This is a genomic window from Streptomyces sp. NBC_00448 (assembly GCF_036014115.1).
Classification (GTDB): domain Bacteria; phylum Actinomycetota; class Actinomycetes; order Streptomycetales; family Streptomycetaceae; genus Actinacidiphila.
In genome coordinates this window covers 5,697,501-5,754,516 of record NZ_CP107913.1, presented here as the reverse complement: position 1 = coordinate 5,754,516, position 57,016 = coordinate 5,697,501, and the positions used below count along the sequence as shown (strand labels likewise).

The 57,016-nt window shown below is 71.5% G+C and carries 53 protein-coding genes and 2 rRNA genes (2 of these 55 only partly in view); 19 read left to right on the top strand and 36 right to left on the bottom strand.

Translation table 11 applies throughout. The annotated features are described in order from the left end of the window. The 3 genes from mqnE to OG370_RS24615 all read right to left on the bottom strand — a co-directional run. Window positions 1–71, bottom strand: the start of a protein-coding gene (gene mqnE, locus OG370_RS24625; protein WP_328467793.1) for an aminofutalosine synthase MqnE. The gene continues 1,093 nt to the left of window position 1, outside the view; only the first 71 of its 1,164 coding nucleotides appear in the window; its start codon is at window positions 69–71; its stop codon lies off the left edge, out of view. Between the two features lie 105 nt (window positions 72–176). Continuing rightward, window positions 177–632 (bottom strand): Lrp/AsnC family transcriptional regulator, encoded by a 456-nt coding sequence (locus OG370_RS24620; protein ID WP_328467791.1) that lies wholly within the window; start codon window positions 630–632, stop codon window positions 177–179. 82 nt (window positions 633–714) lie between these two features. Then, window positions 715–1,572 (bottom strand): UbiX family flavin prenyltransferase, encoded by an 858-nt coding sequence (locus OG370_RS24615; protein WP_328467789.1) that lies wholly within the window; start codon window positions 1,570–1,572, stop codon window positions 715–717. 309 nt (window positions 1,573–1,881) lie between these two features. On the opposite strand from OG370_RS24615, the gene OG370_RS24610 reads away from it, so the two are divergent. Both OG370_RS24610 and OG370_RS24605 read left to right on the top strand, forming a co-directional pair. Beyond that, window positions 1,882–2,439: a rhomboid family intramembrane serine protease gene (locus OG370_RS24610; RefSeq protein ID WP_328474380.1), complete on the top strand. Its 558-nt coding sequence runs from the start codon at window positions 1,882–1,884 to the stop codon at window positions 2,437–2,439. Between the two features lie 141 nt (window positions 2,440–2,580). Continuing rightward, window positions 2,581–3,690, top strand: a complete 1,110-nt coding sequence (locus OG370_RS24605) for a hypothetical protein (RefSeq protein ID WP_328467787.1) — start codon at window positions 2,581–2,583, stop codon at window positions 3,688–3,690. 142 nt (window positions 3,691–3,832) lie between these two features. Here the strand turns inward: OG370_RS24605 and mqnP are convergent, their stop codons facing one another. Then, window positions 3,833–4,750 (bottom strand): menaquinone biosynthesis prenyltransferase MqnP, encoded by a 918-nt coding sequence (gene mqnP / locus OG370_RS24600; protein WP_328467785.1) that lies wholly within the window; start codon window positions 4,748–4,750, stop codon window positions 3,833–3,835. A 142-nt stretch (window positions 4,751–4,892) separates the two neighbouring features. Next, complete coding sequence (locus OG370_RS24595; RefSeq protein ID WP_328467783.1) at window positions 4,893–6,344, bottom strand: menaquinone biosynthesis decarboxylase; 1,452 nt, start codon at window positions 6,342–6,344, stop codon at window positions 4,893–4,895. Between the two features lie 116 nt (window positions 6,345–6,460). Between OG370_RS24595 and OG370_RS24590 the strand changes: the two genes are divergently transcribed. After that, a complete protein-coding gene (locus tag OG370_RS24590) occupies window positions 6,461–6,853 on the top strand; it encodes a PLD nuclease N-terminal domain-containing protein (RefSeq protein WP_328467781.1) in 393 nt (130 codons plus the stop codon). 43 nt (window positions 6,854–6,896) lie between these two features. On the opposite strand, the gene ccsB is transcribed toward OG370_RS24590, so the two are convergent. The 7 genes from ccsB to hemL form a co-directional block, all read right to left on the bottom strand. Further along, the gene (gene ccsB / locus OG370_RS24585) at window positions 6,897–7,979 is read right to left on the bottom strand and encodes a c-type cytochrome biogenesis protein CcsB (RefSeq protein WP_328467779.1); all 1,083 of its coding nucleotides are present in this window, start codon (window positions 7,977–7,979) and stop codon (window positions 6,897–6,899) included. Next, complete coding sequence (locus OG370_RS24580) at window positions 7,976–9,814, bottom strand: cytochrome c biogenesis protein ResB (protein ID WP_328474377.1); 1,839 nt, start codon at window positions 9,812–9,814, stop codon at window positions 7,976–7,978. Before OG370_RS24580 ends, ccsB begins: the two co-directional genes overlap by 4 nt. 105 nt (window positions 9,815–9,919) lie before the next feature. Continuing rightward, window positions 9,920–10,687 (bottom strand): cytochrome c biogenesis CcdA family protein, encoded by a 768-nt coding sequence (locus OG370_RS24575; protein ID WP_328467777.1) that lies wholly within the window; start codon window positions 10,685–10,687, stop codon window positions 9,920–9,922. Window position 10,688: 1 nt separating this feature from the next. Next, window positions 10,689–11,300, bottom strand: coding sequence for a TlpA family protein disulfide reductase (locus tag OG370_RS24570; protein WP_328467775.1), 612 nt, complete (start codon window positions 11,298–11,300; stop codon window positions 10,689–10,691). A gap of 94 nt (window positions 11,301–11,394) precedes the next feature. Next, a complete protein-coding gene (locus tag OG370_RS24565) occupies window positions 11,395–12,714 on the bottom strand; it encodes a hypothetical protein (RefSeq protein WP_328467773.1) in 1,320 nt (439 codons plus the stop codon). Between the two features lie 302 nt (window positions 12,715–13,016). Continuing rightward, a complete protein-coding gene (locus tag OG370_RS24560; RefSeq protein WP_328467771.1) occupies window positions 13,017–13,694 on the bottom strand; it encodes a histidine phosphatase family protein in 678 nt (225 codons plus the stop codon). Next, entirely contained in the window at window positions 13,691–14,998 is a 1,308-nt protein-coding gene (hemL, locus tag OG370_RS24555; RefSeq protein WP_328467769.1) for a glutamate-1-semialdehyde 2,1-aminomutase, read from the bottom strand. Before hemL ends, OG370_RS24560 begins: the two co-directional genes overlap by 4 nt. A gap of 106 nt (window positions 14,999–15,104) precedes the next feature. Here hemL and OG370_RS24550 point away from each other — a divergent pair, with 106 nt between their 5' ends. Continuing rightward, window positions 15,105–15,716, top strand: a complete 612-nt coding sequence (locus OG370_RS24550) for a hypothetical protein (RefSeq protein WP_328467766.1) — start codon at window positions 15,105–15,107, stop codon at window positions 15,714–15,716. A 160-nt stretch (window positions 15,717–15,876) separates the two neighbouring features. Here OG370_RS24550 and OG370_RS24545 read toward each other — a convergent pair whose 3' ends face one another. Then, window positions 15,877–16,422: a TetR/AcrR family transcriptional regulator gene (locus tag OG370_RS24545; protein ID WP_328467764.1), complete on the bottom strand. Its 546-nt coding sequence runs from the start codon at window positions 16,420–16,422 to the stop codon at window positions 15,877–15,879. Between the two features lie 88 nt (window positions 16,423–16,510). Between OG370_RS24545 and OG370_RS24540 the strand changes: the two genes are divergently transcribed. Continuing rightward, entirely contained in the window at window positions 16,511–16,939 is a 429-nt protein-coding gene (locus tag OG370_RS24540; RefSeq protein ID WP_328467762.1) for an SRPBCC family protein, read from the top strand. Between the two features lie 34 nt (window positions 16,940–16,973). Here OG370_RS24540 and OG370_RS24535 read toward each other — a convergent pair whose 3' ends face one another. Continuing rightward, on the bottom strand, window positions 16,974–17,681 hold the full coding sequence (locus tag OG370_RS24535) for a TetR family transcriptional regulator (RefSeq protein WP_328467760.1): 708 nt from the start codon (window positions 17,679–17,681) through the stop codon (window positions 16,974–16,976). Between the two features lie 263 nt (window positions 17,682–17,944). Here OG370_RS24535 and OG370_RS24530 point away from each other — a divergent pair, with 263 nt between their 5' ends. Further along, window positions 17,945–18,250 carry a hypothetical protein gene (locus OG370_RS24530; RefSeq protein WP_328467758.1) on the top strand — a complete coding sequence of 102 codons (306 nt, stop codon included), beginning with the start codon at window positions 17,945–17,947 and terminating at the stop codon, window positions 18,248–18,250. 107 nt (window positions 18,251–18,357) lie between these two features. Here the strand turns inward: OG370_RS24530 and OG370_RS24525 are convergent, their stop codons facing one another. Continuing rightward, the gene (locus OG370_RS24525) at window positions 18,358–20,454 is read right to left on the bottom strand and encodes a glycosyl hydrolase family 28-related protein (protein WP_328467756.1); all 2,097 of its coding nucleotides are present in this window, start codon (window positions 20,452–20,454) and stop codon (window positions 18,358–18,360) included. Window positions 20,455–20,908: 454 nt separating this feature from the next. On the opposite strand from OG370_RS24525, the gene OG370_RS24520 reads away from it, so the two are divergent. The 5 genes from OG370_RS24520 to OG370_RS24500 all read left to right on the top strand — a co-directional run bounded on the left by OG370_RS24520 (window position 20,909) and on the right by OG370_RS24500 (window position 24,355). Next, window positions 20,909–21,226: a DUF1330 domain-containing protein gene (locus tag OG370_RS24520; protein WP_328467754.1), complete on the top strand. Its 318-nt coding sequence runs from the start codon at window positions 20,909–20,911 to the stop codon at window positions 21,224–21,226. Window positions 21,227–21,338: 112 nt separating this feature from the next. Continuing rightward, window positions 21,339–21,959 carry a cyclodeaminase/cyclohydrolase family protein gene (locus OG370_RS24515; protein WP_328467752.1) on the top strand — a complete coding sequence of 207 codons (621 nt, stop codon included), beginning with the start codon at window positions 21,339–21,341 and terminating at the stop codon, window positions 21,957–21,959. After that, window positions 21,956–22,816 carry a bifunctional 5,10-methylenetetrahydrofolate dehydrogenase/5,10-methenyltetrahydrofolate cyclohydrolase gene (locus OG370_RS24510; RefSeq protein WP_328467750.1) on the top strand — a complete coding sequence of 287 codons (861 nt, stop codon included), beginning with the start codon at window positions 21,956–21,958 and terminating at the stop codon, window positions 22,814–22,816. Before OG370_RS24515 ends, OG370_RS24510 begins: the two co-directional genes overlap by 4 nt. A 91-nt stretch (window positions 22,817–22,907) precedes the next feature. Beyond that, window positions 22,908–23,426: a hypothetical protein gene (locus OG370_RS24505; protein WP_328467748.1), complete on the top strand. Its 519-nt coding sequence runs from the start codon at window positions 22,908–22,910 to the stop codon at window positions 23,424–23,426. Between the two features lie 164 nt (window positions 23,427–23,590). Then, a complete protein-coding gene (locus OG370_RS24500; RefSeq protein WP_328467746.1) occupies window positions 23,591–24,355 on the top strand; it encodes an SDR family oxidoreductase in 765 nt (254 codons plus the stop codon). Between the two features lie 21 nt (window positions 24,356–24,376). On the opposite strand, the gene OG370_RS24495 is transcribed toward OG370_RS24500, so the two are convergent. Both OG370_RS24495 and OG370_RS24490 read right to left on the bottom strand, forming a co-directional pair. Further along, window positions 24,377–24,793 carry a DUF3592 domain-containing protein gene (locus OG370_RS24495; RefSeq protein WP_328467744.1) on the bottom strand — a complete coding sequence of 139 codons (417 nt, stop codon included), beginning with the start codon at window positions 24,791–24,793 and terminating at the stop codon, window positions 24,377–24,379. A gap of 187 nt (window positions 24,794–24,980) precedes the next feature. After that, complete coding sequence (locus OG370_RS24490; protein WP_328467742.1) at window positions 24,981–26,174, bottom strand: RtcB family protein; 1,194 nt, start codon at window positions 26,172–26,174, stop codon at window positions 24,981–24,983. Between the two features lie 228 nt (window positions 26,175–26,402). On the opposite strand from OG370_RS24490, the gene OG370_RS24485 reads away from it, so the two are divergent. The 3 genes from OG370_RS24485 (at window position 26,403) to OG370_RS24475 (ending at window position 30,091) form a co-directional block, all read left to right on the top strand. Continuing rightward, window positions 26,403–27,338, top strand: coding sequence for a hypothetical protein (locus OG370_RS24485; RefSeq protein ID WP_328467740.1), 936 nt, complete (start codon window positions 26,403–26,405; stop codon window positions 27,336–27,338). 90 nt (window positions 27,339–27,428) lie between these two features. Further along, complete coding sequence (locus OG370_RS24480; RefSeq protein WP_328467738.1) at window positions 27,429–28,172, top strand: DUF3558 domain-containing protein; 744 nt, start codon at window positions 27,429–27,431, stop codon at window positions 28,170–28,172. A gap of 251 nt (window positions 28,173–28,423) precedes the next feature. After that, the gene (locus tag OG370_RS24475; protein ID WP_328467736.1) at window positions 28,424–30,091 is read left to right on the top strand and encodes a DUF2637 domain-containing protein; all 1,668 of its coding nucleotides are present in this window, start codon (window positions 28,424–28,426) and stop codon (window positions 30,089–30,091) included. Window positions 30,092–30,436: 345 nt separating this feature from the next. Here the strand turns inward: OG370_RS24475 and lysS are convergent, their stop codons facing one another. Continuing rightward, on the bottom strand, window positions 30,437–32,164 hold the full coding sequence (gene lysS, locus OG370_RS24470) for a lysine--tRNA ligase (RefSeq protein ID WP_328467734.1): 1,728 nt from the start codon (window positions 32,162–32,164) through the stop codon (window positions 30,437–30,439). A 255-nt stretch (window positions 32,165–32,419) separates the two neighbouring features. Here lysS and argS point away from each other — a divergent pair, with 255 nt between their 5' ends. Then, the gene (gene argS, locus OG370_RS24465; protein WP_328467732.1) at window positions 32,420–34,195 is read left to right on the top strand and encodes an arginine--tRNA ligase; all 1,776 of its coding nucleotides are present in this window, start codon (window positions 32,420–32,422) and stop codon (window positions 34,193–34,195) included. Between the two features lie 77 nt (window positions 34,196–34,272). Further along, entirely contained in the window at window positions 34,273–35,208 is a 936-nt protein-coding gene (locus tag OG370_RS24460; RefSeq protein WP_328467730.1) for a DUF4253 domain-containing protein, read from the top strand. Between the two features lie 22 nt (window positions 35,209–35,230). On the opposite strand, the gene OG370_RS24455 is transcribed toward OG370_RS24460, so the two are convergent. From OG370_RS24455 to OG370_RS24420, 8 genes are all read right to left on the bottom strand, one after another. Then, window positions 35,231–35,782, bottom strand: a complete 552-nt coding sequence (locus tag OG370_RS24455) for a hypothetical protein (protein ID WP_328467728.1) — start codon at window positions 35,780–35,782, stop codon at window positions 35,231–35,233. 91 nt (window positions 35,783–35,873) lie between these two features. After that, window positions 35,874–36,860, bottom strand: coding sequence for a porphobilinogen synthase (gene hemB / locus OG370_RS24450; protein WP_328467726.1), 987 nt, complete (start codon window positions 36,858–36,860; stop codon window positions 35,874–35,876). Window positions 36,861–37,217: 357 nt separating this feature from the next. After that, entirely contained in the window at window positions 37,218–38,879 is a 1,662-nt protein-coding gene (locus OG370_RS24445) for a uroporphyrinogen-III synthase (protein WP_443060735.1), read from the bottom strand. Continuing rightward, entirely contained in the window at window positions 38,876–39,988 is a 1,113-nt protein-coding gene (gene hemC, locus OG370_RS24440) for a hydroxymethylbilane synthase (protein ID WP_328467725.1), read from the bottom strand. The genes OG370_RS24445 and hemC overlap by 4 nt, the downstream gene beginning before the upstream one ends. Next, window positions 39,981–41,345: a glutamyl-tRNA reductase gene (locus OG370_RS24435; RefSeq protein ID WP_328467723.1), complete on the bottom strand. Its 1,365-nt coding sequence runs from the start codon at window positions 41,343–41,345 to the stop codon at window positions 39,981–39,983. The genes hemC and OG370_RS24435 overlap by 8 nt, the downstream gene beginning before the upstream one ends. A gap of 73 nt (window positions 41,346–41,418) precedes the next feature. Then, window positions 41,419–42,129: a redox-sensing transcriptional repressor Rex gene (locus OG370_RS24430; RefSeq protein WP_103887072.1), complete on the bottom strand. Its 711-nt coding sequence runs from the start codon at window positions 42,127–42,129 to the stop codon at window positions 41,419–41,421. A gap of 131 nt (window positions 42,130–42,260) precedes the next feature. After that, complete coding sequence (locus OG370_RS24425) at window positions 42,261–42,938, bottom strand: 3'-5' exonuclease (protein WP_328467718.1); 678 nt, start codon at window positions 42,936–42,938, stop codon at window positions 42,261–42,263. Window positions 42,939–43,173: 235 nt separating this feature from the next. Next, entirely contained in the window at window positions 43,174–43,419 is a 246-nt protein-coding gene (locus OG370_RS24420; RefSeq protein ID WP_328467716.1) for a glutaredoxin family protein, read from the bottom strand. Between the two features lie 83 nt (window positions 43,420–43,502). Between OG370_RS24420 and OG370_RS24415 the strand changes: the two genes are divergently transcribed. The 3 genes from OG370_RS24415 (at window position 43,503) to OG370_RS24405 (ending at window position 47,268) form a co-directional block, all read left to right on the top strand. Next, the gene (locus tag OG370_RS24415) at window positions 43,503–44,429 is read left to right on the top strand and encodes an HAD family hydrolase (protein WP_328467714.1); all 927 of its coding nucleotides are present in this window, start codon (window positions 43,503–43,505) and stop codon (window positions 44,427–44,429) included. Window positions 44,430–44,889: 460 nt separating this feature from the next. Continuing rightward, on the top strand, window positions 44,890–45,690 hold the full coding sequence (locus tag OG370_RS24410) for an ECF subfamily RNA polymerase sigma factor, BldN family (RefSeq protein ID WP_328467712.1): 801 nt from the start codon (window positions 44,890–44,892) through the stop codon (window positions 45,688–45,690). Between the two features lie 198 nt (window positions 45,691–45,888). After that, the gene (locus OG370_RS24405) at window positions 45,889–47,268 is read left to right on the top strand and encodes a DUF5667 domain-containing protein (RefSeq protein WP_328467710.1); all 1,380 of its coding nucleotides are present in this window, start codon (window positions 45,889–45,891) and stop codon (window positions 47,266–47,268) included. Between the two features lie 97 nt (window positions 47,269–47,365). Here OG370_RS24405 and OG370_RS24400 read toward each other — a convergent pair whose 3' ends face one another. From OG370_RS24400 to OG370_RS24355, 10 genes are all read right to left on the bottom strand, one after another. Next, complete coding sequence (locus OG370_RS24400) at window positions 47,366–48,580, bottom strand: lysophospholipid acyltransferase family protein (protein ID WP_328467708.1); 1,215 nt, start codon at window positions 48,578–48,580, stop codon at window positions 47,366–47,368. A gap of 79 nt (window positions 48,581–48,659) precedes the next feature. Further along, window positions 48,660–49,703, bottom strand: coding sequence for an NAD-dependent epimerase/dehydratase family protein (locus OG370_RS24395; protein ID WP_328467706.1), 1,044 nt, complete (start codon window positions 49,701–49,703; stop codon window positions 48,660–48,662). Window positions 49,704–49,867: 164 nt separating this feature from the next. After that, window positions 49,868–49,966: a 30S ribosomal protein bS22 gene (locus OG370_RS24390; protein WP_003948845.1), complete on the bottom strand. Its 99-nt coding sequence runs from the start codon at window positions 49,964–49,966 to the stop codon at window positions 49,868–49,870. A gap of 146 nt (window positions 49,967–50,112) precedes the next feature. After that, window positions 50,113–50,325 carry a helix-turn-helix domain-containing protein gene (locus OG370_RS24385; RefSeq protein ID WP_202235362.1) on the bottom strand — a complete coding sequence of 71 codons (213 nt, stop codon included), beginning with the start codon at window positions 50,323–50,325 and terminating at the stop codon, window positions 50,113–50,115. A 129-nt stretch (window positions 50,326–50,454) separates the two neighbouring features. Continuing rightward, on the bottom strand, window positions 50,455–51,255 hold the full coding sequence (locus tag OG370_RS24380) for a phosphatase (protein WP_328474373.1): 801 nt from the start codon (window positions 51,253–51,255) through the stop codon (window positions 50,455–50,457). 100 nt (window positions 51,256–51,355) lie between these two features. Beyond that, window positions 51,356–52,543, bottom strand: coding sequence for an acetoin utilization protein AcuC (locus tag OG370_RS24375; RefSeq protein WP_328467700.1), 1,188 nt, complete (start codon window positions 52,541–52,543; stop codon window positions 51,356–51,358). Continuing rightward, a complete protein-coding gene (locus OG370_RS24370) occupies window positions 52,512–53,882 on the bottom strand; it encodes an MFS transporter (RefSeq protein ID WP_328467698.1) in 1,371 nt (456 codons plus the stop codon). The genes OG370_RS24375 and OG370_RS24370 overlap by 32 nt, the downstream gene beginning before the upstream one ends. Window positions 53,883–53,994: 112 nt before the next feature. Beyond that, the gene (locus tag OG370_RS24365) at window positions 53,995–54,642 is read right to left on the bottom strand and encodes an HAD family hydrolase (RefSeq protein WP_328467696.1); all 648 of its coding nucleotides are present in this window, start codon (window positions 54,640–54,642) and stop codon (window positions 53,995–53,997) included. A gap of 78 nt (window positions 54,643–54,720) precedes the next feature. Continuing rightward, a 5S ribosomal RNA gene (gene rrf, locus OG370_RS24360) occupies window positions 54,721–54,837 on the bottom strand. Between the two features lie 108 nt (window positions 54,838–54,945). Continuing rightward, window positions 54,946–57,016, bottom strand: a 23S ribosomal RNA gene (locus OG370_RS24355) (it continues 1,054 nt past the right edge of the window).

Genomic DNA, 57,016 nt, shown 5'->3' with positions numbered 1-57,016 from the left:
CCGTCCTCACGGGTCAGCCGCTCGCCGGCGTGGACCTTCTCCTCCAGCTCGCGCTTGAGCCCAGCGTCCATGTCTGTGTCTCTCCTCCTACGCGGTTCGGCCCACCCGACGGTACTCCCCCGGCCTCCGGCCGGCGGTGGGGGCACCTCCCGGCGCAGCCGGCGGAAGTGGCCCGGTCACACCTCTTCGGGAAGGTGCCCGACCCGGTTCTCCCACTTGGTGGAGAGCACGATGGTGGTACGGGTCCTCGCCACGCCCTTGGTGCCGGACAGCCTGCGGATGGTGTGTTCGAGCCCGTCCACGTCGCCGACCCGGACCTTGAGCATGTACGAGTCGTCGCCCGCGATGAACCAGCAGTCCTCGATCTCGTCCAGGTCCGACAGCCGCCGGGCCACCTCCTCGTGGTCGGCGGCGTCCGACAGCTGGAGCCCGACCAGCGCGGTCACCCCCAGGCCCATCGCGGCGGGGGCGACGGTCGCGCGGTAACCGGTGATCACGCCCGCCTGCTCCAGGCGGTTGATCCGATCGGTGACGCTCGGCCCGGACAGACCGACGAGCCGGCCCAGCTCGGCGTAGGACGCCCGGCCGTTCTCGCGCAACGCCTGAATGAGCTGCCTGTCCACCGCGTCCATCGGATTGGACCCTCCCGTTCGCCTGGTGACTGCGCTGTCAGGACACGAATCTAAGGCATGAAACGGTTCTTGCCCTGCGCATCTACACTTCGATGCCGCCGAACGACCCGTCGGAAGGCCCGTCGGAAGATCCGTGCGGTGTCCCGCCCGACGCCGCGTCCCGCTCACCCGACGCCCCGCCGAGCTCGCCCGTCCACCGCCGGTACAACCGGTGCGGCACGCCTGCCGCGTCCAGCACCCGCCCGGCCACGAAGTCCACCAGTTCCTGCGCCGTGGTGCCGCCGGCGTAGAACGCCGGTGAGGCGGGCAGCACCACCGCGCCCGCGTCGGCCAACGCGGTGAGCTGGCGCAGCGTCTGACCGCTCAACGGGGTCTCGCGCACCGCGACCACCAGCGGCCTGCGCTCCTTGAGCGTGACGCTCGCCGCGCGCTGCAACAGGTCCTTGGACAGGCCCAGCGCGACCCCGGCCACGCACGCGGTGCTGGCCGGCACGATCAGCATGCCCTTGGCCGGATACGAACCCGAGGACGGCCCGGCCGCGAGGTCGCCCGCGGGCCAGTACCGTACGGCCGCCAGGTCGGGGCCCGGGGCGAAGGCGTCCGGGCGGCCGTCGGCGCCGCGGGCCAGCCACCGCGCCAGGTCCTCCCGCCAGTGCGCGTCCCGCACCGCCGCCCCGGTCTCGTCGAGCAGGGTCAGCCGGGCGGCCCGGCTGACCACCAGGTCCACGCTCTCGCCGGCGGCCAGCAGCGCGCGCAGCACCGCCGCCGCGTACGGCGTGCCCGAGGCGCCGGAGACGCCGACGATCCACGGGGTGCGCCCACCGCGCCCCGGCGCCCCGCCGCCCACGCCCGCACCCCGGCCGGCGTCCGCGTCCGTCACGCCGTCCCTGCCGCCCACGTTGTCCACGTTGTCCATGTCGTCCCGGTCCGCGTCCTCCACGCGGTCGAGCGTAGCCGCGACCTGCGGAAGGCGCCGACCCGGGCAGGTTCGCCCGGGTCTCCACCGGTACGGACGGTTCCGGCCGATCGGCCCGAGCGGGACGGGAACCGCAGACGGTGTCGGCGGCGTCGTGCACACTGGAGAGCACTGAACCACGTGGGGACGTGGCGGGATTGGGGGGATTCGGTGGCGTACGGACGCATCGCGGCGTACACCGGCCGCAGGGGGGCGCTGCTCGCACCGCTGCGCGCCCGTGACCGGACCGCGTCCGCCACGGCCGGCAACCGGCTCGCCTCCGCCGCGGTGCTGATGGTGGCCTGGGTGTCGCTGCTGTGGGCCCTGGAGGTCGTCGACATGACGACCGGTCACCGGCTGGACAGCCTCGGCGTCCAGCCGCGCAAGGCCGGCGAGTTGGTGGACATCGTCCCCTCGGCGTTCATCCACTTCGGCTACGGGCACGTGGCGTCCAACACCCTGCCGCTACTGGTGCTCGGCTTCATCGCCGCGCTGCGGGGCATCGGCCGCTTCCTGGGCGTGGCCTTCGCCGTCATCGTCATCGACGGGCTCGGCGTCTGGGCGTTCTCCCCCGCGCACACCAACACCGCGGGCGCCTCCGGCCTGATCTTCGGCCTGTTCAGCTATCTGCTGGTGCGCGGCTTCGTCGACCGCCGCGCGCTGGAGTTGGTGGTGGGCCTGCTCGTCGGGGCGTACTACGGCACCTCCATCCTGTGGGGCGTGCTGCCGGTGCACACCGGCGTCTCCTGGCAGGGCCATCTCTTCGGCCTCGTCGGCGGGGTGGCCGCGGCCTACCTGTTCCGTGAACGGCCGGCCGAGGTGCGGGCCGGCGAACCACCGTACGGCGGCTGAGCGGTTGCCGGATTCCGGCAACCAACCGGCCGGCAACTCGCCCTGAACAACCCGGGTGATTCCACAGCGCCCGCACAGTTACGCTTCTGCTCCAGCTCGTCCACTTACCCACCCCTTTCCTAGGAGTTCGTCATCATCAGCATGCGCAAGGGCCTCGCCGCCGCCGGAGTGGTGGCCCTCATATCCGCCGGGTCCGCAGCGTGCGGTGCGGACAGCCCCGCCTCGCCGCAGGGAAAGGTGAGCGACGCCTTCCAGAAGCTCGGCAAGCAGAACACTGTCTCCGTCGACCTGGGCTTCAGCGGCACCTCCGCCCAGATCTACTCGGCCATGAAGAACGAGGACGGCTTCACGCAGGCCGACGCCGACCTGCTCGCCTCGCTGCACGTCACGATCGGCGGCAGCTCGCAGCAGTCGCTCAACCTGCTCGGCAAGAGCTTCGGCAAGGGCGCGGACGCCACCAAGGGCTCCTCCGCGGGCTTCCTGCTCTCCACCGACGGCCCGAGCGGCAAGAAGCTGATCGAGGTGCGCATGGTCGACCAGAAGGTCTACCTGCGGGCCGACATCCAGGGCCTGGAGAAGCTCGACACCAGCAAGTCCGACGGCGACTCCATCAACCAGTTCAACGAGCAGTACCTCAACGGCCTGACCAGCACGCCCGGTTCGGTGGCGTCGGCGCTCAAGGGCAAGTGGGTCAGCATCGACCCGACGGTGTGGAGCGCGTTCGTCAAGAGCGCCCTCGCCGCCCAGGGCGCGGACAGCGGTTCCGGCTCGACCACCCCGACGCTCGACCCGAAGACCCAGAACCAGGTCCTCGCCTCGCTGCGCGCCGCGCTGACGAAGGACGCCACCTTCGCCGACGCCGGCAAGAAGGGCGGCGCCGACCACATCACGGTCACCGTGCCCGCGCAGCAGTTCGCGAAGGACGTGGCCACGGGCGTCACCCCCGCGCTCAAGCAGATCCCCGGCATGAAGCAGTCCGACCTGGACAGCATGCAGAAGGCCGAGGGCGTGCCGAACAAGAAGGTCGCGGCCGACGTCGCCATCAAGGACGGCAAGATCGAGTCGATCACCTTCGACATCCACCAGTTGGACAGCCAGTCCACCGGTCCGCTGCCGCTGACCATCGGGTTCAAGGGCAGCGCGGCGCCGATCTCCGCGCCGAGCGGCGCGGTCGCGCTCAACCCGCAGGACGTGGTGAGCGCGATCATGAAGCAGTTCGGCGGCGACGACTCGGACAACTCGATGTTCTGAGAGCGGCCCCACCCGCGCCGCACGACGCCCGCCCGGTGAGGCGTGCCGTGTGGCGCGGGCCGCGAGACGCGTGACGTAGGACGGCGACGGCCCCGGCGGATCACACCCTCCCGCCGGGGCCGTTCGCATGTCCGTTTGCCCGCTACCAGCCCAGGCCGCGCGCGATCAGGTCGAACAGCGCGAAGACGAAGAGTGTGATGCCGATGACGCCGTTCACCGTGAAGAACGCCCGGTTCAGCCGGCTCAGGTCGTGCGGCTTGACGATCGAGTGCTCGTAGACGAACGCGCCGGCCACGATCGCCATGCCCACCCACCAGAAGCCGCCCGCGCCGGTCGTGGCGCCGTACCAGACCAGCAGCGCGGTGGTGATCACATGGCAGACCCGCGCCCCGTACAGCGCCGCCGGGATGCCGAACCGGGCCGGCACCGACTTCACGCCGTGCGCCCGGTCCGCGGCCACGTCCTGGCTGCCGAAGATCAGGTCGAACCCGCCGATCCACACCCCGACCGCCAGCCCCAGCACGACCGCGTGCCAGTCCCAGGAGCCGGTCACCGCGAGCCACGCGCCGATCGGCCCCATCGCCTGCGCGACACCCAGGATCGCGTGCGGGAAGTTGGTGAACCGCTTGCCGTACGGGTAGACCACCATCGGCACCACCGCGACCGGCGCCAGCGCCAGACACAGCGGGTTGAGCAGCGTGGCGGCGCCGAGGAAGACCACCACGGCCGCCAGCGCCCCGGTCCACGCCGAGCGCACCGACAGCGCGCCGGTGACCAGTTCGCGCTTGGCGGTGCGCGGGTTGCGGGCGTCGATCTCCCGGTCGATGATCCGGTTGCAGGCCATCGCGAAGGTCCGCAGGCCCACCATCGCCACCGTCACCAGCAGCAGTTGGCGCCAGTGCACGCTGTGGCTCTCGCGGAACATCGCGGTCAGCGCGGCGATGTACGCGAACGGCAGCGCGAAGACCGAGTGCTCGATCATCACCAGCCGCAGAAAGGCCCGCACCCTGCTGTCGGGCCGCGGCTCCGACTCGAACAGATCCGGCGTCGTGGCACTCACGCCTTCCCTCCGTTCTCCCCCAGCGCTGCCGCCTGGGTGGGGGTGCCCCCGGCGGAGCCAGGGGGAGTACCCCCACCGCCCGCTCGGCACGAAAGTGCGGGTCTCGTCTTCGGCAGCCGCCCGGCGGCCTCGCGCGTGTCGCTCACCATCCGTACTCCTTCCACCGTTTCGTCACGAGATCCGCCGTCTGCGGGTCGGAGAGCACCATCTCCGGCCAGCCGCCGTCACGGGTGTAGCCCTCCTCCGGCAGCTTACGGGTCGCGTCGATGCCGGCCTTGCCGCCCCAGAACTGCTGGTACGACGAGTGGTCGAGGTGGTCGACCGGGCCCTCCACCACCGTCAGGTCGCGGGAGTAGTCGGTGTTGCCGAACGCCCGCCAGGCGACCTCGTGCAGGTCGTGCACATCACAGTCGGCGTCCACCACCACGATCAGCTTGGTGAGCGACATCATGTGGGCGCCCCACACCGCGTGCATCGTCTTCTGCGCGTGCTTGGGGTACTTCTTGTCGATCGAGACGATCGCGCAGTTGTGGAAGCCGCCCGCCTCCGGCAGGTGGTAGTCCACGATGTCCGGCACGATGATCTTCAGCAGCGGCAGGAAGAACCGCTCGGTGGCCCGCCCCAGCGGCCCGTCCTCGGTCGGCGGCCGGCCGACCACGATCGACTGGAACACCGGCCGCTTCCGCATCGTCACGCAGTCGATGGTCAGCGCCGGGAACGGCTCCTGCGGGGTGTAGAAGCCGGTGTGGTCGCCGAACGGCCCCTCCGGCAGCGTCTTCCCGGGCTCCAGCCAGCCCTCCAGCACCACCTCGGCGTGCGCGGGCACCTGGAGCGGCACCGTCTTGCAGTCCACCATCTCCACCCGCTTGCCCTGCACGAACCCGGCGAAAAGGTACTCGTCGATGTCGCCGGGCAGCGGCGCGGTCGAGGCGTAGGTCACCGCGGGCGGGCAGCCGAACGCGATCGCCACCGGCAGCCGCTCGCCGCGCCGCTGGGCGACCTGGTAGTGGTTGCGGCTGTCCTTGTGGATCTGCCAGTGCATCCCGATGGTGCGCCGGTCGTGCCGCTGGAGCCGGTACAGGCCGAGGTTGCGCACCCCGCTGACCGGGTCCTTGGTGTGGGTCAGGCCGAGGTTGAAGAAGGACCCGCCGTCCTGCGGCCAGGTGAACAGCGCGGGCAGCCGGTCCAGGTCCACGTCGTCGCCGGTGAGCACGACCTCCTGCACCGGGCCGTCCTTCACCTTCTTCGGCGGCACGTGCACCATTCCGGCGAGCTTGCCGAACGCCTCCCGCACGCCGACGAACCCGTGCGGCAGCTCCGGTTTGAGCAGCCCGCCGATCTTCTCCCCGATGTCGGCGTACGACGTCAGGCCCAGCGCCTTCAGCAGCCGCCGGTCGGTGCCGTACACGTTCATCGCCAGCGGGGCGACCGAGCCGCGCACGTTCTCGAAGAGCAGCGCGGGGCCACCGGCCTTGTTCACCCGGTCGGTGATCTCCCCGACTTCGAGGTACGGGTCCACCTCGGCGGTGATCCGCTTGAGGTCGCCGTCCTTCTCCAGTGCCCTCAGCAGCGAGCGGAGATCGTCGTAAGCCATGCGGTCAGTCTTCCACCCCGTGGCGGCGGTACGCGGCCGGGCCGCCGGACGCCGGACGCCAGGACGTAACCTGGGTGGGGTCAAGGATTGGTCAACATGGTGCCGGGGTTCTCGAAATGACGCGCTACATGCCGTTCCTGCTGGTGATCGCGGTATGGATATACGCGTTCGTGGACTGCCTCGGCACGCCGGACCGGCAGGTGCGCGGCCTGCCGAAGGTGGTCTGGCTGCTGATCGTGCTCTTCTTCGGCGAGATCCTGATCGGCCCGCTGGCCTGGCTGGCGCTGGGCAAGCGGCGGGTGCCGGGCCCGCGCGGCGCGGTCCGGCCCACGTGGGGGCCTGAGCTGTCCCGCCCGGCCGAGCGCCGGCCGCTGGACGGCCAGTTGCTCGAGGCACCGCGGGAGGACTGGGTGCCGCCGGACGACAACCCCGAGTTCCTGCGCTCGCTCGCCGAGCTGAACCGGCAGAAGCGCGGGGACGGCACGGCCCCCTCCCCCGAAGGCGAGTGAGCCGTACCGTCCCGATGAGCGGTACGCCGCGAGGCGAGCTTCGTCACACCCCGGCGTAGGAGTGCTTGCCGGTCACGAAGATGTTCACGCCGTAGTAGTTGAACAGGAAGCACGCGAAGGCGACCAGCGCCAGGTACGCGGCCTTGCGGCCCTTCCACCCGGCGGTCGCGCGGGCGTGCAGGTAACCGGCGTACACCACCCACGTGATGAACGACCAGGTCTCCTTCGGGTCCCACTCCCAGTAGTGGCCCCACGCGGCCTGCGCCCAGATCGCGCCCGCGATGATGGTGAACGTCCACAGCGGGAAGACCAGCGCGTTCATCCGGTACGCGAACTTGTCCAGGCTCGCGGCGGCCGGCAGCCGCCGCATGATGTCGCCCCAGCGGTTGTCCTGCGCCCGCCCGGCCAGCAGCGCCACCTCGTAGTGGTCGCGGAACAGGTAGAGCAGCGTGCCGACGGCCGCGAGGTAGAACACCGCGCCGGAGATGATCGCGCAGGACACGTGAATCCACAGCCAGTACGAGTGCAGCGCCGGCACCAGCTGCTCGCTGGAGGTGTAGAGCACCGACAGCGCCAGGCCCAGGTCGAGCAGCACCGACGTGGTCAGGAAGAGCCCGATCCAGCGGACGTTCTTCTTCAGCACCAGCAGCAGCAGGTACGCGCCGACCGCCACCGCGCCGAACGTGGTGGAGAACTCGTACATGTTGCCCCACGGCGCGCGCTGCACCGAGGCGGCCCGGAAGGCGACGCCGCTGACGTGCAGCAGCCACGCCAGGGCGGTGAAGGAGATCGCGATCCTGCCGTACAGGTCGCCCTTGTCGTTGTCGCCCGCGGCGCCCGGGCCGTCCGCGATGTCGCGGTCGCTGGCGGAGGAGCGGGTGACGACCTTGGGGCGCTCCAGCGTGGTGGTGCCGCCCGCCGAGCGCACCGCCACCGCGGGCGCGGCCGCTTCCTGGGCCGCCTCCCGGGTGAGCGCGGCCGACTGCACGGCGATCTTGCTGCGGCCGCCGAAGACCCACTCCGCGAGGTGCGCGAGGAAGGCCAGCGCGTACACGAACATGGCCGAGCGGATCAGGTAGTTGCTGTAGTTCGCGAAGTTCTCGTTGACCGCGGCCGCGAGGTTCACGCGCGGGCTCCTTCGTCGTCGGGCGGGGTTTGCGGTTCGTCGGGGGCGTTCGAGGCGCCGGACCCGGATACGGTCCCGGGTGTGGCCTCGTCGGCGGTATCGGAGGGGCGCTCGGACGCGGACCCGGTGGCCGGATCGGCAGCGGAGCCGTCGGCCGGCTCGGAATCCGACTCGGCGGCCGGCTCGGGGTCGTCGGTCCGCGCGGCGGCGGATCTGACCGGGGCGGCCGGTTGGAGCTGGTCGACGAGTTCGCCCAACTCGTCGGCGATCCTGGCCGACTCGCTGCGGCCGAGGCCGCCCATCTCGACCAGGGTGCCGCGGTCGGACGGCACCGCCCGCACCCAGATCCGGCGCCGCTGGATGAACAGCGACCCCATCAGGCCGAGGATCGCGACGATGCCGCTGACCAGTGCCAGCTCGTTGCCGGACTGGTGGGAGATGCTGAAGCTGGCCCAGCGCTTGACCCCGTCGAACTCCAGGGTGCCGGCGCCGCCGGGCAGGTCCATGGAGTCGCCCGGGCCGAGCGCGACGCCGTTCACACCGGTCTTGGTGTTCAGCTTGAACTGCTTCATGTGCGTGGTGTCGAGCTGGTAGACGTTCTGCGCGATGCCGGAGTCCAGGCCGAGGTCGCCGTGGTAGGCGTTGAGCCACAGGATCGGCTGCAGTTCGCCGGGGAAGAGCGACATCGGGCCGCGCGAGGTGTCACCGGTCGGCGTGAAGTAGCCCTCGAACGCGAGCTGGTCGGGCTTGCCGTTCTTGCCCATCGCGTCCGGGACCTTGATCACACCGGTCGAGGTCAGGTTGGCGTCCTGCGGCAGGAACGGCACCGGGCCCTGGTAGGCGACATTGCCCTGGGCGTCCTTGACGGTGACCACGGGCGCGTAGCCGTGCGAGATCAGGTACACCTTCTCGCCGCCGATGTTCAGCGGGTGGTTGGTGGAGATCGTGCCCTTCGTGGTGTGCGCGCCGCTGGTGCCGCTCCAGTAGTGGATGTTCGCCTGGAACTTCAGCGCGGTGCCGCGCTCCGGGCCGCTGGTGGCGTACTGGTCGTCGAAGCTGTCCAGCGTGAAGCCGAACGGCTTGAGGTCGTCGGCGCCGTAGAGCGTGCCACCGGAGAAGTCGTCGTACTGGGTGAGGTTGTTGACGAAGCCGTCCTGGCCCTCGACGACCAGCTTGCCGCCGGACGCCGCGTTCAGCGAGGTCCAGGCGAAGCCGATCAGCAGGCCGAACAGGGCCACGTGGAAGCACAGGTTGCCGGCCTCCCGCAGATAGCCCTTCTCGGCGGCCACCGAGGTGCCGGTGGCGTTGACCCGGAACCGCCGCCCGCGCAGCGCCTTCCGGGCCGCCTGCGCGACCTGCTCCGGGCTCGCGTCGGTGTGCCAGGTGCTGTACGCGGGCAGCCGGACCAGGTGCCGCGGCGCGGCCGGCGGCTTGGCCCGCAACTGCCCGACGAACTGCCAGCTGCGCGGCACGATGCAGCCGGCCAGCGAGATGAACAGCAGTATGTAGATCGCCGAGAACCACGGCGAACCGTAGACGTGGAACAGGTCCAGCTTGGAGTACAGCGGGCTGATGTCCGGGTGCGCCTTCTTGAACGCCGCGACCTTCAGCTCGTCGCTGTGCTGCGGGATCAGCGAGCCGGGGATCGCGGCCAGCGACAGCATGAAGAGCAGGATCAGCGCGATCCGCATCGAGGTGAGCTGCCGCCACATCCAGCGCATCCAGCCGAGCACGCCGAGCGAGGGCCCGCTGGCCAGGGTGTCCACCGGCTGGGTGGACAGCTGCGCGCCCGCGGCACCGAGGCCGTCCTCGCCGCCGGTCTCCTCTTCCTGGATGCCGGGGTCCCGGTCCTCCCGGACGTCGGGGTCCCGGCCGGCGTCCGGCCCGGAGCCCTGGCCGGGGACACGGCCGTCGCTTGGCTTGTGCGTGATGCTCACGGTTCAGACCCCTGTGGAGAAGCCGCTGGACCAGATCTGCATCTGGTAGGTGATGTGGTCCCACACGCCGGTGACGAGCAGCACCCCGACGGCGACGAGCATGCCGCCGCCGATCCGCATGACCCACGCGTAGTGCCGCTTGACCCACCCGAAGGCGCCCAGCGTACGGCGGAAGGCCAGCGCGGCCACGATGAAGGGCACCCCGAGGCCCAGGCAGTAGAAGACCATCAGCAGCGCGCCGCGCCCGGCGCTGGCGTTGCTGAAGGCCAGCGACTGCACGGCGCCGAGCGTCGGTCCGACGCAGGGCGTCCAGCCCAGCCCGAACATGGCGCCGATCAGCGGGGCGCCGGCCAGCCCGACCCCGGGCCGGTAGTGGAAGCGGAACTCCCGCTGGGTGATGCCGCCGAGGATGCCCATGAAGGCGAGCCCGAGCACGATGGTGAGCGACCCGAAGACGCGGACCAGCAGTTGCCGGTGCTCCTGGAGTTCGGCGCCGAAGTTGCCGAACAGGGCGCCGCCGGAGACGAACACCGCGCTGAAGCCGAGCACGAACAGCAGCGACCCGGCGAACATCCGCCCGCGCCGGGCCTCGCCGAGGTCGCTGCCGGTGACGCCGGTCACGTAGGAGAGGTAGCCGGGCACGAGCGGCAGGACGCAGGGCGAGGCGAAGGAGATCAGCCCGGCGAACATCGCGATCGGTATGGCCGCGACGAGCGCTCCGGACGTCACCGTGTCCGCGCTGCCGGCCAGGAGGAGAGTGCCGCCCGCCACGTCACTTCTCCGCGGCGACGGGGTCGATCAGCTTGTGCAGCTGGTCCTCGGTGAGCGCGGCCAGCGCCCGTCCCGCGACCCGGCCCTGCCGGTCGATCACGAGGGTGGCCGGCAGGCTCTGCGGGTTGAGACTGCCCTTGGGGAACTTCAGGATCAGCTTGCCGTACGGGTCGTACAGGCTCGGGTAGGTGATGCCGAAGCGCTTGTCGAACCGGGCGGCGTTGGAACGGTCCAGGTCACGGGTGTTGATGCCGAGGAACTGGACGCCCTTGCCCGCCTCGGCCGTGGCGACCTTGGCCAGGTTGGGCGCCTCGGCCCGGCAGGGCGCGCACCACGACCCCCAGATGTTGACGACGACGACCTTGCCCTTGTACGCGGCGAGGCTGGTGGTGGCGCCGGCCACGGTCTTGCCGGACAGTTCCGGGGCGGGCTTGCGCTGGGCGGCCTTGACCATCGTGATGTCGCCGTTGCCACCGACGAAGTTGGAGTTGCCGGCGCCGGACGACGACGTGGACGAACTGCATGCGGCGAGCGTCAGCGCCAGCGCCACGGCTCCGGCCGGCGCGGCGGCGCGACGGAGCAGGCGGCGTCCGAAGGCGCACGGAGAACTCATGTGAAAAGTTTCGCATGGGCCCTCGGACGATCTTGCGCACCCCCCCCACCGTCAACCCCAAAGACGGCAATTGCCCCAAGTAAGGATGCGAGGGTCAGGTCGCCGACGGCACCGAGGGCGCGGCTCCGGTCGCGGGGGCGGCCCCGGTCGCGTCGGAGGCCGGCACCTGCCCGGTGAACTGCTTCCAGCCGCCGGGCGGCTGCCCGCCGACCTCCAGCTCGCGCAGCTTGGCCAGCATCGCCGGGTCCTGGGCGTCCAGCCAGTCGGTGAGCTGCTGGAAGGAGACCAGCCGCACGTCCTTGTAGCCGAGCGAGGCGATGTGCTGGAAGGCACCCTCGACGGCGTCCATGTAGATGCCGCCGTTCCAGTCCTCGAAGTGGTTGCCGATGTAGAAGGGCGCGCGGTTCGTCTCGTAGGCGCGCTGGAACCCGGCGACATACGAGGCGGTCGCCTGGCTGCGCCAGTACGGGTAGTTGCGCGGGTCGGACTTGGTGGCGGCGTGGGACTGGTTGGCGAGCATGTTGTAGTCCATCGACAGGACCTCGAACGTGTGCCCGGGGAACGGGATGAGCTGGAGCGGGAAGTTCCACAGGCCCTGCATCTTGTCCGGCCAGGTCTGGTTGCCGCCGGGGTTGCTGGTGTCGTAGCGCCAGCCGAGCGCGGCCGCGGTGGGCAGCAGGCTGTCCTGGCCGAGCAGGCAGGGGGTGCGGCCGCCCATCAGGGTCTTCTCGTAGTCGAACGGCAGCGGCTCGTCGTCGTGCCAGCCGGTGTTCGTCTTCCACTGGGTGACGAACGACACGGCCTGGTCGATCTCGCTCTTCCAGTCCGCCGGGGTCCAGCGGCCGACGCTGCCGGCGCCGGCGCAGAAGTGGCCGTTGAAGTGGGTGGCGATCTCGTGGCCGGCGTTCCACGCCTGCCGCAGGTTGTCGAGCGTCATCTTGATGTGGTCGTCGGCGAGGTACCCGATGTCGGAGGCGCCGAGCGGGCTGTTCGGCGGCGCGTACTGCAGCTTCTTGCCCTCCGGCAGCAGGTAGAGGCCGGAGAGGTTGAAGGTCATCTTGGCGCCGTGGTCGTCGGCGAGCTTGCGGAAGCGGGGGAAGAGGCCGTTGCCGATCTCGCCGGCGCCGTCCCAGGAGAAGACCACGAACTGCGGGGGCGTCTGGCCCGGCTCCAGCCGGTCCACCACGGGCTGGCCGGGCTGCGGGCCGGTGTCGGCGGTGGAGCCGTCGCCGATCAGCCGCACGGTCGTCGACGGGGCCTTCGCGCCACTCGCGCCGGAGTGCTCCCCCGTCTTGCGGGCACTCGGGGCGGAGCCCGAGGTGCCCCCCTCCTTGGCGCTGCAGCCCGCCACGGCGACACCCGCGGCGGCTCCGGCGGTGGTGGTCAACAGGGCCCTTCGGGTCATGGCACTCATGCGATCCCCGTCTCTCGGCGTCTGCGTTCTGCGTCTGCGTTCTGCGTCCGCGTCGTTGCCCCTCACCACTTCCTCGCGGTCATGGAGAAACGGGGGCTCTCCGCCGAATAGCCCACTTATGGGCTAAACAGATCACCTTAAAAGAGGCCTGGAGCTGGCATATGCGCGAGAAGGGTGCCAAGCAAAGGGGCACGGTGCCCCGACGGAAAGGGCAGCGAAAAGGGGCGCGGGGAGTAGCTCCCAGCGCCCCTTGCCTACGTGCGCACCCTCTTCCGTGACGGACCCGGGGTGCGCCTACCCGCCTACGCGCCCACCGAGCCCCTTACCGGCTTCGCGCCCGCCCGCAACCTCGCCGGGACCAGGTCGATCGCCGGCTCGCTGTAGCCGACGGAGACGATCTCGTCGCCCTGGAACGTGAAGCTGGTCACGCTCGCCAGCGTGCACTGCCGCTTCCGCGGGTCGTGCCACAACCTGCGCCGCTCCGCGTAGGACCGCACGATCCAGATCGGCAACTGGTGGCTGACGCACACCGCCTCGTGCCCGCGCGCGGCGTCCCGCGCCGCGCCCAACGCCGCCATCATCCGCACCACCTGGTCGACGTACGGCTCGCCCCAGCTCGGCCGGAACGGATTGGTGAGGTACTTCCAGTTCGCCGGCCGGCTCAGCGCGCCGTCGCCGACCCCGAAGGTCTTGCCCTCGAAGATGTTCGCCGCCTCGATCAGCCGCGGGTCGGTCGCGATGTCCAGCGAAAACGCCTTCGCGATCGGCGTCGCGGTCTCCTGCGCCCGCTCCAGCGGGGACGCGACGACGTGGCGGATGTCACGCCCCGACAGGTGGTCGGCGACCCGGTCGGCCATCTGCCGGCCGAGTTCGGAGAGGTGGTAGCCGGGCCGCCGCCCGTACAGCACCCCTTCGGGGTTGTGCACCTCGCCGTGGCGCATCAGGTGCACGACGGTCAGCTCGGTGGGATCGGCACTCATGCGTGGGCCTCCGCTGCGGCACGTGCGGCGGCGGGCAGCGCCGCGGCGATCCGCTGCACCGCCTGCTCGTCGTGTGCGGTCGACACGAACCAGGACTCGAACGCGGACGGCGGCAGGTAGACGCCCTGCGCCAGCATCGCGTGGAAGAAAGCGGTGAAACGGTACGCCTCCTGCTTCTTCGCGTCGTCGAAGTCCCGTACCTCGGCGTCGGTGAAGAAGACGGAGAACATGCTGCCCGCGGTCTGCACCCGGTGCGCGACGCCCTCCTTGTCCAGCGCGGCGCTCACCAGTTCGCGGATCTGCGCGGAGACCGCGTCGAGCCGGGTGTACGCGGCCGCGTCCAGCAGGCGGAGTTGGGCCAGCCCGGCGGCGGTGGCGACCGGGTTACCGGAGAGCGTGCCGGCCTGGTAGACCGGCCCGGCCGGGGCGAGCGCGGCCATCACGTCGGCGCGGCCACCGAAGGCCGCGGTCGGGAAGCCGCCGCCCATCACCTTGCCGAAGGTCATCAGGTCCGGGCGCACCCCGTCGATGCCGTACCAGCCGGCCGCGCTGACCCGGAAGCCGGTCATCACCTCGTCGGAGATGTAGAGGGCGCCCTCGGCCGCGCACAGTTCCTTGAGCCTCGCGTTGAAGCCGTCCCGCGGCGGCACGACGCCCATGTTGCCCGGCGACGCCTCGGTGATGACGCAGGCGATCTCTCCCGGGTGCGCGGCGAACGCGGCCCGCACGGCCTCGATGTCGTTGTACGGCAGCACGATGGTGTCGCCGGCCTGCGCGCCGGTCACCCCGGGGGTGTCCGGCAACCCGAAGGTGGCCACCCCGGAACCGGCGGCGGCCAGCAGCGCGTCCACATGACCGTGGTAGCAGCCGGCGAACTTCACCACCTTCGCGCGGCCGGTGAAGCCGCGGGCCAGCCGGATCGCCGACATCGTGGCCTCGGTGCCCGACGACACCAGGCGCACCTGCTCCAGCGGTTCGACCCGCGCCACCATCGCCTCGGCGAGCGCGACCTCGCCCTCGGTGGGCGTCCCGAAGGAAGTGCCCCCGACCACCGCCGCCTGCACGGCCGCGATCACCTCCGGGTGCGCGTGGCCGAGAATCATCGGTCCCCACGAGCAGACGAGGTCGACGTACTCGCGCCCGTCGGCGTCGGTCAGATACGGGCCCGCACCGGAGACCATGAACCGCGGCGTGCCGCCCACCGCGCGGAACGCCCGCACCGGGGAGTTCACGCCACCTGGGGTCACGGCCGCCGCGCGGTCGAAGAGTTCCTGGGACACTGGTGCTTCGTAGGGATAGCTCACAGGCACATGCTCTCAAACGACGGGCGTTGCGCCGCAACGTCTCGACCTCGCATCTGAGACGATGATCGGGTTGCATGGTTGGGTCGACGGATGGTCGGGTAGTGGAATGCAGCAGCGCGGTGGTGAACCGGGCGACGTGCCGGGCGATCGCGAGCCCGAAAACCCCCGTCCCACCGGCCGGCGACGCCGGCCCGCCGATCGCGTACCGCAGGAGAACGACGACTCCGGGGCTGACCACCCGGAACAGCGACCGACCGCAGAGGGCAGGAGCAGGGGTGGCCGAGTGGGGGTGACCTACAAGTACTTCGGCGCGCCCGACGGGGCCACGGCGGCCCGCGTCCCGATCTCCATGCGCCCGGAGGAACTCGGGGGGGACGAACTCGGCCAGGGCATGTACACCAAGGTCAAGCCGGAGACGATGGCCGCGATGGTGCTCACCGGCATCGAGGGCATACCTCCGTCGAAGGTCCCGCCGCTCGAACTCGTCGTCCTGCACCCGGATTACGCCGTGGTCCGGCTGCCCGCGTCCGTGGTCGACCCGCTGCGCACCGCCGACGAGGAGTCGTTGGGCGCCGCCGCCTTCATCTGGTCCACGGTGCCCGACCGGCGCGGCCCGCGCGACGCGTTCGTGATCTACCAGATGCTGCACGAATGGCAGGATTTCGCCCGCCGCTGCGAGGAGTCCGGCCACCAGCTCTACTGCCTGGTCTGGCCGTAGCACCTCCCCCTGGGGCCCGTCCGGGCCCCTTGGTCCGGCGGCGCGCTTCGCCCTCTTCGCCCGGTTTGCCGCTGGCGGATCACCGCAACGGCCTGGACACGCACAACACCCTTCCGGGGCAGGCGAGTCGGCGGCGCAGTCGGCGGGTGGAAGCCCCGGATCAGCGCTCGCGCGCCGCCGTTCCGTAGTGCGCGAAGAACGCCTCGGCCGCAGCGTCGACCGCCAACGGGTCGGCGCCCGTGGTGAGTTCCCACAGCAGGCCGCGGCTGGTGGCCAGCCACAGCAGCGCCTCGGCCCGGGCCCGGCCGGCGGGGACGCCCACCGCCCTTACCAGCGGCAGCAGTTCGTCGATCCACGGCTCGCGGGTCTCGTCCACGCCGGGCCGGCGGGCCCGCAGCGCGAACCCGACGCGGTACACCGGCCACATCCGCGGCTCGGCGAGGTGCCGCCACATCCGGCGCATCGTCGTACCCGGATCGGCGTCCTCGGCGCCGAAGGCCGCGAGGTGCGCCCGCTCGCGCCGCTCACACGCCTCGTACACCGCGACCAGCAGGCCCTCGCGCGAACCGAAGTGGTACAGCAGCAGCGAGTGGCCGACCCCGATCGCCCCGGCGAGCGAGCGCAGGCTCCCGTCGAGCCCCTCCCGGCCGGCGTCGCTCAGCAGGTGATCGAGCACGGCGCCGGTCAACTCGTCCTTCGCGCTCACATCCCTCACCCTACGTGACCGCGAGGGCTAGGGTGGGGGCGAGCGACTTGACCAAATGGTCAAGACAGTCGGACCCCGGGAGGCGGGCATGCGGTACGAGACGCACGTGCGGGTGGACGCGTCGGCGCAGACGGTGTGGGCGCTGCTGGCCGACCTCGGCGGCTGGCCACGGTGGACCCCCACGGTCACCGCGGCCGAGGTCCACGGCGCGGCCGAACTCGCCGTCGGCACGCCGGTCACCCTCAGCCAACCGGGCCGCCGCCCCACCACGTACACCGTCGACACCGTCGAGCCCGGCCGCCGCTTCCGCTGGAGCCGCAGCTCCGGCGGCGTCCGGCAGTGGGCCGACCACGTCGTCCGTCCCGACGGCGCGGACCGCTGCGAGGTCGTCCTCACCTTCGCCATGGAAGGCCCGGCCGGCGCCCTCCTCGGCCGCCTCGGCGCCACCACGATCCGCCGCATGGTCGACACCGAGGCCGCCTCCCTGAAGGCCGGCGCGGAGCGCGCCCCGGAGTGAGCCGCACCCCCGGGGCCGGGCGACCGTCCTTCGGCTAACCGGGCGGGGCGGCCGAGGAGTTCGGGGTGGCCGGAGCGGCCGGAGGGCTCGGGGTGCTCGGAGGGTTCGGGGGGTTCGGGACGCCGAGCAGTTCGTGGAAGGCCGGCCGCAGCATCGCGACGACCTGCTCCGGAGAGGCGTCCCGCAACCCGTCGAGCCCGAGCAGGTGCCGCCCGACGACCGAACCGATCATGATCGCGCCGACCAGCCCCGCCCGCAGGTCGGGCGCCTCCCCGTCGATCCGCTCGGCGGTGCGCCGCTGCTGCTCCAGCATCGCCTCGCGGGCCTCCACCACCGCCTCGGGACGGGTGAACATCGACCGCAGCACCGCCATCGCGTCGGTCGGCTCGTGCAACAGCTTGTCGGCGAGCGCGGCCAGCAGTTGCTCGGCGATCCCCTCGATCGTCTCGGCGGAGATGTCGTCCGGCGCCATCCGCGCGACCTGCTGGAAGAGCGCCTCCTTGGAACCGAAATAGCGCGTGACCAGGCTCGGATCGGTGTACGCCGCGGCGGCGATGGCCCGTACGGTGGCCCGCTCGTACCCGACCTCGGCGAACAGCCGGCGCGCGGCGGCGAGAATACGGGCCTCGGTGGCACGCCGCTGCTCGGCCCGCGTGGTCGTCCGGGCCGGGCCGGAGACCGAGTCGGAGTGAGAGGTGGAGGCCGAGTCGGAGGCGGTGGGCGGCGTATCCGGGGGCGTCACAGATTCAGCCTACACGCGTTGACCGAAGGGGAGGCGGCCGCTACCGTCGTTTGAGTCAACACGCGTTGCACGAAACGTGCCACGTCGTGCGGCCGAGGCGTGCCACGGCACACCGTTTCAGGCCATTCCGTACCGTGTTGCGCCGCGTCGCGCCCCCATGCGCCGCGGCCGGGCCCGTACCCCGGCCGCGGTCCGGCACCGGCACCGGCACCGGCACCGGCACCGGCACCCTGCCCGCCCGCTCTCGACTCCAGGAGACCGCCATGCCCCAGACCGTCCTGCTCAGCGCGTTCGCCGGGTTGATGGCCGCGAACGCGCTGCCGCACTTCGTCAGCGGCATCACCGGCCGCCCGTACCCGAGCGTGACGGGCAACGGGCCGGTGCCGAACGCGATCGGGGGCTGGGCGCTCTTCGTGATCGCCGGGCTGAGCCTGTACTGGGCCCGCCCCGGCGACCACCCCGGCGCGGCCTGCGTCGCGGCCGCGCTCGGGGCGCTGCCGATGGCCGTCTTCCACGCGGCGGGCGGTCCGGCCTGGGTGAACACCAGGTCCGGCCGCCCCAACCCGTAGGCAACTCGTAGGCACACCTGGGCAATCGGCCACCGGTCGCACGCGACCGCGGCCGCCCGGGGGGAGGGCCGGGCGGCCGCGGTCACCGAAGGCGTGCGCTCAGCGCGTCACCATGCCGAGGGGGCCGGCGGCGGCACCACCGCGGGACGGTCGTCGCAGGTGATCGTGTTGGGCAGTTCCCACGGGGCGAGCCAGTCCCCGGTGGTGCCCCCGCCGTCGTTGCCGCCGAGGTCGGTGAGCGTGAACTCCGAGCCGCTGGGCGTGAAGTTGAACGAACCGCAGTTGTTGACGCCGACCGCGCCCACGTTGCGGGCGTGCACGTTCTGGAAGGTGGCGCCGCCGGCGACCCGCGCGCTCAGCACCGACGTGCCGGTGCCGTCCACCTTGATGTCCTTGAAGTGCACGTTGGTGATCGAGTAGAGGTCCTTCACCGGGAAGTCGCTCACCAGCATGATCGCGTTGTAGGTGTTGTCGAGGAAGTCGTCCCCGGTCACCTCGATGTCGGCGCTGATGTTCTTCTCCAGCGCGTAGAACCAGATCGCGCCGAGACCGATGTTCCAGTTCAGGTCGTAAGTGCCCGCCCGGACCGTGGTGTTGCCGGTGATCCACAGGTGGCCGGTGAACGCCTCGGCGCCGAACCGGGAGCCGACCTGGATGCCGCTGCCCTCGCGGATCGGGTCGGCGACCAGGTTGCCGGAGACGGTGTTGTCGGTGCCGCCGTAGATCGCGATGCCGTTGGCGAGCACCGGCGTCTGGACGGTGTTGTGGTCGAAGGTGTCGTTCGCGTCCTCGACCTTGTCCGACCACATCGCCAGCGCGTCGTCACCGGTGTTGCGGACGACGTTGTTCCGCACCACCGAATCGGTCACGCCGGTGTGGAAGTTGATGCCGTCCGCGGTCTGGTCCACGATCTCGTTGCCGGTGATCGTCAGGTCGTGCATCGGGCCGTCGAACCACATGCCGGCCTTGGTGTGCTGGATGTACAGGCCGGAGATGGTGGAGTCGCTGAGCGCGCCGCCGATCCCGTTGACCTGGTCGGTGTCCACCCGGTCCCGGACGTCGCCCTCGATGGCGAAGCCGGACAGGTGCACGTCGCTGCTGCCGCCGTCCGCCGCGTCCTTGCCGTAGAAGCCGACGCCGGTGTGGAGCGAGCCATCCGCTGCCGGCTTGCTCAGCGTGACCTGGTGACCCTTGATGACCGTGTACCAGTTGCCGGCGCCCTCGATCGTGACGTGGTCCACCACGATGTGCCGGTCGACCTGGAAGGTGCCCGGCGGGATGTAGACCTTCAGATGCGCCCGCTTGGCGAAGGCGATCGCCTTGTCGATGGCGTCCGCGGAGTCCCGGCGGCCGGTCGGGTCGGCGCCGAAGGCCAGCACGTTCGCCGCGAGCAGGTCGATCTTCGGCGCGGCCACCAGCTGCGAGTCCATCAGGTCGACCGTGGTGGTCGCGGCGCCCTTCGGCACCGTGAGCCGGACCTTCTCCCCCGCCTGGTAGGTGCGGCCGAGCAGCAGCCGCTGCTCGTCGTAGAAGTGGTTGGGGCGGAACGGCTTGGCGACCGTCGGCGTCGGCGAGGTCTGGTCCGGCACGCACGCGCACTCGGTGATCCACTGGTCGGGGTAGAGCAGGTCCGCGTCGGGGTCGTTGGAGAACGGGTACTGGTTGTAGAGCCAGGCGTACTGCGAGGTGAGCGTCATCGTCTTGCGGCCCTGGACACCGCCGCCGCTCTTCGCCGCCAGCGAGACGTCCAGCGGCGAGGTGATGCCGCCGCCGGCCGGCGCGTCCGGAATGCTGTAGCGGACGTTGATCGCGTTGGCCGCGCTCGGCAGCGCGAACTCGACGTACTGGCCCGGCTTCAGCGTCACCGCGCTGCGGCCGGACGCCTCGGCGGGCAGGGTGTACGCGGCCGTGCCCGGGCCGATCACCGTGCCGTCGGTGGCGGCGCCCTCGGCCTCCTGCTCGGCGAACCCCAGGTCCGCGCCCCGGCCCGCGACGAGCGAGGGGTCGAGGGCGGCGCGGGTGACGGCCGCGGCCTGGCCCGCGCCCTGTCCGCCGCCGTGGACGGCGCCGCCTGCATACGCGGGTGCGCCGGCCAGCACACCGAGGCCGACCACGGCCGCGGTCACCGCGGCGAAGGCGGCCGCCGCTCTTCGCCGGGATCTGCCGGGCCCACTTGCCACCGCACCGGTGATGCTCCGTGACATCGCTAGCTCGTTTCTCTTGAGGGGGCGAAACGGTGAGGTGACAGTAGGGCGGCCCGATCCGCCACCACAAGATTCCTGCACAGGTATTTCGCGTCTTTGGCGAACAACTACGCCTACCAGTCGAGTTCTTGCGGAACGATCGAGAGCACTTGCGGTCGTACGGGTGGGGCGAGCAGGACGGGTGGGACCGCCGGGGCGACGCGGGGAGGCGCGAGCGGTGCGCGGGGCGTACGGGGCCGGTGGGTGCGGAGGCGGTGGCGTACGAGCCCGGCGGGTGCGTGTGCGGTGTGTACGGGCCCGGCGGGTGCGGGACAGCGGGGGCCGCGCACCCGGCGCGACTACCTAAGCGTGACGGATTCCGCCGGCGCCGGCCCTCCGTAGCGTCTGCCGTACCGGAGCACCGGCGGGGCGACCGCCCCGGCCCGGCAGGACCGGACGACCCGAGGAGCCCCACATGACCGCCTACGCCGTCGCCCACATGCGCAGCGTCACCCCGCACCCCGAGATCGGCCTCTACCTCGACCGTATCTCCGACACCCTCGACCCCTTCGGCGGCCGCTTCCTCGTCCACGACTCGGTGCTGGACGTGGTGGAGGGCACCTGGCCCGGCCACCTGATCGTCATCGAGTTCCCCGACCTGGCGGCGGCGCGGGACTGGTACGCCTCGCCCGCGTACCGCGAGATAGCGCGCTACCGCACCGACCACACCGACTCCGACATCGTCTTCACCGCCGGGGTGGCCGACGGCTACCGGGCCTCCTCGCAGCACTGAGCATGCCGTTGACCACGGCCATGGACGCGCCCGGTCGCGGCGGTCCCCGGCGGTCCCCGGCGATAGGGTCGGGGCGACGACGGCAGTGGCCAGGCGCGAGGTGGGAGCCCGTATGCAGGACCAGACGATCGGCGGCTATCTGGATCGGCTCGCCGCCCGCGAACCGGCCCCCGGCGGCGGGGCGGCGGCGGCCCTGCACGCGGCCCAGGGTGCGGCTCTGCTGGCGATGGTGGCCCGCTACACCACCGGCGAGAAGAACGCCGCACATGCCGCACAGGTCGCCGCGATCACCGCGGCGGCCGACGAACTGCGGCTGCGGGCGCTGGAGTTGGCACAGGAGGACGCGCGGGCCTTCACCGCCGTCACCGACGCGTACAAGCTGCCGCGGGCCGAGGCCGAGCAGAAGGCGGCCCGTTCGCTGGCCATCGCCGACGCGCTCGCGGGTGCCGCCCGGCCGCCGGCCGACGTGATCGCCGCGGCCGCCCGGGTGGTCGAACTCGCCGAGGAACTGCTGCCGTTCGGCAACCCGAACGTCGTGACCGACATCGCCGCCGCCACCGAGGCCGCGCGCGCCGCGGCCACCACCGCCCGGGTGAACGTCGAGATCAACCTCGGCGGCATCAAGGACGAGGCGGTACGGGCCGAACTCACCGCCGCCATCGACGGCGTGGACCGACTCGCTGCCCGCGCCCACGCCGTGACCGAGGCCGTACGCAAGGAGATCGCCCGATGACCGCCACGCCTTCGGTGACCCTGGACGGCCGCCCGCGCGCCGCCGAGATCCGGGCCGAAGTCGCCCTTGCCGCCGCCGAGTCGGCCGCCGGTGGGAACCGGCCCCGGCTGGCCGTGGTGGTCGCCACCGAGGACGAGTCGACCGCCTGGTACGTACGCTCCATCGCCCGCGCCGCCGAGAAGGCCGGGCTGACCTGCGACCTCGTGACGCTGCCCGCCGACAGCGAACCCGCGCTCATCCGGGAGGAGTTGGAGCGGCTGAGCGCGGACCGGTCCGTGCACGGCGTCATCCTCCAGACCCCGCTGCCCAAGGGCGCGGTCGCCGCGGACCTGGCCGCCGCCCTCGACCCGGCCAAGGACGTCGACGGCGCGAACCCGCTGAGCCTGGGCCGGCTCGCCGCCGGACTGCCCGCTTTCGCCCCCGCCACCGCCGAAGCCGTCGTCCAGCTCCTGGACTTCTACGACGTCCCGCTCTCCGGCCGTACGGTCACCGTCGTCGGCCGCTCCACGGTGGTCGGCAAGCCGCTGGCGCACCTGCTGCTGGACCGGGACGCCACGGTGACCGTCGCCCACTCCCGCACCGCCGACCTGCCGGCGGTCACCCGGCAGGCGGACATCGTGGTCGCGGCCGCCGGCCGGATCGGGCTGATCACCGCGGAACACCTGCGCCAGGGGGCGGTCGTCGTCGACGTCGGCACCAACCCGACGCCGGAGGGCGGGCTGGCCGGCGACGTGGACGCGTCGGCCGCGACGGTGGCGGGCGCGGTGTCGCCGGTGCCCGGCGGCGTCGGCCCGATCACCACGGCGCTGCTGCTGCGGCACACCGTGCTCGCCGCCCGCCGGGCGGCCGAGGGGTGACGAACGGCGGGGCCGGACATGACAGATGTCATCGCCGACCCCGGACGTCCGGCTCTGCCGCCGGCACTCCCGCGGACGCGAAGCTGAGTCCATGGCAACCACCGAGGCAGTCCCGCAGACCACGACCTGGCCGTCCCCGCGGAGCGGCGACCCCGCCGGCGTTGGCAACGGCATCGGCACCGGCACCGGCGCGAAGGGCGGTGCCGACGCCAGGACCGGCACCGCCACCGGTGGCTACCAGCCCGTCCCGGTCTGGTTCTTCGCCTTCGAGGGCCTGATCGGCGCCTCGTACGACATCGTCAAGAGCGACCCGCACGGCTGGATCGTCATCGTGGTCGCGGCCGTGGTGAACGTGGTGCTGGCCAGGACCGTGCTGCGCGGCCGGCTGAAGATGGCGAAGGCGATCCTGCGCGGCAAGAAGACCCGCAAGCTCGCCGTCGGCCTGATCGCGCTGCGCGTCGGCGTCCACTTCGTGCTCGGCCTGGTCGGCGTCGAGGCGACCGCGCCGGCCGCGCACATCGCCTTCGCGCTGCTGATGTGCGCGACGACGGTCGCCCTGCTCGCCTTCGACCAGCGGATCATGCTGCGGGCGCTGAACGCGGACTCCTGAGCGCCGGCGGTACGGCCGCACCTATGCTGAACAGGTAGGAGCCGAGCCGTCCGGCGCGTCCGGAGCCCGGCAAGCGGCTCGACCCGGTTCGACCGACCCGACCCGACCCGGTTCGACCGGCTCAACCGGCCTCAGCAGCAGGACCGTCCGAAAGGCAGCCCGACATGAGTTCCCGTACCGCAGTGGTCACCGGTGCGAGCAGCGGCATCGGCGCCGCGACCGCCCGCAGGCTCGCCGAGGCCGGCTACCACGTCGCACTCGCCGCCCGCCGCACCGACCGACTGGACGCGCTCGCCAAGGAGTTGACCGCCGACGGCCGCAGCGCCTCCGTGCACGCCCTCGACGTCACCGACCGCGCCGCCGTCGACGCCTTCGCCGCCTCCCTGGACGCCCTGCCCCCGCTGCACGTCCTGGTGAACAACGCGGGCGGCGCGCTCGGCACCGACCCGGTCGCCACCGCCGACCCCGCCGAGTGGCGCACCATGTACGAGGTCAACGTGCTCGGCGTGCTCAACGTCACCCAGGCTCTGCTGCCCGCGCTGACCGGCTCCGGTGACGGCACCGTCGTGGTGCTCTCCTCGACCGCGGGCCTGGGCACGTACGAAGGCGGCGGCGGCTACGTGGCGGCGAAGCACGGCGCCCACGTCATCGCCGAGACGCTGCGCCTGGAGCTCAACGGCAAGCCGGTGCGGGTGATCGAGATCGCCCCCGGCATGGTCAGGACCGAGGAGTTCGCGCTCACCCGCTTCCACGGCGACACCGCCCGCGCCGAGGCCGTCTACGCCGGTGTGGCCGAACCCCTCACCGCCGACGACGTCGCGGACACCGTCGCCTGGGCCGTCACCCGCCCCTCCCACGTCAACGTCGACCTCCTGGTGCTGCGACCGCGCGCCCAGGCCAGCAACACCAAGGTCCACCGGGAGCAGTGAGCCGCGCGGCTCCGGCCGCGGCTACGCGGGCACCGTGATCGCGAACGCCGCGCAGAACGCGATCACCACACCGCAGAACGCCACCACCGCGACCGCGCCCACCGCGTTCTTCACGCCCCCCGGCGCGGCCGCCGTCGCCTTCTCCGGCCGCGCGGCCGTGTAGTGCACGGTGACGTGGTCGCCCGCCACCCGGGTCGTCGGCCCGTTCCGCTCCTCGAACCGGACCTCGCGCCCGTCCACCGTGGTGAACGCGTACACGTGGTGGTGGGTGGTGCTGTCCTCGCTGTGCGTGGTGTACGTCCGCAGGCACCGCCCCTCGGCGGTCAGCCCGCTGCGCCATGCCGCCCGCAACTCCAGCGCCCGCCGCACGCTCCCGATCGCCACCGCCAGCGCCACCAGCCCGATCAGCGCGGGCACCCCATAGAACATCGCGTCCATAGCGCGTCCCCCTCGCGTTTCCCCCGTCGGCCCCACACCCCGGCCCCTGTGCCCGGGACAGTACCCACCCCCACCCCCACCCCACCTCAAGGAAACCTCTGAACTCGCCGCAGGCCGGGCCGGCGTGCACCGGCCCGGCACCCGAGCGAACCAGCCGGGCACGGGCCTTAGCTCGCCCCCGCCCGGCTCAGCCCTTGACGCAGACGATCTGCTTGAGCTTCGCCACCACCTCGACCAGGTCGCGCTGCTGGTCCATCACCTGCTCGATCGGCTTGTAGGCGCTGGGGATCTCGTCCACGACGCCGGAGTCCTTGCGGCACTCGACGCCGCGGGTCTGGTCCTCCAGGTCGCGGGTGGTGAAGCGCTTCTTGGCCGCGCCGCGGCTCATCCGGCGGCCGGCGCCGTGGGACGCGGAGTTGAACGCCGCCGTGTTGCCGAGGCCGCGCACGATGTATGTCGCGGTGCCCATGGAGCCGGGGATGATGCCGTACTCGCCGCTGCCCGCGCGGATCGCGCCCTTGCGGGTGACGAGCAGGTCCATGCCGTCGTAGCGCTCCTCGGCGACGTAGTTGTGGTGGCAGGAGATCTCGGGCTCGAAGACCGGCTTGGCCTTCTTGAACTCCTTCCGGACGACCTCGCGGAGCAGGGTCATCATCACGGCCCGGTTCCACTTCGCGTACTCCTGCGCCCAGTAGAGGTCGCTGCGGTAGGCGGCCATCTGCGGGGTGTCGGCGACGAAGACCGCGAGGTCACGGTCGACCAGGCCCTTGTTGTGGGACAGGCCCTGGGCGATCCCGATGTGGTGCTCGGCGAGTTCCTTGCCGATGTTCCGGGAACCGGAGTGCAGGGTCAGCCAGAGCGCTTCGTCGGCATCGAGCGAGACTTCGATGTAGTGATTCCCGCCACCCAGCGTGCCCATCTGCTGGGCGGCGCGTTCGGCACGGAACTTCACGTCGTCGGCGAGGCCGTCGAAGCGGGTCCAGAAGTCGGACCAGCCCGCGGTGCGGAACCCGTGGATCGTGCCCGGGTCGACCGGGTCGGCGTGCAGGCCGCGGCCGACCGGGATGGCCTGCTCGATCTTGGTGCGCAGCCGGGAGAGGTCGCCGGGGAGGTCGCCCGCCCGCAGCGAGGTCTTGACCGCGCTCATCCCGCAGCCGATGTCGACACCGACCGCGGCCGGGCAGACCGCGCCGTGCATCGCGATGACCGAGCCGACGGTCGCGCCCTTGCCGTAGTGGACGTCGGGCATGACCGCGAGGCCCTTGATCCAGGGCAGCGAGGAGACATTGCGCAGTTGCTGCATGGCGCCCTGTTCTACGGACGCGGGGTCGGCCCACATCCGGATCGGTACGCGGACGCCCGGCAGCTCGGTGTACGACATGGATTCCCCCCGATGGCGGTACGGATAATTGAGCGACAATACGAAGAAAGGGAGCGAGGACACGCTCCGCACGGCCCGTGGGGGCGCGTACGGCGTGACGATCGGGTCGTACCGGCGGGCTTGCGCGGGCCGTCCGGCGCACCGCCCCGACGGGCGGTTTCGGTCCCGGGTGCGATAGACATTGTGTCCAAGGCTCGCTCGTATGCGCCAAGGAATTACCCGCGAGGAATGACGAAAGGGGTCCGGCCGGTGCGGTCCACGTTGCCGTCGACACGAAGGCTGCCGCTCGCCGCCGGGGCCGTGCTGACCGCGGTCGCGGTCGCCACCCTGGGCGCGTGCACCAGCTCCGGCTCGTCGGACGGCGCGGACGGTGACGGGAAGACCGGGCCGGTCACGGGCGGCAGCGTCTCGTCCGCGCCCCCGGGCAAGTACCGCACGCTGCCGCAGCCCTGCACGTCCGTGGACACGGACTCGCTGAAGAAGCTGGTGCCGGGTCTGCAGGACTACTCGGGCGCGGAGTCCCTGACGTACGACACCGACCGGCTGGTGGGCTGCTCGTGGAAGGTGAAGGCAGCCGACGGCACCTCCCGCTTGCTGAGCCTGAGCCTGGTCCGGGTGGTGTCGTACGACCCGTCGGTCAGCGATGAGGCGCAGGCGTCGTCGGACTTCGACAAGCGGGCCCAGGCGGCGTCGATCCCGTCGACCCCGCCCGGCGGCTCGCCGTCGACCACGAGCCCGACGACCCCGACCACCTCGTCGTCGACCGGGACCGCGAACAGCGGGTCGAACGGGAGCGCGGGCACCAGCGGCAGCAGCGCGACCAGCGGCGCGGGCGGCAACTCCTCGTCCGGCTCGGGCGCTCCGTCCTCGACCGGCTCCTCGGACGACGCAATCGGGGCGAACGACGCGAACACGGGCAGCCCCGATCTCGCCCCGCGGCTGCTGTCCGGTGTGGGAAACGCCGCATTCATCAACGACGTGGCGAAGAAGCCCGGAAAGGGCGCGAGCCGCACGGTGACACTGGTTTTCCGCACCGCGAACGTCCTGGCGACCGTCACCTACACGCAGTCGTCGCCCACCGACGCACAGCCACCGAAGAGCGCTGACCTGCAGAAGGGCGCCGAGAAGGTGGCGAGCGACCTCCAGCACAAAGTCGAGGGCTGAACCGGCGCGCAGGCCAGGGGTTCACCGCGACCCCTTAGGGTGGTGGGCCGAACCGGCCGACCGCCTCCGCTGCCGAAGGAACCCGAGACCATGGAACGACGTCGACGCCCCTCCAAGCGCCGCCTGGCCGTGCTGCTCGCCTGCGCGACCGTGCCCGCCCTGCTGGTGGCCGGCTGCTCCTCGGGCTCCGGCGGCTCGTCCCACTCCGCCTCCGGCTCCACCGCGAGTTCCGGCTCCGGCGGGAAGAACGGCTCGCCCGCGCCGACCCCGAGCGCCACCACCACACCCCCGATCGCGCCCGCGCGCTTCAAGACGCTGCCGTCGTCCTGCAAGACGATCACCAAGGACACGATCAGCAAGCTGGTCCCGAAGGCCAAGCACAGCGGCGGCACGGCGACGGACACCGCCGACACCGGCGGCTCCCGCAGCGGCTGCTCGTGGACCGGCAACGGCAAGGACGGCTTCCAGTACCGCTGGCTCTCGGTCACCCTGGAGCGCTACGACTCCTCCCCCCAGCTGGGCGCGGCCGACCTCCAGGCGCACAAGCGGTTCACCGACGAGGTCTCCGCGGTGGAGAAGACCGCGGGCACCTCCGCCACCGGCGTGACCGGGCTCGGCGACGAGGCCCGCTCGATCAGCGGCTGGACGATCGTCTCGAAGGTCAAGTCGCAGAACGACTCGATGGTGGTCCGCACCGGCAACGTCGTCCTGATCGTGGAGTACGACGGCGCCGGCCTGGAGGGCAAGAAGAACCCGAGCGCGAAGACCGTGAACAGCGACGCCCAGCGCGCCGCGAAGGACGTGGTCGCCTCGATCGCGGCGGCCAACGCCTAACGCCGCTTCCACGCCGCTTGCGTCTCCCCTCCGACGCCGCCGCCGCGACGCTGCCGCAACGCCGCTGCGGCCCGCCACGGTCCGCCGCCCTCCGCAGCGCGTAACAACTCGGCCTCATGGGCCCCGTATCCGTACGTTTGTCCGACCGCGAGTCGACTCCGGCGTCAACCGATCCTCCCGACGCCACCCGCATGTGGCAGTCTGGGTCGGCCAGTTCACGGGACAGGTGCCGACCAGCAGGAGGGTCGCGGGTGGCCGCGATACGTTTGACCCGGACTCACCGGATACTGATAGGTATCGTCGTCTCCGGTGCCGTGGTGATCGCCGGAATCGGCTTCGCCGGTTCGTACGCCGCCGTGCGCACGCTCGCCCTGCACAAGGGCTTCGGCTGGTTCGCGAACGTCTTCCCGATCGGCGTGGACGCCGGCATCGTGGTGCTGCTCTCGCTCGACCTGCTGCTGACGTGGCTGCGCATCCCGTTCCCGCTGCTGCGGCAGACCGCCTGGCTGCTCACCGCGGCCACCATCGCCTTCAACGGCGCCGCGGCCTGGCCCGACCCGCTCGGCGTCGGCATGCACGCGATCATCCCGGTGCTGTTCGTGGTGGCGGTCGAGGCCGCCCGGCACGCGATCGGCCGGATCGCCGACATCACCGCCGACAAGCACATGGAGGGTGTGCGGCTGACCCGCTGGCTGCTCGCCCCGGTGCCGACCTTCCGGCTGTGGCGGCGGATGAAGCTGTGGGAGCTGCGCTCCTACGAAGAGGTCATCCGGCGCGAGCAGGATCGGCTGGTCTACCGGGCCCGGCTGCGCGCCCGTTACGGCGTCGCGTGGCGGCGCAGGGCCCCGATCGAGGCCATCATGCCGCTGCGGCTGGCCCGCTACGGCGTACCGCTGTCCGAGACCGCGGACGCGGGCCTGGAGGCGGCCGGCATCGAACTCCAGCCCGCGGCAAAGCAGTTGACGGCGGCCGCGTCAGGGGCGAGCGCTCCGGCCACCGGCGAGCCGGCCGCCGGTCAGGCCGCCGGGCAGGCCACTGGCGAGCAGGCGGGTGAGCGGAGCGGCGACCAGGTGGCGGCCGCGGCGGCACGGCCCACGCAGCCGGCCGGCCCCGCGAGCGAGCTGGACCAGGACTTCGACCTGGCGCTGGCCCAGGCGCAGGAGTACGAGCGGCAGATGTACGAACGCCAACTCCAGGAGCAGGCCTACCAGCAGGACTGGCAGGGCGCGCCGCACGACAGCCCCTGGTTCGCCGCGCAGCAGGCCGCCCAGGCCCAGGGACATCCGTACCCCTATCCCTACGGCCCGGCCGGATACGCCGACCCGCAGCAGGCTTTCGCGCCGCAGGAGATGCCGGGACAGCAGGTGCCGGGGCAGGACTTCCCCGGCGCGGAGTTCCCGGGGCAGGGCCCGGCCCACCAGCAGCCGCAGCCCCAGGTGATGGTGCCCGCCGGGCCCAACCGCACCCGCCCGTTGGGCAGCGTGGGCACGAACGGCGACGCGGCCAACGGCGTGAGCAAGGGCAACGGTGGCATCGGCGGCAACCCGGTCAACGGTTCGGGTGAGGCGAACGGCGTCTCCCTCCCCGGGCAGCGCTCCGAGGAACCCGGCCCGGCCGAGCAGCGGACCGCCGCCCCGGCGCCCGAGCCGGAGGCGGAACCGGCGCCGGAGGCCGATCTCGCGACCTACCCGTCCGGCACCCTCCGCCTGCCCGACGACGTGCCGGTCGAGGACGCCTACTTCGCCGCCTACCGCCAGTACGTGCGGGAGCATGGCACCTTCCCCAACGCCCGCCAGCTCGCCCGTCTGCTGGAGGAGGCATACGGCGGCAACGCGCCCGAGCTGCGCGAACTCGTCGCCGCGCACCGCGAGTTGCGCTACCGCTACACGTCCGAGGCGGAGACCGAGTACATCCCGTAGTCCCACGGGGCGTGCCGCCCCACGAGTCCGTGGTCGGGACGCCGCCCGGGCGATCGACTTCCCTTCAGCCGCTGCGGCCGGCGCGCGTCGGACGTCAACGCGTCGATCGGCGACCGCAGTTGACGCACGCGGCCGGGACACCGGGGTACGGCCCCGCGCCTCGCGGATCGCGGGCACCCCGATAACGGCCGACGGGCCGGCCCCTGCCCCGAGCGCCGCCGACCGTGAGCGCATGGAAGCGGACTCGACGGCCCGTCACGTCATCCCGGCGGGCGCCGGCCGGCAGGGACCACGCTGGGGCCCCCACCGACCGGCACCGCCCGGCACTTGTCCCGCTGGGGCCGGTCAGGCACCGCCCAGCAGGGAACGCACCCGGTCCTGGCCCACGGCCAGCAGCAGGGTGGGCAGCCGCGGACCGGTGTCCCGGCCGACCAGCAGTTCGTAGAGCAGCACGAAGAACGACCGCTGGGCCACCTTGAGTTCGGGCGTCGGCTTGGCGTCGGGCGCGAGGCCGGCCCGGATCTTCGGCACCGCGTAGACGAGGGTTGTCAGGCCGTCCAGCGACCAGTGCGACTCCAGCCCGTCGAGCAGCAGCTTCAGCGCGCCGAGGTCGGCGTCGTCGAGCGCGGCGAGCCGGTCGGTGTCCGGGTGGTCGCGGACCACGGTCCGCTGCTCGACCGGGACGTAGGTCGAGATCCAGTCCTCGGCGCGGTCCAGGCGGGGCCGCACTTCGTCGAGCGAGCTGAGTGGGTGCTCCGGGTCCAGCTCGGAGAGGATGCGCAGCGTCTGGGCCTCGGCGCCCGCGGTCACGTCGGCGACCGAGGCGAGGGTGCGGTACGGCAGCGGGCGGACGGTGCGCGGGAGTTCGCCGCGGGCGGTGCCGACGGCCCGGCCGTACGCGGCGGCGTCGGCGGGCAGCACGGTGCCGTCGGCGACCTTGCGGGACAGCGCGTCCCACTCGTCGTACAGCCGCTGGATCTCCTGGTCGAAGGCGATCTTGAAGGACTGGTTGGGACGGCGGCGGGCGTAGAGCCAGCGCAGGATCTGCGGCTCCATGATCCTCAGCGCGTCTCCCGGGGTGGGCACGCCGCCCTTGGAGGAGGACATCTTCGCCATCCCCGAGATGCCGACGAACGCGTACATCGGCCCGATCGGCTGCTTCCCGCCGAAGATCGGCCCGACGATCTGCCCGCCGACCTGGAAGGACGACCCGGGCGAGGAGTGGTCGACGCCGGACGGCTCGAAGACCACCCCTTCGTACGCCCAGCGCATCGGCCAGTCGACCTTCCAGACCAGCTTGCCGCGGTCGAACTCGCTGAGCCGGACCGTCTCGGAGTGGCCGCAGGCGCAGGTGTAGGTCAGCTCGGTGGTCTCGTCGTCGTATCCGGTGACGGTGGTGAGGTCCTTGCCGCACTGCGCGCAGTACGGCTTGTAGGGGTAGTACTCGGTACCGGTGCCGCTGCCGTCGTCCTCCGCGGCGGCTCCCGAGCCCTCGGCCGCTGCCAGCTCCGCGTCGTCCACCGGCTTCTGGCCCTGCTTGGCGGCGGGCGCGGGCTTCTTCGTGCGGTACTGCGCGAGGATGGCGTCGATGTCGGCGCGGTGCCGCATCGCGTGCAGCACCTGGTCGCGGTAGGCGCCCGCGGTGTACTGCGCGGTCTGGCTGATGCCGTCGTACTCCACGCCGAGGACGGCGAGCGCGTCGGTCATCGCGGCCTTGAAGTGCTCCGCCCAGTTCGGGTATGCGGAGCCGGCGGGGGCGGGCACCGACGTCAGCGGCTTGCCGATGTGCTCGGCCCACGAGTCGTCGACCCCGGGGATGCCCTTGGGCACCTTGCGGTACCGGTCGTAGTCGTCCCAGGAGATCAGGTGGCGCACCTCGATGCCGCGGCGGCGGATCTCGTCGGCCACCAGGTGGGGGGTCATGACCTCCCGCAGGTTTCCCAGGTGGATCGGGCCGGAGGGGCTGAGCCCGGACGCGACGACAACGGGTTTCCCGGGGGCGCGGCGCTCCGACTCGGCGATGACGTCGTCCGCGAAACGGGAGACCCAGTCGGCCTCGGTGCTTGCAGCCACGGTCCTCTTCTTCCTGGGGGTTTCCGATGGATTTTCCTGGGGCCTGGGCCCCGCCGGCCGGAGCGGCCCGGCACGTTCATTCTCCCAGACCTGGCGCCTCCGCTCGCCAGCGGATAATCCCGCCTGTGGATAACCCGACGGCGACCGTGCGGCCTGTGGATAACTGGGTGAGCCGGTCGCGGGGCCCATGGGACAATGATGCTGCTACCTCGCCGTAGCACGTCCGATCTCCCCGACACACGGAACGGCACCTCCATGGCCTCGGTCGCTTCCCTCTCCGCTTCGCTCCAGCAGCGCGTCTCCGCCGCCCTCGCGGCCGCGGTGCCGTCGGCCGTCGACGCCGACCCGCTGCTGCGACGAAGCGACCGGGCGGACTTCCAGGCCAACGGAGTGCTGGGCCTGGCCAAGCGGGCGAAGGCCAATCCGCGGGAGCTGGCCGCGGCCGTGCTCGCCGCGCTGCCCACGGACGAGGTGGTCGGCCAGGTCGAGGTCTCAGGCCCCGGCTTCCTGAACATCAGCGTGCCCGACTCCGCGATCACCGCGAACCTCGCCCTGCGCGTGGCGGACGACCGGCTCGGCGTGCCCGAGAAGGCCGCCCCCGGCACCACCGTCGTCGACTACGCACAGCCGAATGTGGCGAAGGAGATGCACGTCGGCCACCTGCGCTCCTCGGTGATCGGCGACGCGATCGTGAAGATCCTGGAGTTCGAGGGCGAGCGGGTGGTGCGGCGGCACCACATCGGCGACTGGGGCACCCAGTTCGGCATGATGATCCAGTACCTGCTGGAGCACCCGCACGCGCTGGACCACACCGAGGGCGCCGACGCGGACTCGGGCGAGGCGTCCATGTCCCGGCTCGACCGGCTGTACAAAGCGTCGCGCGCCCTCTTCGACGCCGACGAGGCGTTCAAGGAGCGGGGCCGGCGCCGGGTGGTCGACCTCCAGGCGGGCGACCCCGAGACGCTGGCGACCTGGCAGCGGTTCGTCGACGAGTCGAAGATCTACTTCTTCTCGGTCTACGACAAGCTGGACATCGAGATCGCCGACGACGACATCGTCGGCGAGTCCGGGTACAACGACATGCTGGTCGAGACCTGCGAGCTGCTGGAGAAGTCCGGCGTGGCGGTGCGCTCGGAGGGCGCGCTGTGCGTCTTCTTCGACGACATCAAGGGCAAGGACGGCGAGCTGGTCCCGCTGATCGTCCGCAAGTCGGACGGCGGCTTCGGGTACGCGGCCACCGACCTGTCCGCGATCCGGAACCGCACCGGCGACCTGCACGCCGACACCCTGCTCTACGTCGTGGACGTCCGGCAGTCGCTGCACTTCCGGATGGTCTTCGAGACCGCCCGGCGGGCCGGCTGGCTCACCGACGGCGTGGTGGCGCGGCACCTCCCGTTCGGCACCGTGCTGGGCGCGGACGGCAAGCCGTTCAAGACCCGGGCCGGCGCCAGCGTCAAGCTGGAGGATCTGCTCGACGAGGCGGTCGATCGGGCCACCGCGGTGGTGCGGGAGAAGGGCGAGAAGATCGGCCTTTCCGAGCAGGAGATCGTGGACAACGGCCGGCAGGTCGGCATCGGCGCGGTCAAGTACGCCGACCTGTCCACGTCGCTCGGCCGGGACTACATCTTCGACCTGGACCGGATGGTCTCGCTCAACGGCGACACCAGCGTCTACCTCCAGTACGCGTACGCCCGGACCCGGTCCATCTTCCGGAAGGCCGGCGCCGACCAGCGGCCCGTCGCCCACCCGGAGCTGGCCCTGGAGCCGGCCGAGCGCGCGCTGGGGCTGCACCTGGACGCGTTCGGGGACAGCCTCGCGGAGGTCGCGGAGAGCTACGAGCCGCACCGGCTGGCGTCGTACCTCTTCCAACTCGCCTCGCTGTTCACCACGTTCTACGAGCAGTGCCCGGTGCTGACCGCGGACGGCGGCCCGGCGCAGGTGGAGAACCGCCTGCTGCTGTGCGAGCTGACCGGCCGCACCCTGAGCAAGGGCCTGGAACTGCTGGGCATCCGCAGCCCCGAACGCCTGTAGGACCGTGCCCGCGGTCCTCGGTGCGCGCCGAGGACCGCGGTGCGGGCGCTGTCGGGACCCGGTCCTAGAGTCTCGGCATGGCGATGCTTCCGAACCCCCTCCCCCGGCTCACGGACGACCCCAGCGGTGCCGCTCTCGGCCTGCGGCTGCCGCCGGGGCGACTGGTCGACACCACCTGCGACGGGATCTGGCACGAGCCGCTGCTCTGGCACGCTGACGCCCCGGCCGGGCCCGGCAGTCGGCCGGAGCCGGCGGCGGCCCGGTCGGTGGGCCTGCTGCCGGTGCTGCTGGAGTCCGGGGGGATACCCGGCATGGAGGACGTTGCCGCCTGGGAGTTGGACCCTGGCGCGATGTCGTATCCGGGCCACCATGACGCCGAGGAGGTCCTGGCCCACGCCTGGCCGCTGTGCGCCGAAGCCGCGGAGGCAGACGCAGACATATCCGCGGACCACGACGACGACACTGCCGAGGACTCGGACGCCGGCCCCGCCGAGGACGCGGACGACCCGGCGGACGCGGAGTGGGACGACGAACTGCGCGACCTGGTCGCCCCGTTCGGCCCCGCCTTCCCCGGCCTCGCCCCGAAGCTGCTCACCTCCGCGGATGCCGCCGCCGGCCGGCCCGACGCCGTCGCCGCCGAACTCACCGCGGCTCTCACCGGCGCCGGCCGCCTGCAGGACCCGCGCGCGGCGCTGGTGTACGCCCGCCGGAGCGCCGACGTCCCCGCCGCCATCGGCTGGGCCGGCCCGGTCAACCACGAGCACGACGTGGCCCGGCTGTGCGCGGTGCTGCGCTCCTGGGAGGACCGTTTCGGCCTGCGCGTGGTCGCCCTCGGCTTCGCCACGCTGACCGCCACCGTCGCCGCCCCGCCCGCCACCGTCGAGGAGGCCGAGGCCGTCGCCGCCGAGCACCTCTCCTTCTGCCCGGACAACATCACGCAGGGCCCCGGCACCCTGCGCGCCTACGCCAAGTCCCTGGTGGACGAGAGGGTCTGGACCTTCTGGTGGGACTGAGGCGGGCCGGCCGGGCGCGCGCTCACTTCAGGACGACGACCGTGGACCCGATGACCGTGTTGTTCCAGATCTTCGTCTCGTCGCCGCGGTGGGCACGGATGGCGCCGGTGTGCAGCGAGGAGGGCGGCGCCTTCACCGTGTCGTCGATCGGGGCGGAGAAGGCCACCCAGGTCTCGGCGGTGTACTCGAAGAACACCAGGTGCTCGACCTTCACGCCGTCCGCACCGGTGCCGGTGGCGTTGCGCCCGGTCACGTAGTGGGTGCCCACCTGCGCCGGCACCGTACCCGGCTGCACCAGGAAGGTGGAGGTCGGGCCGGAGCGCGGCACCACCCACACGCGGTTCTGGGAGAGCGAGTAGACGATCCGCTTGCCGGTGTCCGAGTGCGGGGGCACCGGCGGCGGGGCCTGCGGGGCCTGCTGCTTGGTCGCGGTGGGGTGCGGGGTGGGCCCGGCGGCGGTCGGCTTGCCGCTCGGGGACGATCCGCTGGCCTGGATCGCGAGCACCGACACCGCGGCCATCGCCGCAGCGGTCAGCCCGCTCACCGTGGCCCACGAGGGTATGCCCCGGCTCATCGGACCCCTCCCCTTTCCTCAACACGCGCCCGGCGGCCGTCATGACCGCCGCGGTCCCACGGCCGCTCGGGCCGTACGACCACCGCGGCCGCTACAGCCGCTGGGCGACTTCCGTGGCCCAGTAGGTCAGGATCAGGTTCGCACCCGCCCGCCGGATCGACGTCAGCGTCTCCAGGATCGCACGCTCCCGGTCGATCCAGCCGTTCGCGGCAGCGGCCTCGACCATCGCGTACTCACCGGAGATCTGGTACGCCGCGACCGGCACGTCGACGGTGTCCGCGACCTTCCTCAGCACGTCAAGATACGGCAACGCGGGCTTGACCATCACCATGTCCGCGCCCTCCGCGAGGTCGAGCGTCAGTTCGCGCATCGACTCCCGGAAGTTCGCCGGGTCCTGCTGGTACGTCTTTCGGTCGCCCTGGAGCGAGGAGTTGACCGCCTCGCGGAAGGGGCCGTAGAACACGGAGGCGTACTTGGCGGTGTAGGCGAGGATCGCCACGTCCTGGCGGCCTATCTCGTCGAGTGCGTCGCGCGTCACACCGACCTGGCCGTCCATCATCCCGGACGCGCCGACCACATGGACGCCGGCGTCGGCCTGCACCCGGGCCATCTCGGCGTAACGTTCCAGCGTCGCGTCGTTGTCGACCCGGCCCTGGTCGTCCAGCACGCCGCAGTGGCCGTGGTCGGTGTACTCGTCCAGGCACAGGTCGGACATCACCACGGCCGCGTCCCCGACCTCGGCCACCACGTCACGGATCGCGTGCTGGAGGATGCCGTCCGGGTCGGTGCCGGCGCTGCCCACCGCGTCCTTGGTCTCGGGCACGCCGTAGAGCATCAGCCCGCCGACACCGGCGGTGGCCGCCTCCACGGCGGCCTTGCGGAGGCTGTCACGGGTGTGCTGGACCACTCCCGGCATCGAGGAGACCTCGACCGGCTCGCTGACGCCCTCCCGCACGAACATCGGGAGGATCAGCTCCGCCGGGTCCAGGCGTGTCTCGGCAACCAGGCGGCGCATCGCGGGGGTTGTCCGGAGGCGCCTGGGCCGCGCTCCAGGGAACTCGCCGTATCGGCTGCTCATCGGCTGCGCCGCCTTTCAGGAAAAGGGTGCGGATCTGTACCAGGGTTTCCACGGTACGCCCGTACGCAGGGTGCTCTTCCCGACGCGAAGTCGGTGCTCCCGGGGTGGCCCCTGACCCTCCGGGGTGCCCCTGCCCGCCGGTTGAGGGACCACCCGCCGGTGGGGGCTGGTCGCGCCGTTCTCCCCCAGAGCTTCGCCTGGGAGGTACCCCCACGCGCCCCTGTGTATGTGCGGCTCCCCCCGCGCTTGCCCCGGAGGGAGCCGGGCGAATCCAGGGGCGCGGGGACGGCGCGCGCACCCCCCCCCACCGGCAGGTGGTCCCGGAACCGACAGGACCATCCACCCCGGAGGGTCCCGTTAAACCCGGGAGCGGCGCCGGGCCCCCGGCCGACGCTCGCTGGGCCGCGTGACAGGATCACCCGCTTCCTCGGCCGCGGTACGTCGTGCCCGCCCGAACTCCGCGAGCGCCTGCGCGAGCGCGTGCACGGACGGCTCGGGAGCCATCACGTCCACCCGAAGCCCGTGCTCCTCCGCCGTCTTCGCGGTCGCGGGCCCGATACAGGCGATGACGGTCACGTTGTGCGGCTTGCCGGCGATCCCGACGAGGTTGCGCACCGTGGAGGACGAGGTGAACAGCACCGCGTCGAAGCCACCGCCCTTGATCGCCTCGCGGGTCTCGGCCGGCGGGGGCGAGGCGCGCACCGTGCGGTAGGCGGTGACGTCGTCGACCTCCCAGCCGAGTTCCACCAGACCGGCGACGAGCGTCTCGGTGGCGATGTCGGCGCGCGGCAGGAACACCCGGTCGATCGGGTCGAAGACCGGGTCGTACGGCGGCCAGTCCTCCAGCAGCCCGGCGGCGGACTGCTCACCGCTGGGCACCAGGTCCGGCTTGACGCCGAACTCGACCAGCGCCTGCGCGGTCTGCTCACCGACGGCGGCGACCTTTATCCCGGCGAACGCCCGGGCGTCCAGGCCGTACTCCTCGAACTTCTCCCGGACCGCCTTGACCGCGTTGACCGAGGTGAACGCGATCCATTCGTAGCGACCGGTGACCAGGCCCTTGACCGCGCGCTCCATCTGCTGCGGGGTGCGCGGGGGTTCGACCGCGATGGTCGGCACCTCGTGCGGGACCGCGCCGTAGGAGCGCAGCTGGTCCGACAGGGAGGCGGCCTGCTCCTTGGTGCGCGGCACCAGGACCCGCCAGCCGAACAGCGGCTTGGTCTCGAACCAGGACAGCTGCCGCCGGTACGCGGTGGGCTCGCCGACCACGGCTATCGCGGCGATCGGCCCCTCGGGCGTCGGCAGCGCCTTGGTCGCCTTCAGCTCGGCCGCGATGGTCGCCAGGGTCGCGCTCCAGGTGCGCTGGCGGGTGGTGGTGCCGGCCACGGTGACGGTCAGCGCGGTGTCGGGCTTGCGCCCGGCGGCGACGAGTTCGGCGGCGGCCGCCGCGACGGTCTGCAGCGTGGTGGAGACCACCAGCGTCGCGGAGCTCGCGCCGACCTCGCCCCAGCACTGGTCGGAGGCGGTGGCCGCGTCCACGAACCGGACGTCGCCGCTGAGCGGCACGCCGGCGTACGCGGGCACGCCGAGGGCGGCGGCGACGCCGGGGACGACCTCGAACGGGATGCCCGCGTGGGCGCAGGCCAGCATCTCCTCGGCCGTGGACGCGTCCAGACCGGGGTCGCCGGCCACCGCGCGGACCACCCGCTTACCGGTGCGCGCGGACGACATGACAAGCTGTGAGGCAGCAGCGGCGGCGTCGGCGGTGTCCAACACCTCACCGTTGACGGCGGGTTCGGCCGTGCCCACGTCGGCGCGGGCGTGGCCGCGAACCACGTCGAGCACGTGTCCGGCGCCGACGAGCACGTCGGCGAGGGCGAGTGCCTCGACGGCGCGCAGAGTCAGCAGGCCCGGGTCACCGGGCCCGGCACCGAGGAAGGTCACGTGCCCGGCTGCTGGTACGGCCGGACCGGCGGCGGTGCCGGCCGGGTTGGTTGTAGCGACGGCGGCGGGGTTCAAGGTGTGCGCTCCCCCATAAGACCGGCCGCACCCTTGGCGAGCATCGCCACGGCGAGTTCGCGGCCAACGGCCCGCGCCTCGTCGTCCGACGCCGGTACGGGACCGGTGGTGGACATCTGCACCAGCGAGGTGCCGTCGGTGGTGCCGACGACGCCGCGCAGGCGCAGCTCGGTAAACTGCCCGTCGGCCACGAGGTCGGCCAGCGCGCCCACAGGGGCGGAGCAACCGGCCTCAAGGGCGGCGAGCAGGGATCGCTCGGCGGTCACGGCGGCCCGGGTGAACGGGTCGTCGAGTTCGGCGAGCTGTGCGGCCAACTCCTGGTTGGAGGCGGCGCACTCGACGGCCAGTGCCCCCTGTCCGGGAGCGGGCAGGCTGACGCTGGTGTCGATCAGCTCGCTCGCCTCGGCAAGCCTGCCGATACGGTTCAGCCCGGCGGCGGCCAGCACGACCGCGTCGAGCGTGCCTGAAGTAACGTACCCGATTCGGGTGTCAACGTTGCCACGGATCGGGACCGTCTCGATGTCCAGATCGTGTGACCGTGCCCACGCGTTGAGCTGCGCCATGCGGCGCGGCGAGCCGGTGCCGACCTTGGCGCCGGGCGGCAGCTCGGCGAAGGTGAGGCCGTCGCGGGCCACGAGCGCGTCGCGGGGGTCCTCACGGACCGGGATCGCGGCCAGGACCAGGTCGTCGGGCTCGGCGGTGGGCAGGTCCTTGAGGCTGTGCACGGCGAAGTCGATCTCGCCGGCGAGCAGCGCGTCGCGCAGCGCGGAGACGAACACCCCGGTGCCGCCGATGCGGGCCAGGCTCTCCTTGGAGACGTCGCCGTAGGTGGTGATCTCCACGAGCTCGACCGGCCGGCCGGTCAACTGCCGTACCTGGTCGGCGACCATGCCGGACTGCGCCATCGCGAGCTTGCTGCGGCGGGTACCCAGCCGCAGCGGTCGCCCGCCGGGGGCGGAGTCGCGGTGGGGCGCGCGCACGTCAGCGGCCGGCGCGGGCCGGTCCGTTGCCGGGCCCGCCTCCGCGGTGGCGTCACCGGCGCCGATCGGTCCGGGGGCCGCGGCCGACGGCCGCACCGTTTCCGGTCCCGGCCCCGCAGGGTTACTCATTGCCCGCCTCGATTCGGTTCTGTGCCACCCGGGTCGGCGGCCGGGTGTCGGCCCGGCTGACGGCGGCGACCGCCTGCGGGTCGAGGTCGAAGAGTTCACGCAGCGCGTCGGCGTACCCGGCGCCGCCGGGCTCACCGGCAAGCTGCTTGACCCGCACGGTCGGAGCGTGCAGGAGTTTGTCCACCACACGGCGTACCGTCTGGGTGATCTCGGCGCGCTGCTTGTCGTCCAGATCGGGCAGCCTACCGTCGAGTCGGGAAAGTTCACCCGCCACGACATCGGCCGCCATCGCGCGCAGCGCCACCACGGTGGGGGTGATCCGGGCCGCCCGCTGGGCCGCGCCGAAGGCGGCGACCTCCTGGGAGACGATCGCCCGCACCTGGTCCACGTCGGCGGCCATCGGGGCGTCGGCGGAGGCCGCGGCGAGCGACTCGATGTCCGCGAAGTGCAGGCCGCCGAGCTGGTGGGCGGCCGAGTCCACGTCCCGCGGCATCGCCAGGTCCAGTACGGCCAGCGGTCCTTCGCCGGTGCGGCGGGCGACGGCGGTCCGCAGGTCGTCGGCGGTCAGCACCAGGCCGGTGGCGCCGGTGCAGGACACGACGAGGTCGGCCTGCGAGACGGCGTCGGGCACGTCGGCGATGGTGAGGGCGCGGGTGCTCAGGCCGGGGTGCTGGTCGGCGAGTGCGCGGGCCAGCCGCTGGGCGCGTTCGACGGTGCGGTTGGCGATCGCCAACTCGCGGACGCCGGCCCGGGCGAGGGTCGCCGCGGCGAGCGAGGACATCGATCCGGCGCCGACCACCAGGGCGCTGCGGCCGTCGAGCGGGCCGGTGGCGGGGGCCAGTTGGGACAGTCCGAAGGTGACCAGGGACTGTCCGGCCCGGTCGATGCCGGTCTCGGAGTGGGCCCGCTTGCCGACCCGCAGCGCCTGCTGGAACAGGTCGTTGAGCAGGCGGCCGGCGGTGTGCTGCTGCTGGCCGAGGGCGAGGGCGTCCTTGATCTGGCCGAGGATCTGGCCCTCGCCGACCACCATGGAGTCCAGCCCGCAGGCCACCGACAGCAGGTGGTGGACGGCCCGGTCCTCGTAGTGCACGTACAGGTGCGGGGTCAGCTCGTCCAGGCCGGCGGAGCTGTGCTGGGCGAGCAGCGTGGTCAGTTCGGCCACCCCGGCGTGGAACTTGTCGACGTCGGCGTACAGCTCTATGCGGTTGCAGGTGGCCAGCACCGCGGCCTCGGTGGCCGGTTCACAGGCCACCGTGTCCTGGAGCAGCTTGGCGCGCGCGCCCTCGGGCAGCGCGGCGCGCTCGAGGACGCTGACCGGCGCGGTGCGGTGGCTCAGCCCGACGACAAGGAGGCTCATGCGCACCTCCCGCTGTGCTCGGGCCGGCCCGCGGTCGGGGCGCACCTTCCGATGGTGCTCTCGCTGCGCTCGCTCATGCCGGCATCACGGCGGGTACGTCACCGTCCGGGTCCTGGCGTTCCTCACCGGCCTTGCGCTGCTCGTGGAAGGCGAGGATCTGCAGTTCGATGGAGAGGTCGACCTTGCGCACGTCGACCCCGTCGGGCACCGACAGCACGGTCGGGGCGAAGTTGAGGATCGAGGTGACGCCGGCCGCGACGAGGCGGTCGGTGACCTCCTGGGCGGCGCCGGCCGGGGTCGCGATCACGCCGATGGACACCTGGTTGTCCGCGACGATCGCCTCGAGTTCGTCGATGTGCCGCACCGGCAGGCCCGCGACCAGGCGCCCGGCCAGGCCCGCGTCGGCGTCCAGCAGCGCGGCGACCCGGAAGCCCCGGGAGGCGAACCCGCCGTAGTTGGCGAGCGCGGCGCCGAGGTTGCCGATACCGACGATGACGACGGGCCAGTCCTGGGTGAGGCCGAGTTCCCGGCTGATCTGGTAGACGAGGTACTCCACGTCGTATCCGACCCCGCGCGTCCCGTAGGAGCCGAGGTAGGAGAAGTCCTTGCGCAGCTTCGCGGAGTTGACTCCGGCGGCGGCGGCGAGTTCTTCCGAGGAGACGGTGGGCACGGAGCGCTCCGAGAGTGCTGTCAGTGCCCGCAGATACAGCGGAAGCCTGGCGACGGTGGCCTCGGGAATTCCTCGGCCGCGGGTCGCCGGTCGGTGTGTTCGGCCAGTTGCCACGGTGCTCCTGCGGGTAGAGCTGGGCTGAGGGCGACCACGGTCTTTGGGGACGCCCCGTGGACGCCAGGCTATGTCTTTGTGAACGCGTGCACAAAGATGGTGTCCGATTTGCCCGGCGGAAGTGATGGGCATCACGCATGCCCATGCCGGACATTCGGCACTGTTCGCCGTGCCGAATCGTTGCTGCGCCGAACCCACAGGCCGTCCGCCGCCGCCGGCAGGTCGGACGGCTCCGGCCAGCGCAGGCCGGCCGCGGTCGCCAGCAGCTCGGACAGGCCGGGCAGTTGCGGGGCGTGGTGGGCCAGCAGCGCCGCCGTGGCGCGGGCGTCACCGAGCGCGGTGTGCGGACTCCAGTCGGTGAGCCCGATCGCGGCGGCGCAGGCCCGCAGCGACAGCCCGTACGGCGCCGGGCCGTCGCCGGCGGTCGCCGCGATCCGCATCGTGCACACCTCGGGCGCCGCGGGCAGCCGCAGGCCCAGCCGCGCGTACTCCGCGACCAGAAAGGCCCGGTCACAGCCGACGTTGTGGCCGACCAGCACCCGGCCGCGCAGCAGCGCCAGCAGCCGGGCGGCGATCTCGGCGAACCGCGGCGCCCCGCTCAGGTGCTCCGGCTCGATGCCGTGGATGTGGGTGGGGCCGACCGGTCCCTGCGGGTCGATCAGCGTGGTGAACTCGCCCTGCGGCACCAGGTCCCGGTCCAGCAGCAGCACCGCCAACTCCACCACCCGGTGCCGGTGCGAGGACGAGCCGGTCGCCTCCAAGTCCACGACGGCATAGCCGTACGAACCCTGACTCCGGCCCGGAAGCACGTGCCCACACTCCTCACGCATCGCCCCCGGGTGTACAAAACGCCCCTGATGGTAATCGAATACGCGGCTCCGTAGGCAATCCGCTCAAAATGCCCAGGGGTTCGTGCACGGATTCACGTGTCCGAGCGCCGGGTGGGGCGGCCGGGGCCGAGCGCCGGGTCAGGTCAGCGCCAGGTCAGGCCAGGTCAGGTGAGCGCGGGGTCCGGCTCAGCGCGGGGTCGGGCTCAGCGCCCGCTCAGGCCAGCGCCGCGCGCAGCCGCCGCTCGTCGACCCGCCAGAAGGTGTGCTGCTCGCCGTCGACCAGCACCACCGGGATCTGCTCCCAGTAGCGGTCGTACAACTCGGTGTCCTGGGTGATGTCCTGCTCGGCCACGGCCGCGCCCGTCTCCGCGGCGACCTTCTCGATCACGGCTCGGGCGTCGTCGCACAAGTGGCAGCCGGGCTTGCCGATCAAGGTCACCGTCTTCGGGGTCGTCGTCATACCCGCCATTGTGTCCCGCACCGTTCACGCGCCCGCATCCCGGCCGCAGCCGACCCGCCCCCCGATCTGGTTATGCTCGCGACATGGCCGCTCTCAAATGGCTCACCCCCCGTAAGCAGTCCGCCACCGAGCGGAGTGTGCTGGCAGGAGAGGCCGCCGCGGAGGCCGCGCTCGGCAGCGAGGCGCGGTCCGACGACGCGGCGGCCGAAACCGAGGAGCCGCAGTTCCCGGTGGCGGGCGACCCGCGGGCCGCCGCCTTCTTCGACCTCGACAACACCGTGATGCAGGGCGCCGCGCTCTTCCACTTCGGCCGCGGGCTGTACAAGCGGAAGTTCTTCGACAAGCGCGACCTGCTCCGGTTCGCCTGGCAGCAGGCGTACTTCCGGCTGGCCGGCTCCGAGGACCCCGAGCACATGCAGGACGCCCGCGACAGCGCGCTGTCCATCGTCAAGGGGCACCGGGTCGAGGAGCTGATGAGCATCGGCGAGGAGATCTACGACGAGTACATGGCCGGCAAGATCTGGCCCGGCACCCGCGCGCTCGCCCAGGCCCACCTCGACGCCGGGCAGCGGGTCTGGCTGGTCACGGCCGCGCCCGTGGAGACCGCCACGATCATCGCCCGCCGGCTCGGCCTGACCGGGGCGCTGGGCACCGTCGCCGAGTCCGTCGACGGCGTCTACACCGGCCGGCTGGTCGGCGAACCCCTGCACGGCCCGGCCAAGGCCGAGGCGGTACGGGCGCTGGCGACGGCCGAGGACCTCGACCTGTCGCGGTGCGCGGCGTACAGCGACTCCACCAACGACATCCCGATGCTCTCGCTGGTCGGACACCCGTACGCGGTCAACCCCGACAGCGCGCTGCGCAAGCACGCGCGGGCCGAGGGATGGCGGCTGCGCGACTACCGCACGGGGCGCAAGGCCGCGAAGATCGGGATTCCCGCGGCCGCGGGCATGGGCGCGGTGACCGGTGGGGTGCTGGCGGCGGTGGCCGTGCGCCGGCGCTACCGCTGACGGCGAGCCCGCACCAACCGCACCAACCGCACCGCCCGGCCCGCCCGGCCCGCCCGGCCCGCCCGCGAAGACCCGGACCCCGCTCCCGTACGGTCCGCCGCCGTTCGACCCGCTCCCTTACGGTCCGCCCGCGTACGCCCCGGCGCGGCCCGCCGCGGCCGCCCCGCATGGCTCGCTCCGTCGAACACGCGGCTCGCTTCGTCGACTTCGACACGAGCACAACACGCGCTTCACACGAGCGCTTCACGACTGCAAGTGGTCAACTCGGGTGCTCTGTTCGATAATTGGTCGATCACGATTCCGCACAGGAAGTGCCGGAAACGGCGAATTCCACAACTCGGTGTAGCGTCGCCTGTACGAAGCGTTATTCTCCTCAGACGCATTCCGGTACCCACACGTCGCCACGACGGGTGAACGGTCCCGTACTGCACGTGATGGAAGTTCTGCCTCTGGGAGTCCCGTGTACCCACACGACGGGGTTGTCACCTCCGGCCTGGCTGCGCTGCGCGCTCTGGTCTCCGACCAGTTGCCGCGTGTCCCCGCGTTCGCCGTGCCCGCCCTCGCCACGTCCGGTCCCACCGTCCCCGGCTCGGCTTACGCCCTGGCCGAAGTCAGCACCGCCGCAGGCAGACGCACCCGCAACAGCAGCCCGCAGCGGGGCCAGAGCGCCGCCGACAAGGGCGCCCACGCCCGCCGGCCCGCGTCGGACACCGACAGCGGCCGCATGATGGACCTGGTCGAAGCCGCGCAGAGCGGCGAGACCGAGGCATTCGGGCGGCTGTACGACCACTACAGCGACACCGTCTACCGGTACATCTACTACCGGGTCGGCTCCAAGGCCACCGCCGAGGACCTGACCAGCGAGACCTTTCTGCGCGCCCTGCGCCGGATCGGCACCTTCACCTGGCAGGGCCGCGACTTCGGCGCGTGGCTGGTCACGATCGCCCGCAACCTGGTCGCCGACCACTTCAAGTCGAGCAGGTTCCGACTCGAAGTGACCACCGGCGAAATGCTGGACGCCAACGAGGTGGCCCGCAGCCCCGAGGAATCGGTACTGGAACAGCTCTCCAACGAGGCGCTGCTCACCGCCGTGCGCAAGCTCAACCCGCAGCAGCAGGAGTGCATCACCCTGCGTTTCCTGCAGGGCCTGTCGGTGGCCGAGACCGCCCGGGTGATGGGGAAGAACGAGGGCGCCATCAAGACGCTCCAGTACCGCGCGGTGCGCACCCTGGCCCGCCTGCTGCCCGAAGACGCCAGATGAGCACCGCGTACGGTTCACCCTGCCCGATCATCAGACCTGCGTAACCCAACCGGACCGGCACTCGTTGCAACACATGCAGACACTTCCGCGCCGCACGCCGCTCACCGTTTTTCACCCGATCGGGTGGACGGCCTGGGAGAGGGCAACCTTCCAGACGGCGGGAGGAGTCGAGTGTGGAGACGAGAGGAGGTGCCGCCCGTGATCGGACAGGCAACGGCACACCGTCGGGCGAACGCCTTCGCCCAGGCGGTCGAGGACGCCGGGCTTGACGGCGGCCGCGAGGAGACCACCGGTGGGCACGGCGCCGGTACCGGTACGGACGGCGGTGCCGACGTCCACGGGTCCGGTGCCCGAGGTTCCGGCGCCCACGGGTCCGGCGCGGGTGCCGGTCCCGGCAGCCATGGCGAGCACGGCGGCCACGGCGGCGCGCACAGCGTCGGCGGAGGGCACGGCTCCCATGCCGCCGACCGGCACGCCGACCCCGAGCAGGTCTCGATGGTCGCGCTCGCCGAGGTGCTCGGCCGGCGGCCCCGCCCGGCGATGGACCCCGAGCAGAAAACGGTGCAGCGCGCCCAGCTGATCGCCGCCATGGAGCAGGCCATCGCCGACGGCAGCTTCCGCGCCACCGCCCGGGTGCCCGAGCAACGCGGCGAGAGCCCCAGGCGAGCACCCGCGGCAGCGCTGCGCAAGCTCGCCCCGCGCTCCCGGCTGTCACGCCGGATCGCGGTCGGCGGGCTCACCATGGGAGTCGCCGCCGGTGCCTTCGGCGGCGTCGCGGCGGCGAGCACCAACGCCCTGCCCGGTGACAGCCTCTACGGCCTCAAGCGCAGCATGGAGGACATCAAGCTGGACATGGCGGGCAGCGACTCCTCTCGGGGCAAGGTCTACCTCGACATGGCGTCCACCCGCATGCAGGAGGCCCGCCGGCTGATGGACCGCGGGCGCGGCGGCCAGCTCGACGGCGAGTCGGTCGGCGAGGTGCGCAAGGCGCTGTCCGGGATGCACCAGGAGGTGTCCGAGGGGCACCGCCTGCTCACCGCGGCCTACCAGAAGGACGGCTCGCTCCAGCCGATGGAGCTGCTGAACACCTTCGCGGAGAGCCACCGGCAGGGCTGGGCCGACCTGAGCGGCAAGCTGCCCAGCCAGCTCACCGATGTCTCCGACCAGGTGACCTCGCTCTTCGACGCCATAGACGCAGAGGTCGCGCCGCTGTCCCTGCCGCAGAAGGACCGCCCCGGCACGCCCGCCACCCACGGCGTGGACGGCTCCGGGACCGGTCACGACGGCGGCATCCCCGGCAGCGGTCCCTCGGGCAGCCCGTCGGCGACGACCACGACGAAGGGCACGGCCGGCGAGGACAGCGGGCAGAGCCCCAGCCCCTCGCCCTCCGACAGCGCTCCCGACGGTCTCATCGGCGGCTCAGGCAAGCTGCTCGACACGCAGCCCGCCCTCCCCGGCATCCCCGGGGCGACCCCGACGGAGACCCCCAGCTCGCCGCACCACTCCGTCGAGCTGCCCCCGCTGCTCCCCGGTCTCCTCCCCGGTCTCGGCCTGACCAGCAGCGACGACCAAGGCTGACGGCAACGCATCACGGTAAAAAGCTTCAGGGGCGGGCGGTCCACCCGGACCACCCGCCCCCGACGCGTACCCGGCCCCGATCTCCGTAAGACGGCGCTCAGAAGAACACCGACCGCCGCTCCACCAGCAGCTCGTACAGCGTGTGCTGGATGGTCTCGCGGACCTGGTCGGTCAGGTTGAAGACGAGCATCGGGTCGTCCGCGGCCTCCGGCGGATACGACTCCGTGGGGATCGGCTCGCCGAACTGGATCGTCCACTTGGTCGGCAGCGGAACCAGGCCGAGCGGGCCGAGCCAGGGGAAGGTCGGCGTGAGCGGGAAGTACGGGACGCCGAGGATGCGGGAGAGCGTGCGGGAGTTGCCCACCATCGGGTAGATCTCCTCCGCGCCCACCACCGAGCACGGCACGATCGGCACCTTCGTCTTGAGCGCCGTCGCCACGAACCCGCCCCGCCCGAACCGCTGGAGCTTGTACCGCTCGGAGAAGGGCTTCCCCAGGCCCTTGAAGCCCTCGGGCATCACCCCGACCACCTCGCCCCGCTCCAGCAGCAGTTGCGCGTCCTCCGAGCAGGCCAGGGTGTGCCCGGCCTTGCGCGCCAGCTCGTTGATGACCGGCAGCACGAACACCAGGTCCGCGGCCAGCAGCCGCAGGTGCCGCCCGGCCGGGTGGTGGTCGTGCACGGCGACCTGGGTCATCAGCGCGTCGAACGGCAGCGTCCCGGAGTGGTTCGACACCACCAGGGCGCCGCCCTCCGCGGGGATGTTCTCGATGCCCTTGACCTCGACCCGGAAGTACCCCTCGTACAGCGGGCGCAGCAGCGACAGCAGCACCTGGTCGGTGAGATCGGCGTCGAAACCGAACTCGTCGACGTCGTAGTCCCCGGTCACCCGCCGGCGCAGGAACGACAGCCCGGCCGCGACCTTCCGCTCCCACGGCCCGCCGAGCAGCCGGTCGGCGACCGCGCCGAACGCCGCGGCCAGCGGTGCGCCCTGATCGGACCCCGGGCCTCCGGAGTCGCCGGCACCGCTCGTGCCGGCCGCGGACCCCTCGGCCGCGGTGCCGCCGTGCGGGCCCTCCCCGGGCCCTGCCGGCTCCGACCCGTCCGCCTGCGCCGGAATCCCCGGACCCCCCTCCGGTACGGCCGCCAGCGGCGCCTGGGCGCCCCCCTCGGCCGTCTGGCCCGCCCCCGGCGGGCCCGCCTTGCGCTCCCGGCTCCGCGACCGCCGCGCCCCGGCCCCTCCGCCACCGCTGCCGCCACCACTGCCGCGGCGACGGGCGTCATCCCCGAACGGAATGACCTTCGCGTCCGTCATGGCTGCCGCTCCTTCTGCCGCTCCGGCCCCCGCATCGATCCCACGCCGTCCACCGTTGCCACCGCCGCCACGCCCACCGTCATCGCGCCGGCTCCGTGCGCCGCACCCTGGCCGCCACCTCGTCGACCGCGGCCGCCACCCGTGCGGGCGGCAGCAGGCCGGGCTGCCGGGTGCGGGCGAAGTCGTGGAACGTTTCCGCAGTGGTGAACGCGGCGTGGAAGCCCAGCGTCTCCCGCATCTGCCGGGTGTCGACCACCCGGCCGTGGGTGAGCAGCCGGATCTGCTCGCTGGAGAAGTCCGTCACGCCCGCGGCCCGCAGCATCCGGCCCACCCACGTCACCGCGGGCAGCAGCACCGGCACGGTCGGACGGCCCAGCCGCCGCGCGGTCTGCGACAGCAGCAGCACCCCGTCGCCCGCGATGTTGAACGTGCCGCTGTTGAGCGTCCCGCGCCGCGCCTCCGTGGCCGCGACCACCAGCACCTCGTTGACGTCGTCCTCGTGCACGAACTGCAACCTGGGGTCGTACCCGAACACGGTGGGCAGCACCGGCAGGTCGAAGAACTCCGCGAGCGGGGTGTCCGCCCGCGGGCCGAGGATGTTCGCGAACCGCAGCACCGCCACCGCCACGTCGGGCCGGCGCCGGGCGAAGCCGCGGACGTACCCCTCGACCTCGACCGCGTCCTTCGCGAAGCCGCCGCTGGGCAGCGACTTGACCGGGGTGGTCTCGCTGAACACCGCCGGGTCGCGCGGCGCGGAACCGTAGACGCTCGTGGTGGACTTCACCACCAGCCGCCGGACGGTCGGCGCCTTCTGGCACGCGCCCAGCAGCTGCATCGTGCCGATGACGTTGGTCTCCTTGGCCTGGGTGCGGCCGCCGGAGCCCAGCGGGGTGCCGCTGACGTCCAGGTGCACCACGGTGTCCACGGAGTGCCGCGCCAGCACCTTGCCGATCATCGGCTGCCGGATGTCGGCCCGCACGAACTGCGCGTCCCCCAGGTCGTGCTCCGGCGGCACCGCGTCGACCGCGACCACCCGGTCGACCTCGGGCTCACGCTGCACACGGCGGACGAACCGCCCGCTGAGCTGCCGCGCGACTCCGGTGACGAGCACCACCTTGCCCACGTTCAGCGCCTTCCTCGGGGAATGCTGTCACCGTACCCCGCCGCTGTTGCGCGACGGTGACGAAACGCCCCCGCGCCCCGACCGGCCCCCGTACATGCCACTGCCCCCTTCGACCGCCCTGAATCAGGCGGAGGAAGGGGGCAGGAGAGCGGCAAAAAGCTCGCTTACTTCTTGTTACGGCGCTGAACACGCGTCCGCTTCAGAAGCTTGCGGTGCTTCTTCTTCGCCATACGCTTACGCCGCTTCTTGATGACAGAGCCCACGACAACCCTCGCTTCGGTTTCACTCGGTGCGGGGCGTCCGAGCCCACACGACCTACGTCGGCCAAGCCTACCCGCCCCGAGCGGACGAACGTAACCGAGGCCCACGCGGTCCGTCACCGGCCCGTTACCGGGCCGCCTCGGGCAGCTCAGGCAGACTCCACCCCCACATAGGATTCCCGCAGGTACTCGTGCACGGCCTGCTCCGGAACCCGGAAGGACCGACCCACGCGAATCGCCGGCAGATGACCGCTGTGCACCAGCCGGTACACGGTCATCTTCGACACCCTCATTACCGCCGCGACTTCGGCGACGGTGAGGAACACGACCTCGTTGAGAGGCCGACTTTCAGTTACAGCCATGACACACCTGAACCTTCCGCACATGACGGCCACCGGCTTCCCCTCCGGCGACTCCAAACAGGCATGTGCGCTCCCCCTCAGATTAGGGGCGGATGATGCGAGTGGGGAAGAGGAGTTGCGAAGGGTTGACTACTGTGCGAGCCACGCACTCTTCAACACGTAGCGGGTGACCGGCCGGTAGTAGTCCGAGCGAGCGGTGTCGTCGAGTGGTACGGCCACCGACACCCTGCCCTCCGCCTCCGCGACGAAAACCGCGGGGTCGTCGCAGTCCCCCAGACCGATCGCCTCGATGCCCAACTGCCCTGCCCCGCAGACGAATCCATGGTCTCCCACCACCAGTTTCGGCAATATCCCGGCCTGTTCGGCAGCCGCCGCGAGCGCCGCCCGGACCGGCAGCGGCGAGTGCGTGTGCGCCCCGCGCTCCGCCCCCTCCGAACGCACCAGAGCCACCCCTCCGACGTAGCCGAGGCGGTGTGCGCGTACGCCGAAGTGTGTGGACATACGCATGCAGTGGGCGTAGGGCGGGGTGAGTACTTGGCAGCCGGCCGCCGACAGAGCGGCGGCCAAAGTTGCGTAGAAACCAAGGAGACGATGTGGATGTCCTGTGCCCAAGAGGACGGGTACGCGGTCGTGCGCCGCCCGTGCCAGGCGTTCCGCGAAGGCGTCCAGCGCCGCAACCGTGCGGTCCGGATCGATCGCGTCCGGCCCCGACGTCTGCCCCGGATCGGCCGACACCCCGCACCGGTCGGCCATCAACCGCAGCAACTCCGCCCGCCCCCAATCGCCGTCGGGTTCCAGCCCGCAGGTCTGCCGAGGATCACGCGCCGCGAACAGCCCGTAGTTCACCAGGCTCTGCTCCCGAGCAGTGCCCACCCGGCCCGCGAGCCCCACCGCCACCAGATGTGCGCGCAGCGCACCCACACTCACCACCCGGCCGATCCTGCCCACGTCGCGTGCCCGGCGCATGACGAACCCTCCGAAATCACTCCCACGGGTGGGCCGCCGGGTCTTGCACCGCCCGCGACCGCGGCTACGGCAGCAGCCCGTGCAGCGGGAAGACCGCCCGCCGCGTCGCCAGCACCGCCTGGTCCAGCCGCGAAGCCGGGTCGTACCCGCCGTCGTCGAACTCCGTCCAGCGCGCCGCCGCCCCGTCCGTCATCCGCGCCGACACCGACGTCCGGGTGAGCGCGTACGCCTGCTCCTGCCACTCCTGCGGCACGAGCGTCTGCGGCGCGACCGGCGTCCCCGCCGCGATCGCCACCAGATGCGTCCACGCCCGCGGCACCACGTCCGCCACGGCGTAACCGCCGCCGCCCAGCGCCAACCAGCGCCCCTGCGCATGCTCGTGCGCCAGCCGGTGGCACGCCTCCGCGACCACCCGCTGCGCGTCCAGCGACACCGCGAGATGCGCCAGCGGGTCCTCCACATGGGTGTCCACGCCGTGCTGCGACACCAGCACCTGCGGCCGGAACGCCGCCACCAACTCCGGCACCACCGAGTGGAACGCCCGCAGCCAGCCCGCGTCCCCGGTCCCGGCCGGCAGCGCCACGTTCACCGCGCCGCCCTCCGCCGCCGCCCCGCCGGTCTCCTCCGGCCACCCGCTGGCAAACGGGAAGAGCGTGCGCGGCGTCTCGTGCAGCGAGATCGTCAGCACCCGCGGATCGTCCCAGAACACCGTCTGCACGCCATCCCCGTGATGTACGTCCGTGTCCACGTACACCACCCGCTCCGCGCCCAACTCCAGCAGCCGCGCCACCGCGAGCGCCGCGTCGTTGTAGACGCAGAAGCCCGCCGCCTGGCCCGGCATCGCGTGGTGCAGCCCGCCGGCGAAGTTCACCGCGTGCTCGACCTCGCCCCGCCACACCGCCTCGGCCGCACCCACCGACTGCCCCGCGATCAGCGCGGACGCGTCGTGCATCGCGGCGAACGCCGGGTTGTCGACGCTGCCGATCCCGTACCCCGCCTCCGCGCCGGCCTGCGCGGCCCGCGGGTCCGCCGAGGCCCGGCGCACGGCCGCCACGTAGTCCGCCCGGTGCACCAGTTCCAACGTCGAGTCCCCGGCCGGCGGCGCCGCGACCACCTTCAACCCCGCGTCCAGGCCGAACGCCCGCACCAGGGCCCAGGTCAGCTTGAGCCGCACGGGGTCCATCGGGTGCCCGGCCCCGAAGTCGTACGCCGTCTCCTGGTCATCCCACATCAACTGTGCGCGGCCGCTCATGGCCGACACCGTACCCGGCGGGCCCGGCCGCGAAAGACCGCGCGTACACCAGCGTCGCCGCCACCAGCACCATCGGTACGACCATCGCGCCGCGGTAGCTCCACGCGTCGCCGAGCGCGCCCACGAGCGGCGACCCGACCAGGAACCCGACGTAGTTGAAGATGTTCAGCCGTGCGATCGCCGTGTCCGAGGCGTCGGGGAACATCCGCCCGGCCGCGGCGAAGGTCTGCGGCACGACCACGCACAACCCGAGCCCGAGCAGCATGAAGCCGAGCATGCCCACCCAGGGCCCCGGCGCCACCGCCACCACCGCGAACCCGGCGACCGCCCCCACCGTGCCCAGCCGCACCACCGCGACCGCCCCGAACCGCCGCACTCCGTGGTCACCGACCGACCGCCCGATCAGCGTGGTCACCATGTACACCGCGTACGGCACCGTGGAGAGCTGGTCCGAACTGTGCAGGGTGTCCTGCAGGTACTTCGCGCTCCAGTTGGAGACCGTCGAGTCGCCGATGTACGCGAACGCCATCACCAGGCACAGCGGCAGCAGCATCCGCATGGCGACCTGCTGGACGGCCCGGGGCACGGCCGGGTACGCGCCGGACGGGTCGGACGCGGCGGACACACCGGACGCGGCGGGAAGGCCCGCGGCGGCCGACGCGGGCGGCTCGGGGCCGTACGGCACCGCCAGGCCGTCACCGGCCGCGCCACGGGCACCGTCGGGCGCCTGGGCGCCCTGGGCACCGGAGGCGGCGGCCGCGTCGTCGGGCTGCTGGTCGCGGTACCAGCGGCTCGCGGTCAGCGCCAGCGGGATCAGCACCAGCGCCGCGGGCGCGTACAGCGAGAACAGCGCGAAGTGCCAGTGCGCACCCGACCACGCCAGCGACGCCCCCACGATGCCGCCCAGGCTGTAGGCGGCGTGGAAACCCAGCATGATGCTCTGCCCCCAGGCCCGTTGGAGGCTCACGCCCAGCATGTTCATGGACGCGTCGAGCCCGCCGACGCACACCCCGAACAGCGCCAACGTCACCGCCGCCACCCACAGCCGGTCCCCGGCACCCAGGCCGGCCAGCACCAGCCCCACCGTCGGCTGCACCCAGCGCAGCACCACGCTCGGCCGCACCCGCTTCACCAGCTGCTCGGTCAGCACGCTCCCGATGCCGGCCAGGATCGGCACGGCCGCCAGGAACACCGGCAGCAGTCCGTCGCTGATCCCGTAGCGGTCCTGGATCGCGGGGATACGGGTCACGAGCAACGCGAACAGCACGCCCTGCGCGAAGAAGCTGACCGCGAGGGCGGCTCGGCCTTGCCGCAGGGCCTGCGGGCGAGCGACATCCATAAGCGAGCAGGCTAAGCGCGAAAGCTACGGATGAGTAGGGGCCGGGGAAACGATTCCTTGCGGAGCTCGGTGCGGACCGCCACGCCTGCCGCCGCACGTGCCGCCGGAACGGTCAGCCGGACAGCAGGCCGGGGAGCTCCGCCATGGTGTGGAAGAGCGCCGTCGCCCCCACGAGCTTCTCGGCCGGCGTCATCGCGGTGTACCCGTACACGTCCATCCCGGCCGCGAGCGCCGCCGCCACACCCAGCCCGCTGTCCTCCACCACGGCACACCGGTCGGGGGCGACCCCCATCTCACGTGCGGCGTGCAGGAACAGGTCGGGCGCCGGCTTGCCACGCCCCACGTCCTGCGCCGAGAAGATCCGCTCCTCCCCGAACCGTGCGTACAGCCCGGTCTTCCGCAGGGCGACCCGAATCCGTTCATGCCCCCCGGACGACGCCAGGCAGTACGGCACCCCGTCCGCCGCCAGCTTCTCCAGGACGACCGCCACGCCGTCCACCGGCTCCAGCTCCCGCTCGAACGCGGCGAAGACCTGCGCGTGATAGGCCGCGTCGAAGTCGGCGGGCAACTCCGCACCCGACCGCTCGCGCACCACATCGTGGATGCGGTGCGGTGCGGCTCCCATGAAGTCGCGGAGGGAGTCCTCGTAGGTGGTGGGGTGTCCGGCCGCGGTGAGGCAGTCCGCGAGGATGCGGTTGGAGATCGGCTCGCTGTCCACCAGGACGCCGTCATTGTCGAAAATCACCAGGTCGTACTGCACGGGCTCACCGTACAGGGGTGCTGAACGCAAAAAAGCTCGGGTCCCCCGATTAAATCGGGGGACCCGAGCTGAAAAATTGTTCGGCGGTGTCCTACTCTCCCACAGGGTCCCCCCTGCAGTACCATCGGCGCTGAAAGGCTTAGCTTCCGGGTTCGGAATGTAACCGGGCGTTTCCCTAACGCTATGACCACCGAAACACTATGAAACTGTCCCACACACCACACACCAACCCAGCCCTCACAAAGGAGCTAGGGGTGTGTAGTCGCTGGTTGTTTCAGAACTACACAGTGGACGCGAGCACACATGGACAAGCCCTCGGCCTATTAGTACCGGTCAGCTCCACCCCTCACGAGGCTTCCACATCCGGCCTATCAACCCAGTCGTCTACTGGGAGCCTTACCCCATCAAGTGGGTGGGAGCCCTCATCTCGAAGCAGGCTTCCCGCTTAGATGCTTTCAGCGGTTATCCCTCCCGAACGTAGCCAACCAGCCATGCCCTTGGCAGGACAACTGGCACACCAGAGGTTCGTCCGTCCCGGTCCTCTCGTACTAGGGACAGCCCTTCTCAAGACTCCTACGCGCGCAGCGGATAGGGACCGAACTGTCTCACGACGTTCTAAACCCAGCTCGCGTACCGCTTTAATGGGCGAACAGCCCAACCCTTGGGACCGACTCCAGCCCCAGGATGCGACGAGCCGACATCGAGGTGCCAAACCATCCCGTCGATATGGACTCTTGGGGAAGATCAGCCTGTTATCCCCGGGGTACCTTTTATCCGTTGAGCGACGGCGCTTCCACAAGCCACCGCCGGATCACTAGTCCCTACTTTCGTACCTGCTCGACCCGTCAGTCTCACAGTCAAGCTCCCTTGTGCACTTACACTCAACACCTGATTGCCAACCAGGCTGAGGGAACCTTTGGGCGCCTCCGTTACCCTTTAGGAGGCAACCGCCCCAGTTAAACTACCCACCAGACACTGTCCCTGATCCGGATCACGGACCGAGGTTAGACATCCAGCACGACCAGAGTGGTATTTCAACGACGACTCCACCACGGCTGGCGCCGCGATATCAAAGTCTCCCACCTATCCTACACAAGCCGAACCGAACACCAATATCAAGCTATAGTAAAGGTCCCGGGGTCTTTCCGTCCTGCTGCGCGAAACGAGCATCTTTACTCGTAGTGCAATTTCACCGGGCCTATGGTTGAGACAGTCGAGAAGTCGTTACGCCATTCGTGCAGGTCGGAACTTACCCGACAAGGAATTTCGCTACCTTAGGATGGTTATAGTTACCACCGCCGTTTACTGGCGCTTAAGTTCTCAGCTTCGCCACACCGAAGTGTGACTAACCGGTCCCCTTAACGTTCCAGCACCGGGCAGGCGTCAGTCCGTATACATCGCCTTACGGCTTCGCACGGACCTGTGTTTTTAGTAAACAGTCGCTTCTCGCTGGTCTCTGCGGCCACCCCCAGCTCAAGAGGTAAACTCCATCACCGGAAGTGGCCCCCCTTCTCCCGAAGTTACGGGGGCATTTTGCCGAGTTCCTTAACCATAGTTCACCCGAACGCCTCGGTATTCTCTACCTGACCACCTGAGTCGGTTTAGGGTACGGGCCGCCATGAAACTCGCTAGAGGCTTTTCTCGACAGCATAGGATCATCCACTTCACCACAATCGGCTCGGCATCAGGTCTCAGACTTAATGTGTGACGGATTTACCTACCACACGCCCTACACCCTTACCCCGGGACAACCACCGCCCGGGCTGGACTACCTTCCTGCGTCACCCCATCGCTTACCTACTACAAGTCCGGTTCAGCGGCTCCACCACTCCCCCTCACTCCGAAGAGATCAGAGGCGGCTTCACGGCCTTAGCATCGCTCGGTTCAGTACTGGGCGTTTCAAAGCGGGTACCGGAATATCAACCGGTTGTCCATCGACTACGCCTGTCGGCCTCGCCTTAGGTCCCGACTTACCCTGGGCAGATCAGCTTGACCCAGGAACCCTTAGTCAATCGGCGCAAGAGTTTCCCACTCTTGTATCGCTACTCATGCCTGCATTCTCACTCGTGAACCATCCACCACTCGCTTACGCGGCGGCTTCACCCGGCACACGACGCTCCCCTACCCATCCACACTCCCGTTGGGGATATTGCGTGAATGACACGACTTCGGCGGTACGCTTGAGCCCCGCTACATTGTCGGCGCGGAATCACTTGACCAGTGAGCTATTACGCACTCTTTCAAGGGTGGCTGCTTCTAAGCCAACCTCCTGGTTGTCTCTGCGACTCCACATCCTTTCCCACTTAGCGTACGCTTAGGGGCCTTAGTCGATGCTCTGGGCTGTTTCCCTCTCGACCATGGAGCTTATCCCCCA

Coding starts and splice junctions, on each gene's coding strand:
- OG370_RS24620 (WP_328467791.1), bottom strand. CDS start 632: ATGGACGCGGTGGACAGGCAGCTCATTCAGGCGTTGCGCGAGAACGGC.
- OG370_RS24610 (WP_328474380.1), top strand. CDS start 1,882: ATGGTGGCCTGGGTGTCGCTGCTGTGGGCCCTGGAGGTCGTCGACATG.
- OG370_RS24605 (WP_328467787.1), top strand. CDS start 2,581: ATGCGCAAGGGCCTCGCCGCCGCCGGAGTGGTGGCCCTCATATCCGCC.
- OG370_RS24595 (WP_328467783.1), bottom strand. CDS start 6,344: ATGGCTTACGACGATCTCCGCTCGCTGCTGAGGGCACTGGAGAAGGAC.
- OG370_RS24590 (WP_328467781.1), top strand. CDS start 6,461: ATGACGCGCTACATGCCGTTCCTGCTGGTGATCGCGGTATGGATATAC.
- OG370_RS24570 (WP_328467775.1), bottom strand. CDS start 11,300: ATGAGTTCTCCGTGCGCCTTCGGACGCCGCCTGCTCCGTCGCGCCGCC.
- OG370_RS24565 (WP_328467773.1), bottom strand. CDS start 12,714: ATGAGTGCCATGACCCGAAGGGCCCTGTTGACCACCACCGCCGGAGCC.
- OG370_RS24560 (WP_328467771.1), bottom strand. CDS start 13,694: ATGAGTGCCGATCCCACCGAGCTGACCGTCGTGCACCTGATGCGCCAC.
- OG370_RS24550 (WP_328467766.1), top strand. CDS start 15,105: ATGCAGCAGCGCGGTGGTGAACCGGGCGACGTGCCGGGCGATCGCGAG.
- OG370_RS24540 (WP_328467762.1), top strand. CDS start 16,511: ATGCGGTACGAGACGCACGTGCGGGTGGACGCGTCGGCGCAGACGGTG.
- OG370_RS24530 (WP_328467758.1), top strand. CDS start 17,945: ATGCCCCAGACCGTCCTGCTCAGCGCGTTCGCCGGGTTGATGGCCGCG.
- OG370_RS24525 (WP_328467756.1), bottom strand. CDS start 20,454: ATGTCACGGAGCATCACCGGTGCGGTGGCAAGTGGGCCCGGCAGATCC.
- OG370_RS24520 (WP_328467754.1), top strand. CDS start 20,909: ATGACCGCCTACGCCGTCGCCCACATGCGCAGCGTCACCCCGCACCCC.
- OG370_RS24515 (WP_328467752.1), top strand. CDS start 21,339: ATGCAGGACCAGACGATCGGCGGCTATCTGGATCGGCTCGCCGCCCGC.
- OG370_RS24510 (WP_328467750.1), top strand. CDS start 21,956: ATGACCGCCACGCCTTCGGTGACCCTGGACGGCCGCCCGCGCGCCGCC.
- OG370_RS24505 (WP_328467748.1), top strand. CDS start 22,908: ATGGCAACCACCGAGGCAGTCCCGCAGACCACGACCTGGCCGTCCCCG.
- OG370_RS24500 (WP_328467746.1), top strand. CDS start 23,591: ATGAGTTCCCGTACCGCAGTGGTCACCGGTGCGAGCAGCGGCATCGGC.
- OG370_RS24495 (WP_328467744.1), bottom strand. CDS start 24,793: ATGGACGCGATGTTCTATGGGGTGCCCGCGCTGATCGGGCTGGTGGCG.
- OG370_RS24490 (WP_328467742.1), bottom strand. CDS start 26,174: ATGTCGTACACCGAGCTGCCGGGCGTCCGCGTACCGATCCGGATGTGG.
- OG370_RS24485 (WP_328467740.1), top strand. CDS start 26,403: ATGACGAAAGGGGTCCGGCCGGTGCGGTCCACGTTGCCGTCGACACGA.
- OG370_RS24480 (WP_328467738.1), top strand. CDS start 27,429: ATGGAACGACGTCGACGCCCCTCCAAGCGCCGCCTGGCCGTGCTGCTC.
- argS (WP_328467732.1), top strand. CDS start 32,420: ATGGCCTCGGTCGCTTCCCTCTCCGCTTCGCTCCAGCAGCGCGTCTCC.
- OG370_RS24460 (WP_328467730.1), top strand. CDS start 34,273: ATGGCGATGCTTCCGAACCCCCTCCCCCGGCTCACGGACGACCCCAGC.
- OG370_RS24455 (WP_328467728.1), bottom strand. CDS start 35,782: ATGAGCCGGGGCATACCCTCGTGGGCCACGGTGAGCGGGCTGACCGCT.
- hemB (WP_328467726.1), bottom strand. CDS start 36,860: ATGAGCAGCCGATACGGCGAGTTCCCTGGAGCGCGGCCCAGGCGCCTC.
- hemC (WP_328467725.1), bottom strand. CDS start 39,988: ATGAGTAACCCTGCGGGGCCGGGACCGGAAACGGTGCGGCCGTCGGCC.
- OG370_RS24435 (WP_328467723.1), bottom strand. CDS start 41,345: ATGAGCCTCCTTGTCGTCGGGCTGAGCCACCGCACCGCGCCGGTCAGC.
- OG370_RS24420 (WP_328467716.1), bottom strand. CDS start 43,419: ATGACGACGACCCCGAAGACGGTGACCTTGATCGGCAAGCCCGGCTGC.
- OG370_RS24415 (WP_328467714.1), top strand. CDS start 43,503: ATGGCCGCTCTCAAATGGCTCACCCCCCGTAAGCAGTCCGCCACCGAG.
- OG370_RS24400 (WP_328467708.1), bottom strand. CDS start 48,580: ATGACGGACGCGAAGGTCATTCCGTTCGGGGATGACGCCCGTCGCCGC.
- OG370_RS24385 (WP_202235362.1), bottom strand. CDS start 50,325: ATGGCTGTAACTGAAAGTCGGCCTCTCAACGAGGTCGTGTTCCTCACC.
- OG370_RS24375 (WP_328467700.1), bottom strand. CDS start 52,543: ATGAGCGGCCGCGCACAGTTGATGTGGGATGACCAGGAGACGGCGTAC.
- OG370_RS24370 (WP_328467698.1), bottom strand. CDS start 53,882: ATGGATGTCGCTCGCCCGCAGGCCCTGCGGCAAGGCCGAGCCGCCCTC.